This is a genomic window from Curtobacterium sp. 1544, from assembly GCF_040544915.1.
In the GTDB taxonomy this organism is placed as follows: Bacteria; Actinomycetota; Actinomycetes; order Actinomycetales; family Microbacteriaceae; genus Curtobacterium; species Curtobacterium pusillum_C.
Genome location: NZ_JBEPKX010000017.1, coordinates 1 through 57,671 on the forward strand (window position 1 = coordinate 1; position 57,671 = coordinate 57,671).

General features: G+C 72.7%; 31 protein-coding genes (1 of these 31 running past the window's edge). 12 read left to right on the top strand and 19 right to left on the bottom strand.

What is annotated here, in order from left to right; translation table 11 throughout:
• Positions 1–153: 153 nt before the first annotated feature.
• Both ABIC61_RS11255 and ABIC61_RS11260 read right to left on the bottom strand, forming a co-directional pair.
• Positions 154–321, bottom strand: a complete 168-nt coding sequence (locus ABIC61_RS11255) for a hypothetical protein (RefSeq protein ID WP_186322078.1) — start codon at positions 319–321, stop codon at positions 154–156.
• Positions 322–437: 116 nt separating this feature from the next.
• Positions 438–4,073, bottom strand: a complete 3,636-nt coding sequence (locus ABIC61_RS11260; RefSeq protein ID WP_354029967.1) for a S8 family serine peptidase — start codon at positions 4,071–4,073, stop codon at positions 438–440.
• A gap of 160 nt (positions 4,074–4,233) precedes the next feature.
• On the opposite strand from ABIC61_RS11260, the gene ABIC61_RS11265 reads away from it, so the two are divergent.
• The 3 genes from ABIC61_RS11265 to ABIC61_RS11275 are packed head-to-tail and all read left to right on the top strand — an operon-like array spanning position 4,234 to position 7,696.
• Positions 4,234–4,899, top strand: a complete 666-nt coding sequence (locus tag ABIC61_RS11265; RefSeq protein WP_354029968.1) for a TetR/AcrR family transcriptional regulator — start codon at positions 4,234–4,236, stop codon at positions 4,897–4,899.
• Complete coding sequence (locus ABIC61_RS11270) at positions 4,896–5,630, top strand: hypothetical protein (RefSeq protein WP_354029969.1); 735 nt, start codon at positions 4,896–4,898, stop codon at positions 5,628–5,630. The genes ABIC61_RS11265 and ABIC61_RS11270 overlap by 4 nt, the downstream gene beginning before the upstream one ends.
• Positions 5,627–7,696 carry a YhgE/Pip family protein gene (locus ABIC61_RS11275; protein ID WP_354029970.1) on the top strand — a complete coding sequence of 690 codons (2,070 nt, stop codon included), beginning with the start codon at positions 5,627–5,629 and terminating at the stop codon, positions 7,694–7,696. The genes ABIC61_RS11270 and ABIC61_RS11275 overlap by 4 nt, the downstream gene beginning before the upstream one ends.
• Positions 7,697–7,830: 134 nt before the next feature.
• Here ABIC61_RS11275 and ABIC61_RS11280 read toward each other — a convergent pair whose 3' ends face one another.
• Both ABIC61_RS11280 and ABIC61_RS11285 read right to left on the bottom strand, forming a co-directional pair.
• A complete protein-coding gene (locus tag ABIC61_RS11280) occupies positions 7,831–8,634 on the bottom strand; it encodes an NAD-dependent epimerase/dehydratase family protein (protein ID WP_354029971.1) in 804 nt (267 codons plus the stop codon).
• Positions 8,635–8,644: 10 nt separating this feature from the next.
• Positions 8,645–9,544 (bottom strand): endonuclease domain-containing protein, encoded by a 900-nt coding sequence (locus ABIC61_RS11285; RefSeq protein WP_354029972.1) that lies wholly within the window; start codon positions 9,542–9,544, stop codon positions 8,645–8,647.
• 265 nt (positions 9,545–9,809) lie between these two features.
• Between ABIC61_RS11285 and ABIC61_RS11290 the strand changes: the two genes are divergently transcribed.
• Entirely contained in the window at positions 9,810–10,799 is a 990-nt protein-coding gene (locus ABIC61_RS11290) for a LacI family DNA-binding transcriptional regulator (protein WP_354029973.1), read from the top strand.
• Between the two features lie 94 nt (positions 10,800–10,893).
• On the opposite strand, the gene ABIC61_RS11295 is transcribed toward ABIC61_RS11290, so the two are convergent.
• Both ABIC61_RS11295 and ABIC61_RS11300 read right to left on the bottom strand, forming a co-directional pair.
• Complete coding sequence (locus tag ABIC61_RS11295; protein ID WP_354029974.1) at positions 10,894–11,436, bottom strand: hypothetical protein; 543 nt, start codon at positions 11,434–11,436, stop codon at positions 10,894–10,896.
• Between the two features lie 9 nt (positions 11,437–11,445).
• Positions 11,446–17,604 carry an RHS repeat-associated core domain-containing protein gene (locus ABIC61_RS11300; protein ID WP_354029975.1) on the bottom strand — a complete coding sequence of 2,053 codons (6,159 nt, stop codon included), beginning with the start codon at positions 17,602–17,604 and terminating at the stop codon, positions 11,446–11,448.
• 411 nt (positions 17,605–18,015) lie between these two features.
• On the opposite strand from ABIC61_RS11300, the gene ABIC61_RS11305 reads away from it, so the two are divergent.
• Positions 18,016–21,261, top strand: a complete 3,246-nt coding sequence (locus ABIC61_RS11305) for a hypothetical protein (protein WP_354029976.1) — start codon at positions 18,016–18,018, stop codon at positions 21,259–21,261.
• Positions 21,262–21,332: 71 nt separating this feature from the next.
• On the opposite strand, the gene ABIC61_RS11310 is transcribed toward ABIC61_RS11305, so the two are convergent.
• The 5 genes from ABIC61_RS11310 to ABIC61_RS11330 all read right to left on the bottom strand — a co-directional run bounded on the left by ABIC61_RS11310 (position 21,333) and on the right by ABIC61_RS11330 (position 41,213).
• Positions 21,333–23,783, bottom strand: coding sequence for a LuxR C-terminal-related transcriptional regulator (locus tag ABIC61_RS11310; protein WP_354029977.1), 2,451 nt, complete (start codon positions 23,781–23,783; stop codon positions 21,333–21,335).
• An 18-nt stretch (positions 23,784–23,801) separates the two neighbouring features.
• Entirely contained in the window at positions 23,802–24,269 is a 468-nt protein-coding gene (locus tag ABIC61_RS11315) for a hypothetical protein (protein WP_354029978.1), read from the bottom strand.
• Positions 24,266–39,472, bottom strand: coding sequence for a CLIPPER-2 domain-containing protein (locus tag ABIC61_RS11320; protein ID WP_354029979.1), 15,207 nt, complete (start codon positions 39,470–39,472; stop codon positions 24,266–24,268). Before ABIC61_RS11320 ends, ABIC61_RS11315 begins: the two co-directional genes overlap by 4 nt.
• 202 nt (positions 39,473–39,674) lie before the next feature.
• Positions 39,675–40,340: a TrmH family RNA methyltransferase gene (locus tag ABIC61_RS11325; protein ID WP_354029980.1), complete on the bottom strand. Its 666-nt coding sequence runs from the start codon at positions 40,338–40,340 to the stop codon at positions 39,675–39,677.
• A gap of 195 nt (positions 40,341–40,535) precedes the next feature.
• On the bottom strand, positions 40,536–41,213 hold the full coding sequence (locus tag ABIC61_RS11330) for a TetR/AcrR family transcriptional regulator (protein WP_186322080.1): 678 nt from the start codon (positions 41,211–41,213) through the stop codon (positions 40,536–40,538).
• A 177-nt stretch (positions 41,214–41,390) separates the two neighbouring features.
• Between ABIC61_RS11330 and ABIC61_RS11335 the strand changes: the two genes are divergently transcribed.
• The gene (locus ABIC61_RS11335) at positions 41,391–42,188 is read left to right on the top strand and encodes an HAD-IIA family hydrolase (protein ID WP_144756338.1); all 798 of its coding nucleotides are present in this window, start codon (positions 41,391–41,393) and stop codon (positions 42,186–42,188) included.
• A 2-nt stretch (positions 42,189–42,190) separates the two neighbouring features.
• Complete coding sequence (locus ABIC61_RS11340) at positions 42,191–42,967, top strand: trans-aconitate 2-methyltransferase (protein WP_354029981.1); 777 nt, start codon at positions 42,191–42,193, stop codon at positions 42,965–42,967.
• Between the two features lie 76 nt (positions 42,968–43,043).
• Here ABIC61_RS11340 and ABIC61_RS11345 read toward each other — a convergent pair whose 3' ends face one another.
• Positions 43,044–43,985: an SGNH/GDSL hydrolase family protein gene (locus tag ABIC61_RS11345; RefSeq protein ID WP_354029982.1), complete on the bottom strand. Its 942-nt coding sequence runs from the start codon at positions 43,983–43,985 to the stop codon at positions 43,044–43,046.
• Positions 43,986–44,054: 69 nt separating this feature from the next.
• On the opposite strand from ABIC61_RS11345, the gene ABIC61_RS11350 reads away from it, so the two are divergent.
• Both ABIC61_RS11350 and ABIC61_RS11355 read left to right on the top strand, forming a co-directional pair.
• A complete protein-coding gene (locus ABIC61_RS11350; RefSeq protein ID WP_354029983.1) occupies positions 44,055–45,242 on the top strand; it encodes a prolyl oligopeptidase family serine peptidase in 1,188 nt (395 codons plus the stop codon).
• Positions 45,243–45,274: 32 nt separating this feature from the next.
• Positions 45,275–45,700 carry a hypothetical protein gene (locus tag ABIC61_RS11355; RefSeq protein ID WP_354029984.1) on the top strand — a complete coding sequence of 142 codons (426 nt, stop codon included), beginning with the start codon at positions 45,275–45,277 and terminating at the stop codon, positions 45,698–45,700.
• Positions 45,701–45,892: 192 nt separating this feature from the next.
• Here ABIC61_RS11355 and ABIC61_RS11360 read toward each other — a convergent pair whose 3' ends face one another.
• From ABIC61_RS11360 to ABIC61_RS11370, 3 genes are all read right to left on the bottom strand, one after another.
• Entirely contained in the window at positions 45,893–46,771 is an 879-nt protein-coding gene (locus ABIC61_RS11360) for a L,D-transpeptidase (protein WP_354029985.1), read from the bottom strand.
• A 116-nt stretch (positions 46,772–46,887) separates the two neighbouring features.
• Positions 46,888–48,672 (bottom strand): phosphatase PAP2 family protein, encoded by a 1,785-nt coding sequence (locus tag ABIC61_RS11365; protein WP_354029986.1) that lies wholly within the window; start codon positions 48,670–48,672, stop codon positions 46,888–46,890.
• Between the two features lie 114 nt (positions 48,673–48,786).
• The gene (locus ABIC61_RS11370) at positions 48,787–49,671 is read right to left on the bottom strand and encodes a CPBP family intramembrane glutamic endopeptidase (protein ID WP_354029987.1); all 885 of its coding nucleotides are present in this window, start codon (positions 49,669–49,671) and stop codon (positions 48,787–48,789) included.
• A 22-nt stretch (positions 49,672–49,693) separates the two neighbouring features.
• Here ABIC61_RS11370 and ABIC61_RS11375 point away from each other — a divergent pair, with 22 nt between their 5' ends.
• Positions 49,694–50,383 (top strand): metal-dependent transcriptional regulator, encoded by a 690-nt coding sequence (locus ABIC61_RS11375; RefSeq protein WP_144756354.1) that lies wholly within the window; start codon positions 49,694–49,696, stop codon positions 50,381–50,383.
• A gap of 360 nt (positions 50,384–50,743) precedes the next feature.
• Here the strand turns inward: ABIC61_RS11375 and ABIC61_RS11380 are convergent, their stop codons facing one another.
• Together ABIC61_RS11380 and ABIC61_RS11385 are read right to left on the bottom strand one after the other, a co-directional pair.
• On the bottom strand, positions 50,744–52,033 hold the full coding sequence (locus ABIC61_RS11380) for a calcium:cation antiporter family protein (protein WP_354029988.1): 1,290 nt from the start codon (positions 52,031–52,033) through the stop codon (positions 50,744–50,746).
• A gap of 440 nt (positions 52,034–52,473) precedes the next feature.
• A complete protein-coding gene (locus ABIC61_RS11385) occupies positions 52,474–53,118 on the bottom strand; it encodes a HEAT repeat domain-containing protein (protein WP_354029989.1) in 645 nt (214 codons plus the stop codon).
• A gap of 103 nt (positions 53,119–53,221) precedes the next feature.
• On the opposite strand from ABIC61_RS11385, the gene ABIC61_RS11390 reads away from it, so the two are divergent.
• Complete coding sequence (locus ABIC61_RS11390; protein ID WP_354029990.1) at positions 53,222–54,175, top strand: aldo/keto reductase; 954 nt, start codon at positions 53,222–53,224, stop codon at positions 54,173–54,175.
• A gap of 96 nt (positions 54,176–54,271) precedes the next feature.
• On the opposite strand, the gene ABIC61_RS11395 is transcribed toward ABIC61_RS11390, so the two are convergent.
• The gene (locus ABIC61_RS11395; RefSeq protein ID WP_354029991.1) at positions 54,272–56,452 is read right to left on the bottom strand and encodes a hypothetical protein; all 2,181 of its coding nucleotides are present in this window, start codon (positions 56,450–56,452) and stop codon (positions 54,272–54,274) included.
• Positions 56,449–57,000, bottom strand: coding sequence for an orotate phosphoribosyltransferase (gene pyrE, locus ABIC61_RS11400; protein WP_354029992.1), 552 nt, complete (start codon positions 56,998–57,000; stop codon positions 56,449–56,451). The genes ABIC61_RS11395 and pyrE overlap by 4 nt, the downstream gene beginning before the upstream one ends.
• 77 nt (positions 57,001–57,077) lie before the next feature.
• Between pyrE and ABIC61_RS11405 the strand changes: the two genes are divergently transcribed.
• A protein-coding gene (locus ABIC61_RS11405; protein WP_354029993.1) for a hypothetical protein crosses the window boundary here: on the top strand, positions 57,078–57,671 show its 5' portion. The gene runs 1,074 nt beyond the window's last position; 594 of the gene's 1,668 nt are visible here — the first part of the coding sequence; its start codon is at positions 57,078–57,080; its stop codon lies beyond the right edge, outside the window.

Genomic DNA, 57,671 nt, shown 5'->3' on the forward strand with positions numbered 1-57,671 from the left:
GGTCAGGGCGCCCCCCCCTTGGGGCGCGTGGTGGGTTTGCGCCCCCCCCCCCCCGCCCCCCCCCCGCCCCCCGCCCCCCCCCCCCCCCCCGGGGGGGGGGGGGGGGCCCCCCGCCCCCCCCGCCTCCAGTCCGTCTGGTGGTGACGTCCGCGATCAGGCGCGGAAGAAGTCCTGGTAGGAGGGATCGCCGACCGGCTGCGAGTGGCCGGGCTCGGCGAGGCGCTGTTCGATCATGGACTGGATGACGTCCGGCGGGGTGAGCCCACGGCGCCGCCACTCCATCGGGTTGGCTCGGAGCTGCGTGAGGGTTGCGTGCTGCATGTCGAACAGCCTGTCACTGGATAACTAGTTTGTCTAACTACATGTCCTCGGAACGCACTCCGGGCCCCGACACGCGTGGTGACGGGGCCCGGAGTGCGGTGTTCGGACTGCTCCGACTAGCGGCGGGTGACCTTCGCGGTCGGCTTCGACGTCGCCGATCCGTCCTGGTAGCCCTTCGCCGTCGCGGTGACCTGCACCTGGAAGCGGTGTCCGGCGTCGGACGAGCCCAGCGAGTAGGTCTGCTTCGTGGCACCCGGCACGGCGGCGCCGTCACGGAGCCACTGGTACGAGTACCGCACGCCCTTGGCGTCCCACGAGCCGTGGTGCGCCGTGAGCTTCTTGCCCACCGTCGGGTTGCCGGTGACCGTCACGGCGCTGCCCTTGCGGAGCGTCACGACCGGGGCGGCGACCGTCGCCGAGACCGTGTCCGCCTGGTCGCCGACCGCGTTGCCGAGGTGCAGCAGGAGCACCTTCGCGTTCGCGGCACCGGAGCCTCGGGTGACCTGCAGCGACCCGGAGTCGGCGAACAAGACGCCCGTCGCCTTCCCCTGCGAGAAGGTGAGCGCCGGCGTCGTCGGGTCGTACGTCGCCTCCGCCGTCTCGTCGACGACGTAGGAGCCGCTCGTGGCCAGGGCCGGGGCGTACGCCGACTCGGTCAGGACCGAGTAGGTGAACGCCTTGGTGGCACCGATCGTCGAGGCATCCACGGTCAGGACCTTGACCGTGCTGTCGAACGTGTTCACGTCCTGCCCGGGGGCGCCGCCGTTCAGCGGCTGCGTGTCCACCGCCTTCCCGGTGGCGAGGTCGACGGTCATGGCGAACGTGGCGTCCACCGCTGCCGACTTCGCGTCGTACACCAGGTAGTCCGGCGTGCCGTCGCGGTCGGTGTCGATGAGCACCTCGACGTTGGTCACGGCGCCTGGGTTGGCGTCGGGACCGGCGGTCTGGACGCCGAACGCGAGCGTGTCCGAGGCCTTGTCGTAGTTCGCGCCGTAGGACCGGATGTCCGCCGCCTGCAGGGACTGCTTCGCCGAGCCGGCCGGGAAGGACTCCTGGCCGTCCGTCCCGCCCAGCACGAACGGTGCGACGGATGCGTGGTAGCCGGTCGTCGCGTCACCCTGGTCGACCGAGCGGCCGGTCAGGGCGAGGTCCGCCGTGTTCTTCGTGGCGGGGAACTCGACGTCCGAGCCGTGCACCGCGCTCACCGGCTTCGGCGCGACGTACGTACCGAGCCGCAGCGGGTTGAGCTTCTTGTCGGTCGGCGTGAACGTCACGATGCCGGAGGCAGCGGCGACGAACTCCCGCTGGTAGCCCTGCTGCACCGACTCCTGGGTGGGGTCGATGACGCGGCGGAGCTTCGTCGGGTCGGCGATCGAGAACGTGAGCTTGACCGTCGCGGTGCCGTGCGGTCGGACCGTCACGCGCTTGGTGCTGAGCGCGAAGGCCACGCCCGGCTGCGACACCTGCGGCTGGTAGGCCACGTCGTAGGTGTGCGGCCGACCGTCGGTGTTCTCGATCTGCAGGGTCCGGTTCTCGCTGGTCTTCGAGGCGACCTCGACGACACCGTACGAGGCGGTGACGAGCTGGTCGTTCTCGATGCTGCGGACCGTCGTGCCCGCCGTGACCGCCTGGAGGGCGTCGACACGGCCGGTGCCCTGCCGGAGCAGGGTCGCGGTGCCGTCACCCTGCCGCACGTCGTGCGTGGCGGTGTTCATGAGTGCGGCCTTGACCTGCGGTGCCGACCACGTCGGGTGCGACTGGAAGGTCAGCGCCGCGATGCCCGCCACGTCCGGCGTCGCCATCGACGTGCCGCTCATCGACATGCGGCCGTCACCGGTGCCGTTGGCCGCGGAGATCACGTTGACCCCGGGGCCGGCGATGTCCGGCTTGACGATGTCGTCGAACGACCCGTGCACACCCCGGCTGGTGAACCCGGCGAGCGTGTTCACGGCCTCGGGGTCGGTCGCGAGCTGGAAGCCCTTGAGCTCGTCGGCGAAGCGGACGTGCAGGGTCCCGGCCTGGGCAGCGACCTGGAGGCTCGCCACGCTGTCCTTGGTCAGCTCGGCTCCCGGGATGGTCGCGTTCCCCGCGATGCCGGAGTCGAACGTGTTGATCGTCCCCGCCAGCAGGACGCCGACACCGCCTGCAGCCTCGACGTTGTTGAACCGCACGCCGGAGCCGCACTCGAGCGCGGCGTCGGTCCACTTGAGCCAGACGACCTTGCCCGCGATCTTCGCGGCCTCGTCGGCGCTGAACGCAGCGCAGCCGTCGACGTTCGTGCTCGGGACGACGACGTCACCCTCGACCGGCAGCGTGCCCTGGTAGTTCTGCGAGTACTGGGCACGGTAGGTGGTCGCGACGTCCGCCGGGGCGGTCGCCTCGACACCGTCGTAGAGCGACTGGCCGGTGGCGCTCGCGGCGACCGTGAGGGCGCCCTCGGCGTTGCCCGGCGAACCGCCGATGTCGGTGAAGTCGTCGGCGTTGCCCGAGGCGATCACCGGCAGCACGCCGCGGGCGGTGAGCGCGTCGATCTTCGCGTTGTCGGGGTCGTCCGGCGCGCCGTAGTCGGAGCCGAGCGAGAGGTTGAGAACGTTGATGTCCTTGCCCTCGGTCAGGGCCTGACCGACCCAGTCGAGCGCGGCACCGGTGAGGTCGGTCGAACCGCCGTTGTCACCGAACACCTTGAGGGCGTAGAGGCCGGCCTCGGGCGCGGTGCCCGGTCCGATCCACATGTCCTGGACCTGCTGCGTGGTGAGCTTCGTGTAGTCGCCCGTGTAGGTCTTCTTGTCGGCGTCGAGGCCGTAGCCGGCGATGGTGCCCGACACGTGGGTGCCGTGGTCGCCACCCTTGCCGTCGATCGGGTTGTCGTCCGGCTTCGGGGTCGGGTCGTACGCGGGGTCGGTGGTGTCCGCGTTGTACGTCGGGCCGGCGAAGTCGTAGCCGCCGAGGAACTTCTTGCCGTCGTAGGACCCGGCCGTCGGTGCGCCGGTGTTGGCGAGCGCCGCCTGGTACGCGGCCGCGGTGCCGGGACCGCCGAAGTCCGCCTGCGTGTAGTCGAGGCCGGTGTCGAGCACGGCGACGTTCACGCCCTTGCCGGTGCGGCCGGTCTGCTGCCAGGCGTCGAGCGAGCGGGTGTAGACGTCGCTCGCCGCGTTCTTCGGCGTGACGCCGTCCGCGCCTGGCTTCGTGAGGCTCGGGTCGACACCGGACGGTGCCGCGCCGGAGTCGGCGTTCACCGTCGGGTCGACGATCTTCTTCGGCGTGAGCGGGATGATGCTCTCGACGTCGGAGCGGGCCGCGACCTTCCGGAGCGCTGCGACGTCGGCGACGACGGCCACGCCCGGCACGGTGTACTCGGTCGAGTAGAGCTCGGTCGCGTCCGCGTCGGACTGCTGGACGGCGGCGCGCACGGCGTCGACCGTCGACCCGATCGCCTTGACGCGCTGCTTCGCCGCCGAGGACGGGGTCTTCGACTTCGTGAGGTCCCCGCCCTTCGCCTGGGCGTCGACCTCGAGCGCGCCCTGGCCGGTCGTCCGCACGAACGCGGCGATCGTCTTCGAGGGCTTCGCGTCCCGCAGCGGCTGCGAGAGTTTCAGGTCGGCCGGTACCGGTCCGGCCGGTGCTGCCGAGGCTGCTCCGCCGACGGCCAGTCCGCCGCACGCCAGGGCCGCGGCGGCGACGCCGGCGGTCAGGACGCGCGCGAAGCGGTTCGGGTTGGGGTTCGGGTCGTTGTTCGGTGTTGCACGGTTCAAAGGGCGCACTCCCGGTTCGTCCGTGTTTCGCAAGGAATTGCTGTGAAGTTATGCGTTTCCTCTCAGGTCCCGCAGTCCGCACTTTGGGGGACGTCCCTCGTTCGGGGGTGGTCAACCTGATAACTTGCACACCCGTGTGCACGTTATTACGATGGGGTGCGTGACCAGTCCAGACCAGCAGACCCGCGCGCCCCGCCGCGACGCGACGGAGAACCGCGCGGCGCTGATCCAGGCTGCGCGGACCGTCCTGCAGGGCGATCCCGATGCCTCGCTCGAGACGATCGCGTCCGCCGCCGGGCTGTCCCGGCGTGCGGTCTACGGACACTTCCCGTCGCGCGACGACCTCGTGCGCGAGGTCGTGACCGCCGGTGCCGCCCGTGTCGCCGCGGCCATGCCGACCACGTCCGACCTCGTCGCCCTGCCCCCGGCCGCACGGCTCGCCGCCATCGCGGTGACGCTCTGGGCCGAGGTCTCGCACGTCCGCTCGATGGCCCGGGTCGCGATCCGCAGCCCGTTCAGCGAGTCCGTCGCCGAGGTGTTCGCATCCCTGCGTGCCCAGGTCCGGGACGCCTGCGCCCTCGGGATCGCCGACGGTGCGATGCGCGACGACGTCGACCCCGCGACGCTCGGCCGGTTGGTCGAGGGCGCGTGCATCGCCGTCCTCGACGAGGCCACCCGCTCCGGGACGTCCGACGAGGACGGCCGGCGCATGGTGGTGCTGTCGGCACTCGGCATGGCCGGCATCGACTGGCGCACCGCGATGCTCTCCGAGCCGGTCGCACCCGCCCACTCCACGAACCCCTCCGCCAGCAAGGACCCCGCATGACCATCGAACTCGACCACGTCGGCATCGGCGAGGAGCCCGGCGCGGCCCTGCCCGTCGTGTCCGCCGTCGCCGCACCGGGACGCCCGGGCGTGATCGCCGTCGAGACGGAGCAGGCCCCCGTGCTCGCGTCCCTCGTCGCCGGCGGCCGCATGCAGCCCGAGACCGGCCGCGTGCTGCTCGACGGGCACGAGGACGCCGCGGCGATCCGGAAGGCGTTCGCGCTCGTCGACACCCCCGGCATCGCCGAGCCGTTCCCGGTGATGAGCGTCCGGCGCATCGTGCGCGAGGAGCTCGCGTTCGCCGAACAGCGGCCCTCCCGCCAGCACGTCGACACCGTGCTCGACGAGCTCGGGCTGCGCGAGTACGCCGACACGCACGTGCAGCGGGTCCCGACCGACGTGCGCGTCCGGTTGCTCGCCGAACTCGCCCTGCTGCGGGACGGTGTGACCGGGCTCGTGATCACCTCGCCCGAGCGGCACGGCGGCGCCGTGGAGGGCTGGTTCGCGGTCGTCCGCGACATCGCCCGCCGCGGCGTGACCGTCGTGCTCGTGACTTCCAAGGCCGCAGCAGCGACCGTCGAGCACCTGCTCGACACCGTCGAGCCGCTCGACACCATCCAGACGACCGGAACCACCCAGACCGAGGACCCCGAGGACGTGGCCCGACCTGACGGAGACGACGCGCGCCTCCAGTCCGACACCGACCACCTGCCCACGGAGGCGACCGCGTGACCACCACCTCGCTCGTCCGCGCCGAACTGGCGCGACTCACCGCGACCCCGCTCGCACGACTCGCGTTCATCGCGCTCATGGTCGTGCCGCTGCTCTACGGCGGCGCCTACCTCTGGGCCAACCGCGACCCGTACGCCAAGCTCGACCAGGTCCCTGCCGCGATCGTGAACCAGGACGCCGGCGCCACCCTCGACGGCGACCGCGTCGACTACGGCAAGGACGTCACGAAGGAGGCCATCGACGGCGCCGACTTCAAGTGGACGAAGACCTCGGCGGCCGACGCGCGCTCCGGCGTGCGCAACGGCACCTACGACTTCGTGGTGACCATCCCGCACGACTTCTCGGAGTCCCTCGTGTCGGCGCAGTCCGACGACCCGAAGCGGGCGAAGCTCGTCATGACGACGGCTGACACGAACTCGTACCTCGCGTCGACGATCGCCGAGCAGGCGGGCAAGACCATGCGCACCGCGGTGGCCGAGCGCGTCGGGAAGCAGGCGGCGAAGACCCTGCTCGTGGGTCTCGCCGACGTGCGCGACAGTCTCGGCGACGCGGTCGACGGAGCCGGGCAGCTCGCCTCGGGTGCGAGCTCTGCCGCTTCGGGGGCGGCGACCCTCGCCGACGGTACCGGCAAGCTCGCGGACGGCGCGGCCACGCTCGCCGACGGGACGGCCGCGTTGCCGTCGCAGACCGCCGCGCTGAACTCCGGCGCGCAGCAGGTGGCGTCCGGTGCATCGACGCTGTCGTCGGGGCTGCAGGACGCGAAGCAGCAGACGGCGTCGCTGCCGGCCCAGACGGCGAAGCTCGCGTACGGCGCGCAGCAGGTGGCCGGTGGCAACCAGCAGATCGCCGACCTGGTCGACGGCGCGAACGAGGACGCCGCGACGGTGCAACCCGTCGACGCGGACGCCCTGCTCGCCGAGCTGCAAGCAAACCTGCCGGAGGGTGTCGAACTCTCGGAGGAGCAGGAGCAGGGGATCAAGCAGGCCGTCGCCCAGGCGAACGCCCTCGGGGCGCAGACGAAGGCCACCCTGGCCGATGCCCAGACCAAGGTGGACAAGCTGAACGCCGCGTCGCAGCAGGTCTCCGCGGGTGCGGCGCAGCTGTCCGCCGCGGCGCCGAAGCTGAGTTCCGGGATCGCGTCCGCCGCCGACGGCGCCTCGCAGCTCGCCTCCGGGTCGTCGCAGGTCGCGTCGGGCACGTCGCAGCTCGCCGCGGCGGCGCCCACGCTGTCGTCCGGTGCGTCGCAGCTCGCCGCCGGGGCCGCGTCGGCCGACCAGGGTGCGAAGTCGCTGGCGTCCGGGCTGACCAAGCTCGAGAGCGGCTCGTCCGAGCTCGCGTCGAAGCTCGACGACGGCCGCACGAAGATCCCCGCCTCCACCGCCTCCCAGCGGAACGACCAGGCGTCGGTGATCTCCGACCCGGTGAAGGTCGGGACGGACGACGTCGCCTCGGCGTCGAACTACGGGGCCGGCCTCGCGCCGTTCTTCATCTCGCTCGCGGCGTGGATCGGCATGTACGCGCTGTTCCTCATCCTCAAGCCGATCTCGAAGCGGGCGATCACGGCCGTGCGGAAGCCGTTGCGGGTGGTGTTCGGCGGGTGGCTGACGCCCGCGCTGCTCGGGCTCGTGCAGATGGTGGCGCTGTTCCTCATCGTCCGGTTCGCCCTCGACCTCGACGTCGCCTGGACGGGGCCGACGATCGGGATCATGGTGCTGGCGTCGGCGACCTTCGCGGCGATCATCATGGCGCTCAACGTGCTGCTCGGGTCCGTCGGGCAGTTCCTCGGCCTGGTGCTCATGCTCGTGCAGCTCGTCACCGCCGGTGGGACGTTCCCGTGGCAGACGCTGCCGGGGCCGTTGGCGGCGCTGCACTTCGCGCTCCCGATGACGTACTCCGTCGATGCGATCCGGCAGACGATGTACGGCGGGTCCGCCGCGGCGACCTGGTCGGACGCGGGGGTGCTGGCGTGCTGGCTGCTCGGCGCGTTGCTCGTGTCGTACGTCGTCACGGCGCGGCAGACCCGCTCCCGGACGCTGCGCGACCTGCGCCCGAGCCTGATCGGTTAGCGCGCGCGGCGTGCGGCGGGTCCCGTCCCCGCCCCCCGCGCGCCCGCCCCACCCCCGCGCCGCTTCGTCGAGTGAGCAGAAATCGTCGGGTCGCCGTTCGGCACCCGACGATTTCTGCTCCGTCGACGGGGCCGTCAGTGCTCGCGGCGACCGAGCGGGACGTCCGCCAGGCCACCGCCGAGGTACCGCATGTCCTCCCGCGCGAAGGCGTCCCGGTCGTCGGGGTCGAGCACACGGGATGCGTCGTCGCGCGGAAGGAAGCCGATCGCCTCGCCGGCGCGCAGGTCAGCCGGTGACCCGGTGTTCCTCGAGAGTGCCCACACCACGTGGTGACCGGGCTGGGTGAGCTCGGTCGTGGCGATCACCAGGTGTGCGAGGTCGTCGGGCGAGGACCACAGCAGGAGCGCGCGCTGCGAGGACGGCACGTCGCCGAACGCCCCGATCCGCGCCGAGACGATCGACATCTCGAACCGGTCCGCGAACAGGCTGCCCAACAGCTCCATCCCGGCCTTCGTGACGCCGTAGTACGTGTCGGGTCGCGGGAGACGATCGCCGGGGACGCTCCCCGGTGCGTCGACGGGTTCGGGGACGCGACCGACCGCGTGGACCGAACTCGCCTGGACGACCCGGAGCACGCCGGCCGCGGCAGCCCGCTCGAGGACGTTCTTCGTGCCGGTCAGGTTCGCCGTCACCAGGGCGTCCCAGTCGTCCTCCGTCGGGACCCCAGCGAGGTGCACGACCGTGTCGACACCCGTCAACGCGTCATCGAGCGCGTCGGGATCGTTGACGGAACCGACGACGAGACGTTCGCCCGCGGACACGGCGTCCGCCGGCTCGTGTTCGTCGAACAGGACGAGGTCGTGACCGGCCGCGAGCAGTCGGGGGCGCAGTGCTGACCCGATCCGGCCCGCAGCACCGGTGATGAGGAGCGTCGCCATGCGGCGGACGTTACGCGCGCTCCCGGAGGACCTCCCGCAGCTGCGCGAGCGTCTGGACGAGGTGGTCGCCCAGGTCCGACTTCGTCCACCGCAGCACGACCCATCCCCGACGGCCGACCTCCCGGTGCCGTCGGATGTCGGTCGCCCACTGGTGCGGGTCCGTTCGGTGGTGGTCTCCCTCGTACTCGACCACGACCCGGTGCCGCGGGAAGGCCATGTCCACCCGAGCGATGAACCGACCGTGCCCGTCGCGGATCTCGACCTGCAGATCGGGTTCGGGGAGTCCGGCGCGGACGATGGCCAGCCGTGCCCTCGTCTCCTGCGGCGAACCCGCCCCACGGCGGACGAGCGCCAGCGCGGCACGGAGACGGCGCGCACCCCGACACCGTCCCCGCTGCCCGAGCGCTACCCGGAGGTCGTCGACCGTCGTCCGACACCGTCCCGTTGAGACGATCGCGTCGCCGAGCACGACCAGGTCATCGACGGAGAGCATCGACCCGCACTCGATCCACGTCGTCGCCGGCGTGCTCGCCGGCAGGCCCCACCGGTCACGGACGGCCGCTCGGAGCGCCTCGACACGGTGCCCGACCACGCCCGTGCGACGGGGTTGGGCGGCCGGGAGTCGGCTCGTGACGTGGACCGGGCCGTCCCGGTGCGCGGCCGGCACCGGGAGCTCCCAGAGCACCGCCGCGGTCGTGTGGCTGATGAACTGCCCCGGGAGCAGGAGCGGGCGGAACGCTCGGATGCGTTCGATCCCCTCCGGCGGTCGTGACCGGTGCCAGCGGAGGGAGCGCGTGGGCCTGACGAGGTCTCGGCGCCGGAGGCGCTCCGGCGACACCCCGGCGCGTTCGGCTGCCCGGATGTCGAACGCCCGGTTCCGGAGTTCTCGTGGAAGTGCCCTCGGCTGCATGCCCCACACCCTCGCCCGATCGCGACGCCGGCCGCGCGCGATCGGGCCGATCCGTGCACAACGCACCCCGCGCCTCCCGTGTGGAGGACAGAAGCCGTCGCCGACTGAGCACAAATCGTCGGGTCTACGCGCCGGACTCGACGATTCCTGCTCACTCGACGGCGCACCCGACCGCGCACCCGGACCGCGCACCCGGCCCGCGCACCCCGCGCCCGACGAGCCACCGATACGATCGACGTGAGAGCCACGGAGGTCGATGCAGATCATGGGAGCCGGCAAACCCGCGACCATCTACGACGTCGCCGCGCGCGCCGGGGTCTCGAAGTCCCTCGTCTCGCTCGTGCTGCAGCGCTCCCCGCGGGTGAGCCAGCAGCGGCGCGAAGCGGTGCTCAAGGCGATCCAGGAGCTCGACTACCGCCCGTCCACCGCGGCGGTGTCGCTCGCGGGCACCCGTTCCCGGACCATCGGCGTGGTGCTCGACGACTTCCGGAACCAGTGGTTCGTCGACCTGCTGACCGGGCTGCGCGAGGCACTGCAGGACCAGGGGCACCGGCTCGTCGTGGCCGACCGGTTCCTCAACACCGGGCTCGACGCCTCTCCCGTCGAGGGCTTCCTGTCGATGCGCGTGGAGGGACTCGTGATCGCCGGCGAACCCGACACGGACCTCGCGATCCCGGCCTCCACACCGCTCGTCATCGCCGGTGGCCGCGTCTCGATCCCCCGCGCGGACACGGTGGCGAACGACGACCGTGCCGGTGGGGCGATGGCTGCGGAGCACCTGCTCACGCTCGGCCACACGCACTCCGGGTTCATCGGCGCGTCGTCGGCCGCGTCCGACGAACGGCGCACGGGCTTCACGGCCGGTGTCGACCGCCGAGCCGAGGTCGCGACGGTCGTCCTCCCCGGAGAGCCCACCGAAGGAGCGGGGTCGCGAGCGCTGGGGCAGCTGCTCGACGAGCGCCCCGAAGTCACGGCGGTGTTCGCGGCGAACGACGTGATGGCGCTCGGCGCGTTGTCGGAGCTCGCGGAGCGCGGGCTCCGCGTCCCCGAGGACGTCTCGGTCATCGGCTACGACGACACACCGCTCGCGGCGACGCGGTACGTCGGTCTGACGAGCATCGACGACCGCAGCGTCGAGATCGGTCGGGGCGCCGGCGAGCGGCTGCTCGCCCGCATCGCCGACCCGACGCTGGCGGCGACCGAGGTGCTCGTCCAACCCCGACTGGTGGCGCGGCGGACGACCGCCGCACGCTGACGGACGGTCGGGACCAGCACGCTCGAGCTGCTGCCATCGCGCTCACGCACGTGAGCCGGCAGGCAGTGCTGCGCTCACGAACGTGGACTCGAGATCAGTGCCGACCGGACGTCCCCCGCGCCGAAGAGTTCCGAATGCGGGTCGACCCGCGGCGGCGCTCGCGCGACCACTTCGATCCGATGGCGACACCCCACAGCACCAGGACGACCACCGCCCAGACCGGAGTGAACGGCATGAAGTCGTCCCCCACGGAGCTGTAGTTGCTCCAGCCTGCCCCGGCGAGGTGCTGCAGGAGCGGACCGAGCGCCACGACCAGCGCCGCAGGTCCGGTGACGAGTACGAGCGCCCGGGTCCCGCGTGCCGTGACCACACCGGCGAACAGCCCGGCACCGGCGACGGCCGCGAGCGCGACGGCCGCGTAGATCCAGGCGGCTCCGGACGCTCGCCACCCGTCGTGACCGAGCCACGCCGAGTACTCACTCCGGTACACGCCCGCGAAGTGGTCGACGTTCGACGGTCCTCGCCCGACCACGAACACGAGCGGGAACCCGAGCACAGCGGCAGTCGCTGCCACGACCCCCACGGCCGCGAGTACGAGCGCCGCGCCGCGCCGGAACCGCACCAGTTCATCCGTCATCGTTCCTCGTCACCTCTGGCCGGGGACCCCGTCGTGGTCCGGATCGATCGTGTCGGCCGCACCGCCCAACACGCCTCCGAACGCGTTCTCGGCCGTCCAGTTCGCCGCTCGTTCGACGCGGAGCACGGTGGTCCGAGGTCTCGACGTCTGGGCTGCCATCCGGTAGACCTTCGTGGCCGCCGTGTACTTGAAGCCCTTCATCGCGACCTTCGCGACCGCGCCACCGGCAACGATACCCACCGCGGACGCGCCGGCTTCGACCCACCTGCCCTGCACCGCGTAGAGACCGGTCTGAGCGACGCTGCACCCGGTCCCGATCCCACCAGGGATGAGCGTGCAGATGTTCAACGCAGTCCCGACGATCGGGTTGTCGGTCAGGAACTTGGCGCCGGCCTGCACGTGCTTCCACGCCGCGCCGAGGTCGAACCCGTGCCGCTTCGCCGGCTTCTGCGTGACCCGTGGACTCCAGTGCCGCGGAGCCGGTGATGCGCTCCTCGGGACGTGGCTGCGCGGAGCCGGGGCAGCGGTGGGCCGACTCGTCTTCGGCGGCGTCGGGTGGTAGTACGGGTTCGTCGCCGTCGGCGGACGACTGCCGAGCACGCAGTATCCGCCCGGTCGGTCGTTCGCCATGTAGCAGTCACCGCTCGGATCAGTGAAGGTGATCGGGTTGCTGCCGCTGTACGCGTACCCGTTGTTCTGCTGCGGGTTGTCCGGTGCGAGGACCGCGTCGACCGACAGGAACCGGCCGAGCGTGGCGTCGTACGCGCGCGCACCGAGCTGCGTCAGTCCCGAGAACGCCGAGGCCGCCTTGTTGAGGAAGCCGTGCGCCGACGTCCACGCGACGGGCTCTCCCCGCGACTCGCCGAACGGCGTGAACCACCGTCTGGTCACCGCACCGGTCAGCACGTCGGACTGCAGGTCGGCGTTGCCGTCGATGTCGGTGTCGAGCGCGAACACCCTGCTCGTACCGGACGCCGTGTCGCGCTCGGCGACCGTGATGTCCGCGATCGAGTAGGTACGTGTCGCGGTGTCGGAGGAGCTGCCGTCGGCTCGGTGGAGCTCCGTGTCGCCCAGGAACAGGGAGGCACCGTCCCGCGGGTCGACCTGGATCAGCAGCTGACCGTCCGCGTCGTAGACGTCGTCCTGACGCTGGGCGCCCACCGTCGTCGCACTGAGCTTCCCGTGTTCGTCGTACGCCAGTGTCGCGCTCCGTGCCGTCGTGGTGTCACCCGCCTCGTCGTACGCGAAGGAGTCGGACGTCCTGTTCGTGCCGTCGTCCGTCACCACGGACTGGACGGCGTGCGGGTGCGCGGTGCCGGCGGCCGGGTAGGTGTACGTCGCCGTGCGGTCCGTGCCGCCCGTCGTCGAGTGGGTCGTGACACCGGTCCGGTTGCCGCTGGCGAGGTCGTACCGGTAGCTGTGCCAGTACGGCGCGGGGCCGCCGAGCGCGGCCGGGTCCGCTGTGGCGTCGCAGGCACCCGTCGCGGGGGTCCACGCCTCGGTGAGCTCCTGGAGCGCGTCGTACGAGTAGCACTGCGTCTCGCTGCCGGCCGCACCCGTGGTCTGCGCCGAGGTCACGGTGCCGACGGCGTTCCGCGCGTACGTGCGCTTCGCCTGGACGACGGTGGAGGACCCGGTGCCGGTCTGGTCCTGGATCCCGACCACGTCGCCGGTGACCGCGTCCCGCGTGTACGCGGACGTGTTGGCCACCGTGCCGTCGCGGTCCACCTGGGCGACCCGGTTCAGGGCGTCCCGGACCACACCGGCGTAGCTCTTCGTCCCGGCGACGCTCGACGGTGCGCCGAGCGCGTCGTAGGTGTAGCTGAGTCGTTCGGCGGCGAGACCTCCGGCGGCCGGCATCGTGACGGTGGCGACGGTCTCGTCCTGGTTGTAGGTGGTCTTCGTCGTGTAGGTCGTCCCCGCGAACGCCGGGGCACCGGCTCCGATCGAGACCGTCTTCCCGGTCGGCTTGTCCGCGCCGTCGTACCCGGTGATCGTCGTCGAGACCGCGGACCCGGGGGCGCCCGGCGCCGAGCCCCGGTAGGCCGTCGAGGTGCTGAGCTCGCCGCGCTTGACCGTGTCGTAGTCCCAGTGGCCGAGGAGGGCGCCGTCGGTTCCACCGGAGTACTCGTCGGTCTTGCGGTCGAGGTCGTCGTAGGCCGTCGTGAGCGTCACGCCACGCGCGTCGGTGCTCGAGGTGCGGTTGCCGGCAGGGTCGTACGAGAAGGCCGAGTGACCGGAGTCCGGGTCGTCCTGGGCGATCATGTCGCCGGTCGGGTCGAACGCCCACGACCAGGTGTTGCCGGCGGGGTCCCGCATCGTCGTCATGTCACCGCGGCCGTCGTACCCGTACGTCGTGTCCTGGTGGGCGGCCCCCGGAGCGATGCTGCCGCCGAGGTACTGGCGGAGGAGGCGCTTGTGCCCGAGTGAGTCGGTGGACGTGCTCGTCGGCGTCCCACCCTGCGGCGGTGTCACGTCGACCTGGTCGGCGCCCTGCCACCGCGACGTCGTGCGGTACTGCTCCTTGCCGTACGAACTCGTCACCTCGGCCGTGGTCCTGCCTGCAGCGTCGTACTCCTTCGCGACGGCCGACTGGATCTGCTGCTGGCTCACCGGGAGGAACAGCTTGGCGGACGGCGCGGTGCCGCTGGCCCAGTACGAGTTGTTCGTGTTGGCCACACGACCCTGCGCGTCGTACCAGGTGTCGGTGACGACGCTGCCGCCGGAGCCGGAGGGGTCCTGCGTCTGCACCTGCTGCCCGAGACCGTCGTAGAGCACGTAGGCCGTGGTGGTCCCGCCCCAGTTGAGCGTCGTCGTCGCGACGGCGAGGGGTGCCGTCTGTGTCTCGGTGTAGGCGTAGGAGGTGCTCGGCGACGATGCGAACGACGCCTTCGGGTGTCCCGGGAGCCAGACCTGGGTGCGCCTGCCGAGCGCGTCGTAGGTGGCGGTCGTGACGTCACCGGCGACGTCGGTCGCCGTGAGTTCCGAACCACGGGCGGGATCGAGCGTCGTGGTGCTCTTCCACCCCTTCGGGTTCGTCACCGTCGTCGCGGTCACGGGTCCCCCGGACGCCGGGGTGTAGGCCGTGGAGGTCGTGCGTCCCAGCGCATCCGTCACGCTGACGGCGCGGCCGAGCGCGTCGTACTTGGTCGAGGCCGTCGTGGTCCACGACGTGACGCCGCCGGCGAAGCCGGTCACCGTCTCCACCTTGGTGGCGTCGCCCTTCGTCGGTGCAGCGCCGAGTGCCGCGCCGTCGTAGCTGGTCCGGGTGTCCGACACGATGTCGTTCGACGTCGCAGGTGCCGTCCCGCACGGGAGTCCGATGGTCTTCTCCTCGACGGGGAGCCCGACGATCCACGCGCCCGTGTTCGTCGACGCGTACGTCGTCGTCGTGCACGTCGCGCCGGCATCGGAGGTCACGGTGCTCACCCGGACGGGATCCCCGTCGTCGTCGTAGGTCGTCGTGGTGTCGGTGCTCCGACCTCGCCCGTCGGCCGTGGGCTCGGTGGCGTGGACGGTCCCGTCCTCGATCCGTCTGGCCTGGTTCGTCCCGTCGTCGGCTGCGACGTCGGACGTCCACGGCGTGTTCACCGTGTCGGAGAGGACCGGCCCGCCGACGCCGTTCCGGACCGTCGTCTCGCGGACCTGTCCGGCGAACCACGGCGCGTCGACGACACCGGGAGCGTCCGTCACCGTGACTACCTTGCTGCCGCCGCTCGTCCCGGCCCGGTCTCCGTCGAGTCCGCGGTAGAACGTGTAGGCCGTGGTCTTCTGCGACGAAGGAGCGCTGCTGTCGCCGTCCCGGACCTCAACCTGGTCGTACCCGGCGAACACCGACCACGTGCGCTTCTTCTCCGGCGTGAACACGGACGTGTTGTACTTCCAGGCCGGGGCCCCCGTGTAGGCGTACTGCGTCTCGCGTGGGCGGTCGTTGGCGCCGCCGGTCTTCGGGTCGTCGACGACCTTCGTCACCACGTACTTGTGGAAGAGGTCGAGCTTCGCGTCCTGTGCGGGCGTGATCGACGGAGTCCACCACTGCGGGTAGCACCGTCGCGTGTTGGTCGCCGCGGCCGCTTCGATCGCGGCCGCCTCGCCGGGTGTGCAGTCCTGACCGGAGTACGTCACCGACGTGACGGCCCCCGTCTCGGCGGTGATCGCCGAGACGCGGTACTTGTCGAGCGGTGCGAGCCCGTCGACCGCCCAGACGCGGTTCTGCTTGGTGGTGCCGCTGAACTTCACGGCGGGCTCGCTGATGCTCGCGCTGCCCGAGTAGCCGGTGTGCTGGACCTGGGTCATCCACAGCGCGGCCGTCGTCCCGTCGCCCGGGTCGGGGAACGAGTGGGACAGTGTCCACTTGTCGACGGTCGTGTAGGTGGTCCCGGTCTTGACCGCGGTCGTGACGGTGTCGAGCATGCCGTCGGTCCAGAACGTGGGGACGGGGTTCGCCGTGCACGACGCGGTGCAGAACTGGTCCCACGGGACGTCGGGGTAGGACGTCGGCTTCGCGGGTTTCGTCGCGGCGCTCCCGATCGCCTCCTTCGTGCAGTTCGTGTGCGTCGCGTCGCTGCACCGTCCGTACGCGTCGTAGCCGAAGGTCACGCGACCGGTGGCGGCGCTCGCGGTGTACACGGTCGCCGCGGTCAGGCCGTAGTCGATGTGGTCGAGCTGTCCACCGCGCACGTAGCTCGTCGCGCCGGATCCGTTCTTGCCGTAGCTGTTCGACTCGGCGGCGTAGTAGAACGCCTCGGCGTTCCCGTGGACGTCGACCACGTAGTCGAGGTTCCACCGCCAGGCCTGCACGCACGAGGACGCCGCGAAGGTCGACGCGTGGCACGGCTCGCCGCTGTCGTTGCCGAACACGGGCACCGTCCACGCCGAGTTCGTGGTCGCCTTCCCGCTGGCCCAGCCGGGCAGCTGGTTCTTGCCGAAGTAGTACTGCGTGCCGTCCGTGGTCGTGACGCGCCAGCAGTCCGTGTCGTACGTGCCGTTCGCCGAACAGCCCTGCTCGGTGCCGACGAGGTGCTCGATGCGCGATCCGTCGTCCGACTTCATCCGCCAGGTGCCGGTGCTCCGGTCCTTCACGAGAGCCGTGGCGTGGCCGTTCAGCGAGATCGTGGCGTTGTCGGTCTTCCAGCACTGGTCGCCGGAGGTCTTCACCGCGCCGGACGGTCCGTCGTCCTGGGAGCAGGCGACGTACTGGCGCTCGATGAACCCTCCGCCACCGAGGTCCCAGCCGTCGCCGATGGCGGACGGCTGGTTGTTCGTCGATCCTGTCTCGCCGTCGACGGACTGCGAGTCGTAGGTCAGCGAGAGGTCGGGCGCGGGACCAGCAGGAGCGTCCGGGACGTCCATCGGGTACTGCCAGGAGAAGTCGCCGGTCTGTGCTGACACGTCCCAGCTGCCGGCCTCCTTGAGCGGAGAGGCCGAGAACGTGCCGGATCCGTTGCTGGACACCGGGGCACTGGTCGCCGCGAGGGTCACCGCCCGTGACGCGATCCTCGGCGTCATCACGAGGTCGCCGCCACTCGTCGTCGTCGCGACGGGCGTCATCGTCCGCGCGGACAGGGCCTTCCCCTCGTCCACCTGCACCCAGCGCGTGCGCGAGGCGTAGTCGGCACCGAACTGCCGGGCGAGCAGGGATCGTGGGATCCGGACGGCCACCGGAGCCGCGGCGCCCGCGTCCTCGCGAATGAGTGTCAGCGCGATGCCCGGCAAGTGTCGCTTCGACGCCTGCTTCGCCGTCGGCACGCTGACCCTGAGCTCCTTGACGACCTTGGTCGCCGTTCCCGGTCGGGTCGCCGCCGCGACCGCGATCGGACTCGAACCGAGTGACGACCACGATCCGTGGACCCTGGCGGCCGTCGATCCTTCCGGCCCGGAGGTCGTGACGCCGGCGGCGGCCCCGTGGAGTGCAACCGTCCAGGAGTCGTGACCGAGGTGGACCGTCGGCACGACCGTCGAGCGCGACGACCGGGCGGTCTCGGCAGCCCGCAGGTCCGTGGCGGAGTGGCCGGCGACCGCCTTCCCCAGGTCGGCCACGACCGGCACGCGGTCGGACTCGATGACGGTCAACGTCGAGACCGCCAGAGCGCCCACGGCGACCAGCGCGAGGGCACTCTGCAGGACGACGACGCCTCGCCGACGAGGCGCCCGGTGCCGGCGGCTCATGCCGCGCCACCCCCGGCGACCACGCCGACGACGGCCCTGCCGACGTCCGTCCCGACGATGGATGCGGATGCTCCGAGCACCTGTCCCCCTGCTCCCTGTGTCTGCGCGTGCGAGCACCCCGGCTCACACGGCTTCGGGATCGTACCGAGAGGGAACACATAGGAAACGACCCCCCGTTCAGGGCGCAGCGGACACGATCCCGCGGGTTTCCGGCGCTCGACCGGGCGTTCCTGAGGGGACCTTCACCAAGCGCACGACGTGCGGTGCTGCCCAGCAACGACGCCGTTCTCCGCGCCGGAGACGGCGGTGCTCGACGACGAGGTCACTCGTTCGGGGGGTCCTGGGGCGATCCTGCACGCCGCTACCGTGACGCTGCGCACACTGCGCACAGCATGCTCATAGGGGGAACACATGCCACAGGGCCGAGCCCTGCTCGCCGCGCTCGCATCGTCCGCACTCGTCGTCTCGGCGCTGGTGGTCTCCGCGGCCCCAGCAGCCGCGGCCGGAGAGGCGACCGCGGATGCGTCGTCCGCGGACGACACCGGAACCGCACAGGCGATAGCGACGACCTACGGCCACGCGGTGACCGTCGACGGTGCGACGACGCCCACCGAGCTGGTCACCGCCGAGCCAGATGGTTCGATGCGCCTCACCGAGGACAGCCTGCCGGTGCGGACCCGCCAGGACGGCCGCTGGGTCCCGGTCGACCCGACGCTCACGACGGACGGCGAGTGGCTGTCCCCCGCTGCCACCGACACGGACGTCCGGTTCTCCCGCGGAGGCGACGGCGCACTCGCCCAGGTGCGGACCGACTCCGGGAACTGGGTGACGGAGTCCTGGCCGGACGGCGGTGCGCTCCCCGCTCCGCGGGTCGACGGCGCGACCGCCACCTACGACGACGTCCTGCCCGACGTCGACCTCCGGCTGACCGCCACCGCTTCGGGGATGTCCGAGGTCCTCGTGGTGCAGTCTGCCGAGGCCGCCGCGGACCCGGACCTCCAGAAGGTCGAACTCGAGCTGCACGGTGCGACACTCAGCACGACGCAGACCGGCTCGACCGCCACGACGGCGGACGGATCCACGCTCACCTCGTCGACCCCGACCTGGTGGGACTCCTCGCACGGGGGCGACGCCTCGGGCCCCGGCGGTGCTGGCAGCCCACGACCCGTCGAGCACGTCGCACAGGCGGACACACTCACGCTCGACGTCGCCGCGGTGACGGCCGCCGCCCCGCAGTACCCGGTCTACGTGGACCCCGACTGGTCGGCGGGTCAGAACGCGTTCTGGTTCGACGACAACGCCTACCCGACGCAGTCGTACCTCAACGGCCAGTACTCCGCCGGGTACCAGAGCGTCGGCTACGCGGTGCAGGACGGTCGGACCTACATGTCGCGGGCCTTCTGGCAGTTCAGCACGAGCGGCCTCGCCGGCAAGCACATCACGAGTGCGCACTTCAACGCGGTCGCCACGTACAGCTGTGGGAGCAACAACATCCAGGCGTGGCGCTACGGCGTCGTCGGGGCCGGTCAGAACTGGAACTACGACCAGGCGAACCAGGGGCAGTGGCGAGACCACATCTCCGACACGTACATCGCGGGCGTGAGCGGCTGCGACATGGGCGGCAAGGCCTACGGGTGGGACGTCACCCGCGGCGTCCAGGCGGTGGCCGGCGGAACGCTCCAGATCGGTCTCCGCGCAGACAACGAGGGCGCCCTGAGCCGCAAGCACTTCAACCAGGGTGCGTCGCTCACGGTCGAGTACAACACCGCTCCGAACGTGCCGACGGGGCAGACGATCACCGCGCCGACACGCGCGTGTGGGACATCCGTCGCCGGGGCCGCGTGGGTGAACAACAGCGCGCAGGACCTCGTCTTCGCCGCGAACGCCAGCGACCCCGACGGCGGCACGATGCACACCACCTACCAGGTGATGCGGTCGAGCGATCCCGACACGGCGATCTGGACGAAGGCGAGCGCGGAGACCGAGGGCGGGCGCCAGACGGTGACCGTCCCGAAGAAGACCCTGGCCAACGGCTCGTACATGTGGCGCGCGAAGACGAACGACGGGGCTGACTGGGGCGGATGGACCGGTTGGTGCTACTTCACCGCCGACGACAAGGCGCCCGCACGACCGACCGTCACCGTCGGCAGCGCTCACCGCGTCGTGGGCACGCCGACCACGGTCACGGTCTCGTCGAAGGACTCCGACGTCCGCGGCTTCGAGTACTTCGTGAGCTACGACGACAGCGGCTCGAAGACCCAGCCGCTCTCCGACGCCGTGAGCACCGCGACCGGCTACCACGACTGCACCTTCGAGGACGGGATCGTCTCTTACGTCTGCGCGGACGCGAACCACTCGGCGACGATCACGTTCGCGCCGCAGGACACGACGAGCACGCTCTGGGTGTGGGCGATCGACCGAGCAGGGAACGTCTCGGCGCAAGCGGCGACCGACGACTCGGACTCGTCCGACGGACTCGACGACGACGGCGTCTCGGCCGATGCCGACCCGGATCCGCGCGTCGGCTCCGGCGCCGGTACCGCCGGACACGTCTGGACGGGACTGACCGACGGCTCCGTCACGGGCAGCGGGACGTCGGGCTCCCCGACCGTCATCGCGGACGACCGGGCTGCAGGCGGCACCGGGACGAGCGCGCGCCTGCCGCTCACCGTCGATCCGAGCGTGTCCACGTCGACTCCCGGTGACTTCCCCGGCCAGCTCGGGACCACGGTCATGCAGGAACCGGACCTGGTCCGCATCAACCGGTTCAGCGGATCCGGCGGACACCGTGCCGCCGTCTCCGGGAGCGCACCGTCCGGCACGCACTACGAGTCCACCCTCGGCGAGATCGTGAGCGCCACCGCGACGAAGCCGACCGGTGCGTTCACCCTCACGTCGTGCATCGGGAGCTGGGGCGACCAGACGACCACCGGCTCCTGCCCGAGCGGGACGACGACCAAGGCCGTCCTGGGCTACTCGTGGGCCTCCGCGGCCGACGTCCCGTCCGGTTCGACCGCGCGCCCGATCTGGTCCTGCTGGTCCGGAAGCGACTGGTTCGACTCGGCGAGCTCGACCTGCGAGAACCACACGGTGCGGGGTTCCCTCGGGTACTTCGCCTCGATCGGGCCGACCACGACCGCCGCTGCGCCGGTCTCGACGACGCAGAGCTACACCGTGTCGGCGTGGATGAAGCTGTCTGCCGGCGCCGAAGGGCACTCCAACACAGCGGTCTCCATCGACGGCGACACGACGTCGGCCTTCTACCTCCAGTACATCGGCGGGACGTTCCGCTTCTGCGTGAAGCAGCAGACCGACGCACCGGCCACGGACTGTGCCGCGCCGACCGGCGTCGACTACTCGACGGTGCCTGGCGACCGGACCTGGTACTTCGTCACGGGGATCTGGGATGCCGGCAACGGTCAGGCCAGGATCCTCGTCAGCGCCTCGCCCACTGGTTCCCACGCGGTCGCGCACGCGCTCGCTTCGGGCGAGAAGCCCGTCACCGGCGGCCTCCGGATCGGCGGCGCGCTGTCCAGCGGCGGCGCGTCCGACGCGTTCGACGGACAGATCGCCAGCCCCTCCATCACGCAGGGAGTGGCCTCGCTCGCGCAGCTGCGACTGCTCATGTCCCAGGGGACGTACGGGTACGCGGACTGATCCGTCCGGGCGGCGCCCCGCCTCGCTGCAACGCGACGAGGCGCCGCCCCGCGCCGCCCCGCCCCGCCGCCCTACGCGCCGGACAACCCGAGCGACCGCCCCTGCTCGACCGCCTCGCGCCGCGTCGACACCCCGAGCTTCCGGTACACGCTCCGCACCTGCGTCTTCACGGTGTTCACCGACACGTGCAGCTCCGACGCGATCCCCGGCACGCTCAACGGCTCCCCGAGCAGCCCGAGCACGACCGACTCCCGCTCGGACAGCACGACCCCGACGTCCGGACCCGGGAACACCGACCGCAGCCCGCTCAGCGATGCCCACAGCGCCCGCGCCCGCTCGTCCCCCGACGCGTCGACGAGCTGTCGGACGTCGTCCCGCGGCGGCGTGAGCAGCTCTCCACGGAGGCCGTGCCGGTCGAACAGGTCCATCGCCTCCCGGAACGCCGCGACCGCAGCGAGCACGTCGCCCGTCCGTCGCAGCGCCACGGCCCGCAGCAGCACGAGCAGCGCGGTGGTGCGGGCCTGGTAGACCCCGTGCACGGCGACGGCGTTGACGATCGCCAGTGCGCGCTCCGGTTCGGACCGGGCCAGCGCGAGCCCCATGTGCTCGGCCGCGTTCCAGACCTGCACGGCACCGAGCGCCTCGAGTCCCCGCTCGGCCTGCGAGAGCTGTCCGGCGGCGAGCTGGAGCCGCACCCGTGCGAGCGCGAGCATCCGCGCGCCGACCCCGCCGGCGGTGCTGCGCTGCCGGTAGCGATGCACCCCGGCGTCGTGCGCGGTGAGCTGGTCCTCGGGTGGGACACGTTCGGCGACGGTGCTGGCGCGGGCGCGCACCGCGAGGACGATCGGCCAGTGCTCGAACGCACCGAACAGCGGGTCGACCCGGCGGAGGATCTGCTGCACGTCGTCCGGGTCGCCCGCCTCCAGGGCGACGATCGCGGTCGCGAGCGCCCCCGTCGGTACGTCGAGCGGCCGGCCGCCGTCGAGCAGCCGCCGTGCGACGTCGACCTCGCCGCCGAGTGCGTGCACGAGCGCGGTCAGTCCCTCGGCTGCGGCACGCTGCAGGTCGCCGTCGGCGCCCTCGACGGGTTCGATCCGGGCGAGGGTGGCGAGTGCCCCCTCGCCGTCGCCGGCCGCCAGTTCGGTGGCCGCGATCTGCTGCAGGACGAACGGGAGGCGCGGTGCGAGTCGGTCGGCGGCCGTCGCGTCGAGCGCGTCGAGCCGGATCCGGGCCGTGGTCGCCGCCGCCACGGCGCCCACGTCGTCGCCGACGATCCGGCGCGCCTGGGCGTCGATCGCGGCGAGGAACACGGCGTCGGCGGACGGCGCGTTGGGCAGGACCGCGGCGACGGCGGGGATGACGGCGGCGTTCACGCGGGAGGCCCGGGCGTGGTGCCGGTCGGCAGCCGACTCGGAGCGGGCGATCGCGGCGAGGACGACCGGGTGCCGCGCGGCCCGCTTCGGCCGGATCGGGTCGAGGAGCCGGGCGATCGCCGGGGCTCCGGGGCCGGTGATCCGGGTCCACGCGGTGCTGAGGACGTCGGAGAGCAGGTCGAGGTCGTCGAGCTGCACGGCGGCGTCGATGGCGGTGACGGTGTCGTCGTGGGTGATCGCCCACGCGGCTGCCCGGCGGACGACCTCGCGGTGGCCGTCGGCGTCCGTCGCGGCACCCGATGCGCGGAGCGCCCGGGCGATGCCGTCGAACCAGGCGAACCCGTCGCCGTCGAGTCGTCCGAGCCCGGCGTCGGCGGCGGCTCGGTGCACGGCCGCGAGGTCGGTCCCGGTGTTCCCACCGAGCTCGGCGAGGAACTCGGCCGGGGCGGACGGCACCACGGCGGCGCGCTCCGCGAAGCTCCGCAACCACGGCTCCTGCACGGTCTGGCCGACCCAGCCCCGGGTCGCCGTCGTCGCTGCCCGGTCGAACCGGGTGGCGAGGTCCACGGGTGGACGGTCCTCGTCCGCGAGGGCGGTGGCCGCCGCGGCGAGCACGCCCGCGAGCCCGCCGACGTCGGCGGTGGTGCGGGCGACGAACGCGGGGGCGACCACCACGCCGACCGCCCGGCCGAGCAGGGCGGCCGTCTCGGCTGCGTCGAACGCGAGGTCTCCGGCGCCGAGGACGGTGGCGTGCCCCTCGTCCGCGACGGCGTCGAGCGCGGGGCCCGCCCGTCCGGCGAGGACGACCGGTCGCTCCGCGGCGGACGCGAGCAGGGCCCTGGTGCCGGCCGCCCCGAGGAGGTGGGCGTCGTCGACGAGGAGGACGTGCCTCCCGGCCGGGTCGTCGTCAGCGACCTGCCGGAGCCGACCCGGGGCGGTCACGGTGTGGTCGACCAGCAGCGCCGTCCGGTCCGCCCAGTCGGTGACGAGCGTCGTCACGCCGGACCGCGGGGGTCCGGCGACGACGACCACCCGGCCGGAGCGCGCGGCCTGCTCGATCGTCGAGACGAGTCGAGCGCGGTGGAGCAGCGGGGCGGCTCGCCGGACACCGCCCACCTGGGCGGTCGCGTGCGAGCGAGGGAGGGGCACCACCGGCGAGCGAGGCCGTCAGGCCGCGAAGCGCTCCACGCGCAGCACGCAGGAGAGCCCGCTCTCCGACGTGTCGATCGTGGTGTCCCAGTCCGCCGAGGAGCCGGCGCCGACGGAGGCGACGTCGACCTCCTTGACGGCACGGGTGTCCGACGCTCCCTTGAGCAGCGAGACGTAGATGCGGTACCCCTGACCGGTCTTCTCGGGGTTCTTGACCGTCCCCGCGACGGCCCACGACGAGCCGGAGCGCTTGCACGAGGTGACCTGCACGTCCGACTTCGCGCCGACGAAGTCCCCGGACCCACCGGCGGGCGTCTGCACGTCGGTGATCGCCGGGCGCTCGGTGGCCGCCGCGGAGGACGACGCCGAGGCCTTCCCGTCGGGGCTGTCACCACCCGAGCAGCCGGCGAGGCCGACGCCGAGCGCGGCGACCCCGGCGAGCGCCAGGATCCGGACGGACAGGGAGCGCGTGGGGCGCAGGGTCATCGGTGTTCCTTCCTGGTGCGACGGCGGCTCCCGATGGCCGCCGTTGCGATGCCGAGCGCCACGAGGAGTGCGGCCACGGCGATTGCCGGCACGGGGTCGGACCCGGTGAACGCGAGGGCAGGGAGCCCCGCGGCCGGGTGGACCGCGATCCGGACGGTGTCGGGCACTGAGGTGATCGGTCCGTCTCCGGGCAGGGTCCCGGGCTGCGGCGTCCCGATCGCCGTCGCGCTGTTCTCGACGCTACCCGAAGCGCCGTCGGCCTGACCGACCACGTAGGTGGCGGTCGCCGTGACCCGCTGCCCGGGGGCGAGGACGCCCGCGGCGCCGGGCCACTGCCCGTAGACGACGTCGGAGAGCCCGGCGAGCCGGTCGTCGACGTGCACGCCGCGCAGGGTGACGGTGCCGGTGTTGACGAGCGTGAAGCCGTACTGCAGCTGCTGTCCCACGGCCCCGTCGGTCCCGGCGGCGTACTGCACGGTCTTGTCGATCGTGAGCGAGCCGCGGCCCGCGACCGGCGCGGTGGCCGAGGACGCTCCGCTCGTGACGTCGGTGCCGCCCGGTGCGGTGCCGCCCACGGTCGCGGTGTTGACCACGCCGCCGGCGTCGACGTCCGCCTGGGTGATGCGGTAGCTCGCCGTGCCGGTCGCCTGCTCACCCGGGGCGAGCGAACCTGGGGTGCCCGGCCAGGTCCAGCTGACGTCGGTGAGTCCGGCGAGGCCGTCGTCGAGGGTCACGTCGGTGATCGGCGTGGAGCCGTCGTTCGTCACGGTGAACGTGTAGTCCACGCGGTCCCCGACTGTGCCGGTCGCCCCGGCCGCGAGCACCCCGCGCTTGTCGAGCGTCAGGTGCGGTGCGTTCGGCAGGGAGACCCCGGCCTCCGAGGTGTCGGTGACCGTGGTGCCGCCCGGTGCAGTGCCGACGACCGTCGCCGGCGAGGACAGCGATCCGGCGTCCACGTCCGCCTGGGTGACCACGACGGTCGCGTCGACCTCGACGGTCTCCCCGGGGAGGAGCACGCCCGGTTCGCCCGGCCAGGCGTAGGTCATCGGGGAGACTCCGGCCCCGGCGTCACGCACGGTGACGCCCCGGAGGGTGGTGTCGCCGCCGTTCGTGACGACGTAGTGGTACCGGACGGTGTCGCCCGCGGCGCCGGTCGCTCCCGGCGCCAGGGTCGCGGTCTTCACGATCGAGATACCGGTCGACGCGGTGTCCGTCGGCACCGTCGCCGCGCCGCCGCCGTCCACCACGACACCGTCCGGTGCCGTGCCGGTCGCCCGCGCGGTGTTCACGACCCCGCCGGCGTCGACGTCCGCCTGGCCGACGGTGCTCGTGCCCGTGACCCGCGCCGTCTCGCCCGGCGCGAGGGTACCCGAAGCGCCGGGCCACGCCGTGTCGGTGGTCCGGAAGCCGGCGAGGTCGTCGTTCACCGCGACCCCGGTGAGCGTGACGGTGCCGCTGTTCCGGACGTCGATCGTCCAGCGGAGCTCGGTGCCGCGGCCCGCTGTCGTGCCGGACGCGGGTGCGCCGGACTTCGTGACGGTGAGACCGGGGGTCCCGGTGACCGTGGTCGAGCCGTCGTCCGAGGCCCGCACGGTCGCCCCGGTCGGGCTCGTGCCGGTCGTGGTCGCCGTGCTCGAGACCGAACCACGGTCGACGTCCCGCTGGGTCAGCGTGTAGGTCGCCGTCGCCGTGGCGGTCTGCCCGGGCCGGAGGACTCCGGACCCGGCGGGCCAGTCGACCGAGATCGCGCCGAGGCCGGGCTGCCCGTCGGCGACGGTGACCCCGCGGAGCGTCGTCGCACCGGTGTTGGTGATCGTGAACGTGAAGGCGACCTGGTCGCCCGCCCGTCCCGTGGCGCCGTCGGCGAGGCGCTGGGTCTTCACGATGTCGATGCCCGCGTCGGCCGCGGCGAGCGTCACGGTGGCGCTGCCCTCGGCGGAGACCGGGCCACCGGTCGGCGGGTTGGCGGTCGCCGTCGCGGTGTTCACGACGCTGCCGGCGTCGACGTCGTCCTGCGTGACCGTGTACGCCGCGGTGGCGACGACGTCGGCCCCGGGGGCGAGCGTGCCGTCGAACGCGTCGGGGAACGTCAGCGCGCCGAGCCCCGGCAGCGGGTCGCTCGCGGCGACGTCGCGCAGGGTGGTGGTGCCGGTGTTCCGGATCGTCACGCGGTAGTCGACGGTGTCCCCGACGGAACCGGCCGCACCGTCGGCGAGCACGCCGTCCTTGGTGACGGTGAGCGCCGGGGCGCCGGGCAGCACGAGCGTCGCGTCCGCGTCGGCGGTGACGTCGGGGCCGTTCGGCGGGGTGCCCGTCGTGGTCGCGGTGCTGCCGAGGCTCCCGCGGTCGACGTCCGCCTGGGTGAGCGTGTACGTATCGGTCGCGGTGACGACCTGGCCCGGTACGAGCACGCCCGCGGTCCCGGGCCAGTCGTACGACACGGTGCCCACGCCGTCCTGCGCGTCGGTGACCGTGACGCCGGAGAGCGTCGACGTGCCGCTGTTCGTCACCCGGTAGGTGAACGTCACGACGTCGCCGGCCCGCGGCGCGGTGTCGCCGTCCGGCAGCGCAGCGGTCTTCGTGATCCCGATCCGGGCGTCGGCGGGGCCGGTCTCGACCGTCGCGGTGGCGTCGGCGGTGACGACGGCGCCGTCCGGAGCGGTACCGGACGCGGTGGCCGAGTTGGTGACGCGGCCAGCGTCGAACTGCGCCTGGGTGATCGTCGAGGTCGCCGTCGCGGTGACCGTCTGCCCGGGGGCGAGCACGCCGGGGGCGCCCGGCCAGGTGCCGAACACCACGTCGCCGGAGCCTGCCAGCTGCTGGGCGATCGCGGCCTGGTCGAGGGACACGGTGCCGGAGTTCGTCACGGTGTACGTCCACTGCACGGTGTCGCCGACGGCGCCGGTCGCGCCGGGTGCGAGCGCACCCTGCTCGGTGAGCTGCAGGGCCGGTCGCGCCGTGATGGTGACGGTCGCGGTGTCGGCGGCGTCGACGGTCGCGCCACCGGGTGCGGTGCCGGTCGCGGTGACCCGGGAGGCCTGGGTTCCCTCGTCGACGTCGGCCTGCGTGAGCACGTAGGTCGCGGAGGCGCGCGCGGACTCCCCGGGCGCGAGCACCCCGGTGGTCCCCGGCCACGCGATCGTGATCGCGGACGTGCCGGTCTGCGCGTCGGCGAGTGTCACACCGCGGACGGTCGACGTGCCGGTGTTCGTCACGACGTACCCGAAGTCGACCGTGTCACCGGCCTTCCCGGTCGCGCCGTCGGCCAGGCTCGCGGTCTTCGTGACGGCGATCTGCTGGGTCGAGGCACGCAGCGCGACCGTCGCACTGTCCCGCTGCGGACCGGGGTCGGTCACACCGGTCGGCACGGTGGCGTCGGCGGTCGCGGTGTTCACGACACTCCCGGCATCGACGTCCGACTGCGCGACGGTCGAGCGTGCCGTGGCGGTCACCGACTGCCCGGGCAGGAGCTTCCCGGCGGTGCCGTTCGGCCACGTCCCGACGACGGGTGCGGAGACCCCGGGCAGGGCGTCCGCGACCGCGACGTCGGTGAGCGTGACGGTGCCGGTGTTCGTCACCCGGTACGTCCAGACGATGCGGTCGCCCAGGTCGCCCTGTGCGCCGTCGGCCAGCACGCCGGTCTTGTCGAACGTCCACGAGCCGGTGCGGACGGTGTCCACTCCGCCGTCGGCCGTGGCGGTGACGACCTCGCCCGAGGGGACGGTCGCCGTCGTCGTGGCAGTGCTGGCGATCGATCCGCGGTCGACGTCCGCCTGGGTGAGCGTGTACGTGGCGGTCGCGGTGACGGACTGCCCGGGCGCGAGCGTGCCGACCGTACCGGGCCAGGTGCCGTAGGTGACGGTGCCGAGGCGCGCCTGGTCGTCGTCGAGCGTGACGCCGGTGAGCGTGCGGTTCCCGGGGTTCGAGACGGTGAACGTCAGCGTGACGGTGTCGCCCGCGACGCCCGTGCCCGAGGTCACGCGCTCGTCCTTGACGAGCGCGATCGCGTCGGACGGGTCCGCCGTGCGGATCGTCGCGCCGTCGGTCGCGGTCACCGGTGCCCCGGTCGGCGGGTTGCCGACGACCGTGGCCTGGTTGACGATGCTGCCGGCGTCGACGTCGGCCTGGGTGACCGTGTACGTCGCCGTCGCGGTGACGACGGCACCCGGGGCGAGCGTGCCCGCCGTGCCCGGCCAGTCGGCGTCGATCGCGGAGAGCCCGGCGAGCCGGTCGGACGCCGTGATCCCGGTGAGGGTGACGGTGCCGGTGTTCTGCGCGCGGAACGAGTAGCGCACGGTGTCGCCGACGCGTCCGGTGCCGCCGTCGGTGTACGCGGCGGTCTTCGACAGCGTGATCGCGGGCGACGGGGCGATGGTCACCGAGCGGGTGTCGGCGTCGCTGACCCCCGTGCCGCCGGGGGCGTTCCCCGTGGCCGTGACGGTGCTCGTCAGGGTGCCGCGGTCGACCTCGGCCTGGGTGAGCACGTGGGACGCCGTCGCGGTGACGGTCTCCCCCGGTGCGAGCCGCCCGACGGCGCCCGGCCAGGTGCCGTACACGACGGTGGACACGTCGGTCTGGTCGTCGCGGGCGGTGACGCCGGTCAGCGTGACGTTGCCGGTGTTCGTGATCGCGTAGGTGTACTCGACGCGGTCGCCGGCCACGCCGGTGGAGCCGCTCGCGAGCGCCGCGGTCTTCACCACGCCGATGCGCGGGCCGGACGCGGCGGTCTCGACGGTGGTGCCGTCGGTCCCGGTCACGTCCGAGCCGTCTGGCGCACGCCCCACGACGGTCGCGGTGTTCGTGACGGCGCCGGCGTCGACGTCCGACTGCGTGATCGTGTACGTCGCCGAGGCGGTGACGGTCTGCCCCGGGGCGAGCACGCCGACCGCTCCCGGCCACTCGTCGACGGTCGGGTCGCTGAGGCCGGGCATGCGGTCGATCAGGTCGAGCAGCGTGACGGTCACGTTGCCGGTGTTCGTGGCGGTGAAGGTGTAGCGGATGCCCTCGCCCGCCGACCCGGTCGCACCGGGCGCGAGCAGACCCTGCTTGAGCAGGGTGAGCTCCGGAGCCTGGGCGAGGTCGACGCCGGCGGTGTCGGTGGCGCGCACCGTGCCTCCCGTCGGTGCCGTGCCGGTGGCGGTGGCGGCGCTCGCGACGCGACCCGCGTCGAGGTCCGCCTGGGTGAGCGCGTACGTCGCGGTGGCCGTGACGGACTGTCCGGGAGCGAGCGTGCCCACGGCACCCGGCCACGTGCCGTACGTGACGGCGCTCGACCCGGTCTGGGCGTCCGCGACCACGACACCCCGGAGCGTCTGGTTCCCGGTGTTCGTGATCGTGTAGCCGAGCCGGACCGTGTCACCGACGGCCGGCGTGCCGGTCGCGGCGAGCTGCTCGGTCTTCGTCAGGGCGATGGCCGGCGCACCGTCGTCCGTCCTGATCGTGGCGCTGTCGGACGCCGTGACGTCCGCACCGCGGGCCGGTGTCGCCGTGGCGGTCGCCTGGTTGACGATCGCGCCGGCGTCGACGTCGGCCTGCGTGACCGTGTACCCGGCCGTCGCGGTGAGGGACTGTCCCGGTGCGAGCGAGCCGTCGCCGTTCGGGCCGGCCGCCACCGTGATGGTGCCGAGTCCGGTGAGGCGGTCCGTGACGCGCGCCGAGCCGAGCGTGACCTGGCCGGTGTTCGTGACGGTGAAGGTGTAGCGGACGGTGTCGCCGACGCGACCCGTGCCGCCGTCGACGTACGCGGCGCGCTTGGTGACGCCGACGCCGGCCGCTGCGGTCAGCGCGACCGAGCCCTGCGCGGTGTCGCCGACGCGGGTGCCGGTCGGACCGGTGCCCGTCGTGGTCGCGGTGCTCGCGACGCTGCCGCGGTCCACGTCCGCCTGGGTCAGCGTGTACGACGCGGTCGCCGTGACGGACTGACCGGGCGCGAGGGTACCGACGGCGGTCGGCCAGGTGCCGAACGCGATGTCCGACAGTCCCTCCTGTGCGTCCGCGAGCTCGACGGCGGACAGCGTCGCCGTGCCGGTGTTCGTGATCGTGTACCCGAACCGCACGGTGTCGCCCGCGACGCCGGTCGCGCCGGCGCCGAGCTGCTCGGTCTTGTCGAGCCGGATGCCGGGGACGGCCGTGGCGAGCGCGACGGTCGCGGCGTCGGACGCCGTGACGGAGTCGCCCGTGGGCGTGCTGCCGGTGACGGTGGCGTCGTTCAGGACGCTGCCGGCGTCGACGTCGGCCTGGGTGACGCGGTACGTCGCAGTGCCGGTGACGACCTGCCCGGGGGCCAGGCGTCCGGCCGCGGCGGGCCAGTCGGCGACCTCGACGGCCGACACCCCGGCGAGGACGTCGGAGACGGCGACCCCGGTCACGGTGACGTTGCCGGTGTTCGCGATGCGGAACGTGTAGCGGACGGTGTCGCCGACGGCCCCGGTCGAGCCGCCGAGGCTGCCCGTCTTGTCGATCGACAGGGCACCGCGCGGTGCGACGGTCACGCCGCCGTCGTCGGACGCGGCCACGTCGGCGCCGCGGGGCGGGGTGCCCGTGGTCGTCGCCGTGCTCGCGATGCTGCCGCGGTCGACGTCCTGCTGTGTGAGCGTGTACGTGGCGTGGGCGACGACGGACTGCCCCGGAGCGAGGCGTCCGGCGGTGCCACCAGGCCAGGCGTCGAAGCGGATCGCGGAGACACCCTGCTGCGAGTCGGTGACCCCGACGCCGGTGAGCGTGACGTCGCCGGTGTTCGTGACCGTGAACGTCAGGTCGACGGTGTCGCCCGCGGCACCGTCGCCCCGGTTCGTCTCGGTCTTCTGGATCCCGATGCCCGGTGCACCGGTCGTCGTGACGACGGTGCGCGTCCCCGAACCGGACACGGTCGTGCCGGCGGGGGTGGTGCCCGTCGTGGTCGCGGTGTTCGCGATCGACCCGGCGTCCACGTCGTCCTGCGTGACCGTGCGGTCCGCCGTGACGACGACCGCCTGGCCGGGCGACAGGGTGCCCGCGGTGGCGTTCGGCCACGTCGTGGTGGGGGTGCCGAGCCCGGCGAGCGGGTCGTCGACCGTCACGCTGGTGAGGGTGGTCTGCCCGGTGTTCGTCGCGGTGACGGTGTACCGGACGACGTCGCCGACCCGCACCGCACCGATGTCACCGGCGCCGACGACCGCGGCCGTCTTGCGCGTCGACACGGCCGAGGCCGGGTCGAGCACGACGCTGCCGTCGTCGGTCGCCGAGACCGCCGCACCGCTCCGCCGGTCGGTCGCGGTGGTGGTGGCGCCGCTGGACAGCGCGACGTGGTCGTCGGTGTCCGCCGCGGCACGGTCGACGTCCGCCTGGGTGAGCCGGTAGCTCGCGGTCGCGGTGACCGACTGACCAGGGGCGAGCGTGCCGGTGGTGCCCGAGGGCCACGCGCCGAACGTGATGCCGGACAGCCCCTGCTGCTCGTCGGTCAGTCCGACGCCCGTCAGTGTCGTCGTCCCGGTGTTCGTGATCGTGTACCCGAAGCGCACGGTGTCGCCGGCGACGCCCGCGGACCCGTCGGCGACGGCCTCGGTCTTGTCGAGGCTGATCGTCGGAGCGCTCGCGTCGACCGCGGTGGTGCTCGTGGCGGTCTTGGTGATCGCGGCTCCGGCCGGCGGGCTCGCGACGGCGTTCGCGGTGTTCACGACGCTGCCGGAGTCCACGTCCGCCTGGCTGATCGTGTACGCAGCCGTGGCGGTGGCGACCTCGCCGGGTGCGACGACGCCGGGGCGGGACGGGTCCGGCCAGGTGTAGGACAGCACGCCGACGCCCTGCAGCTGGTCGGTCATCTGCAGCAGGTCGAGCGTGGTGTTGCCGGTGTTCCGCGCGGTGAGGGTGAACCGGAGGTCGTCGCCGACGCCCGCGCTGCTGCCCGTGGGCACGCCGGACTTCGTGAAGTCGAAGGTGTTCACCTGCGTGACGGGGACCGTTCGGTAGCTCGTCGCCGTGACGGCCGCACCGCCGTTGGACGGGGTGCCGCGGGTCGTCGCCGGGCTGGTGACGTACCCGGCGTCGATGTCCGCCTGGGTCAGGGCGTGCACGGCGGTGGCGGTGACGGTCTGGCCCGGGGTGAGCGTGCCGGTGGTCCCGGACGGCCAGGTGCCGTACGTGACGGCGCCTGCGCCGGCATCGGTGACGGCCACGCCGGTCAGGGTGAAGTCACCCGTGTTCGTGACCGTGTACCGGAGGTCGACCGGGTCCCCGGGCCGGGGAGCGCTGCCGGTGTCGCGGACGGACGCGTCCTTGACGATGCCGATCGCCGCGGTGTTGTCGGCGTCGGTGGCGATCGTCACGCTCGCGTCGCGGCTCGTGGTGGCACCGGCGGGCGTGGTACCGGTGACGGTCGCCGTGTTCGTGATCGCGCCGGCGTCGACGTCGGCCTGCGTCACGGTGTACCGCGCGGTGGCGCGGAGTCGTTCACCGGGGGCGAGGGAGCCGGCCGTGCCGCCGGACCACTCGAGGTCGCGGAGCTGTCCGGCGGCCGCTGCGTCGGCGACCGGGGTCGAGGTGCCGAGCCCGATGAGCTGGTCGCGCAGGGCGAGGCCGCTCAGGGTGACGGAGCCGGTGTTGGTCGCGAGGAACGAGAACACGACGGTGTCGCCGACCCGGCCGCTCTGCACGGCGCCGTCGGCGGACTGGCCGTAGCGGGCCGTCTTCGTCAGTGTCACGGCCGGGGTCGGCGTGATCGTGACGCCGTCGGTGGCGGTCGCGGTGACGCGGGTGCCGGCCGGGGTGGTGCCGAACGCGGTCGCCGCGGAGCGGATGCCGCCGGCGTCGACGTCGGACTGGCTGAGCGTGTACGTCGCGGTGGCGGTCGCGGAACGGCCGGGCGCGAGGGTGATGGTGGTGTCACCGTCGGCGAAGACGACGCTCGAGATGCCGCGCTGGGCGTCCTGCACGCCGACGACGGTGAGGGTCACGTTGCCGGTGTTCGTGACGACGTAGCGCATGTCGACCTGGTCGCCCGCGGTCGCTGCACGGGCCTTCGAGCCGTCGGCGTCGAAGGTCTCGGCCTTCGTGACGGCGAGCCCCGGTGCCGCGCTCGAGGTGGGGACGGTCGCGGCCGCGGTGGCGGACACGGTGGCCGGGTCGGTACCGGTCGGTGCGGTGCCGGTGACCGAGGAGGTGTCGACCAGGGCGCCGGCGTCGACGTCGGCCTGGGCGACGGTGGAGGTGGTGGTCGCGGTGACGGTCTGGCCTGGTGCGAGGGTGTTCGGCGCGTTCGGCCACGCGTACGTCACCGTGCCGCCGAGGGCGTGCACGACCTCGGGGATCGTCAGCGTGACGGTGCCGGTGTTCTTCGCCTGGTACGTCCAGGTGACGACGGAGCCGACGCCACCGGAGCCGCTCGTCACGGACCCGGTCTCGGTGAGGGACACCGCCGGGGTGCGCTTCGTGCTCACCGAGCCGGTGTCGGTCGCACGGACGGTGGTGCCACCAGGCGAGACGCCGGTGGTGGCGGCGTCGCTCGACACGGTGCCGCGGTCGACGTCGGCCTGGGTGAGCGTGTAGGTCGCGGTGACGGTGACGGACTGCCCGACGCCGAGGTTCCCCGCGGTACCGGACGGCCACGTGCCGTAGGTGAACGCGGAGTGCCCGGACTGCTCGTCGGTGAGCGTCACGTTCGTCAGGGTCTGGTTGCCGCTGTTCGTGATCGTGTACCCGAGCCGGACGGTGTCGCCCGCGACGCCGGTGGCGCTCGTGGCGAGACGCTCGGTCTTCGCGAGCGAGATCGCCGGTGCGCCGGAGGCCGGGGTGACCGTGGCCGCGCCGGTCGCCCGGACGGTGCCGCCGCTCGGGGTGGAGGCCGTCGACGTCGCGGTGTTCACGATGCTGCCCGCGTCGATGTCCGACTGGGTGACGGCGTAGGTCGCCGTCCCGCGGACGGTCTGGCCCGGCGCGAGGGTGCCGGTGGTGCCGGACGGCCACGTGCCGAACGTGATCCCGGACAGGCCGGCGAGCTGGTCGCTCACGCCGACGCCCGTGAGCGTGGTGGTGCCGGTGTTCGCGACGTCGAAGCGGTACGTGACGGTGTCACCCGCGGCGCCGGTCCCACCGACGACGGCGCTCTTCGACACCGCGATGCCCGGCGCCGGCGCGATCGTCTGCGTGGCGGTCGCGGGGGTGGACACAGCGGTCCCCTGCGGCGTGGTGCCGGACACGGTCGCACGGTTCGCCACGGTGCCGGCGTCGACGTCGGCCTGGGTCACCGTGTACGACGCGGTCGCCGTGACGGACTGCCCCGGTGCGAGTCGTCCGGCGGCACCGGGCCACGTGTACGTCAGCGTCCCGAGCCCCGCGTGCGGGTCGGTGATCGTGACGCCGGTCAGGGTCTGGTTGCCGGAGTTCGTGGCGCGGAACGTGTAGCCCAGCGTGTCGCCCGCGCGGCCGGTGTACCCGGTGCCCGTCGCGACCGACTTGGTGAACCCGAGCGCCGGCGACCCGGTGAGCGGGATCGTGCCGGAGCCCTGCGCCGTGGCGGTCGAGGTACCAGACGGCCCGGAACCGGTCGCCGTCGCGGTGTTCGTCACCGATCCGGCGTCGAGGTCGGTCTGGGACACGGTGCCGGTCGCCGTCGCGGTGGCGGTCTGCCCCGGCGCGAGCGTGCCGGCGGTCCCCGGCCACGAGTACGTCAGGCCGGACAGTCCGGCGAGCGAGTCCGTGGCCCCGACCGCGGTCAGGGTGGTCGTCCCGGTGTTCGTGATGCGCAGGGTCCAGGTGGTGCGGTCCCCCGCGGTGCCCGTCGACCCGGCGTCGAGTGCACCGGACTTCGCGACGCTGATCGCGACGGTCCGGTCGACGGACACCGACGCCGCGGTCGCCTGCGACACCAGGGTGTTGCCCGGCGTGGTGCCCGCGATGGTCGCGGTGTTCCGGACGGTCCCGGCGTCCACCTGCGCCTGGGTCAGCGTCGAGGTCGCGGTGGCCGTGACGGTCTGCCCCGGTGCCAGGCGGCCCGTCGTCCCCGGCCACGAGTACGTGATCGCCGACAGGCCCGCGAGCTGGTCGGTGATCGCGACGCCCGTGAGCGTGACGTTGCCGGTGTTCCGGGCGCTGAACGTCCAGTTCACGGTGCCGCCGGCCGCCGGCGAACCCGACCCGGCCACCGCACCCGTCTTCGTGAACGTCAGGGCTCCGGACGACGGCACGGGCAGGGTGTTCGGACTGGTCGCCGAGACGGACCCCTGCGCGGGCGTGGTCGCGGTCGCGCGCGCCGTGTTCACCACGCTGCCGGCGTCGACGTCGGCCTGGGTCAGCGTGTAGGTCGCGGTGGCCGTGACGGTCTGGCCCGGGGCGAGGGTGCCCGCGGTGCCGGACGGCCACGTGCCGTACGCCGGCGTGGAGACGCCGGCGAGCGCGTCGCCGATGCTCACGGCGGTGAGGGTCTGGTTGCCGGTGTTGCGCGCCGTGAACGTGTAGTTCACGGTGTCACCGGCACGACCGGTCGCTCCCGACGCGAGTGCGCCGGTCTTCGACACGGCGATCCCCGGCGTCGCGGGCACGGTCGTCCGCGCGGTGGCGGCGTTCGTCGCGGTGCTGCCGTTCGGCGCGGTGCCGGTCGCCGTCGCGGTGTTCTGGACGAACCCGGCGTCGACGTCCTTCTGGGTCAGCTTGTAGGTCGCCGTCCCCGAGGCGCTCTGGCCGGGAGCGAGCCGCCCGGCGGTGCCCGGCCACGCGTACGTGATCGTCGACAGCCCGGTGAGCGGGTCGGCGACGGTCACGCCGGTCAGGGTGGTGTTGCCGGAGTTCCGGACCGTGAACGTGTAGTTCACGGTGTCCCCCACGGCACCGGTCGCGCCGGACGCCAGCGCGCCGGTCTTGGCGATCGCGACGCCGGGTGCGCGGGACACCGCGACCGTGGCGGAGGCCGTCGACGACGCGGGCTGGCCGGAGCCGTCGGCACGGGTGTTGCCCGCACCGGTCGCCGTGTTCACCACGCTGCCGGCGTCGACGTCGGCCTGGGTGAGGGTGTACGTGGCCGTCGCGGTGACGGTCTGGTTCGGATCGAGCTGCCCGGCAGTGCCCGGCCAGCCGTACGTCAGCGCGGAGATCCCGCTCAGCCCGTCGGCGATCGCGACGCCGTACAGCGTGGTGTTGCCGGTGTTCGTGGCGCTGAACTGCCAGTTCACGGTGTCCCCGACCTTGCCGGTGGCACCGGTCGCGAGCGCGCCGGTCTTCGTCAGCGCGATCTTCTGCGCGGCCGCGATGTTGACGGTCTTCGAGGTCTGCCCGCTCGTCACGGCGGTACCGGACGGGTTCGTGCCGTTCGCGGTCGCCGTGTTCGTGATCGACCCGGCGTTCACCTGCGCCTGCGTGAGCGTCGAGGTGGCGGTCGCGGTGACGGACTGGCCCGGCGCGAGCTTGCCGGTCGTGCCGGAGGCCCAGCTGCCGTACGTGATCGCTGAGATCCCGGCGAGCGGGTCGGCGATGGTCACGCCGGTGAGGGTGCGGTTGCCCGCGTTCGTCACGGTGAAGGTCCAGTTGACCGTGTCCCCGGCCCGTCCGGTCGCGCCCGATGCCAGGGTCCCGTCCTTGACGATGGTCAGACTGGAGGCATCGGTCACTGCCACGGTCGCCGTCGCGTCCGGCGCGGTGACGGTGCCGCCGGTGGCGCCCCGTGCTGCGGCTCCGGCGGTGTTCACGACGCTGCCCGCGTCGACGTCGGTCTGGGTGAGCGCGTACGTCGCGGTGGCGGTCACGCTCTGCCCCGGCGCGAGCGTGCCGCTCGTGCCGGACGGCCAGGTGCCGTAGGTGAGCGCGGAGACGCCGGTGAGCCGGTCGGTGATCGACGCGGTGGTCACGGTCTGGTTGCCGGTGTTGCGCAGGGTGAACGACCAGTTCACGGTGTCGCCGGCCTTGCCCGTGGACCCGGCGGCGACGACGCCGCTCTTCGTCAGGACGAGCGCGTTGGCGGCGGGGACCGCGACGGTCGCCGTGGCGGTGGGCGCCGTGACGGTGCTGCCGGTGGCGCTCCGTCCGGCGGCGGTGGCGGTGTTCGTCAGCGTGCCGGCGTCGACCTGCGCCTGGGTGAGCGTCGAGGTGGCGGTCGCGGTGACGGTCTGGCCGGGGGTGAGCCGACCGGTGGTGCCCGACGGCCAGGTGCCGTAGGTGATGGCCGAGACGCCGGCGAGCTGGTCGGTGATCGCGGCCCCGGTGATGGTCTGCGCGCCGGAGTTCGTCAGGCGGAAGGTCCAGTTCACGGTGTCGCCGACCCGGCCGGTGCTGCCGGAGGCCAGGGCGCCGGCCTTCGTCAGGGTGAGGGCGTTCGCGGCCGTCAGCGGCTGGGTGCGGGACGCGGTCGCGCTGGGCTTCGGGCCGCCGTCCGGGTCGGTGCCGGTGACGGTGGCGGTGTTCGCGACGGACCCGGCGTCGACGTCGGTCTGCGTCAGCGTGTAGGTCGCGGTGGCCGTGACGGCCTGGCCGGGCTGGAGCGTGCCGCTCGTGCCGGACGGCCAGGTGCCGTAGGTGAGTGCGGAGAGCCCGGACAGCGGGTCGGTGATCGCGACGCCGGTCAGCGGGGAGGTGCCGTTGTTCGTGGCGGTGAACGTGTAGTTCACGGTGTCGCCCGCCTTGCCGGTCGCACCGGAGGCGAGGGCGGAGGTCTTCGTCAGTGCGAGCGACGACAGGTACGTGTTCGTCGCGTTGGTGTCGGTGACGGTGATCGTCGGGTCGCTGGTGACCTGACCGGTCGCGGTCACCGAGCTCGTGGTGGACGCCGCGGTGGGCGGCGGACCCGTGCACCGGACGGTGGCGGTCGCTCCGGAGGCCAGTGGCCCGGCGATCGTCGTCGACGGCGTGCAGGTCTCGGTGTCCGGGAACGTCAGCTGGATGTTCGACAGCGACACCGAACCGTTGTTCGTCACGGTGATCGTGAACGCCGTGTTCTCGGTCGCTGTCCGGTACTGGTCGTTCGCGGAGCCGTCCAGGGTCTTCACCACGCTGAGCGCCGCCGTCGGCACGGACAGCACGGCGTTCTGCAGCAGGTAGGAGTCACCGCTCGTGCCGACCGTGAGCGTCATCGAGGTGTCGCCCTTGTCGACACCGCTCAGGGTCTGGGTGTGCACGTCCACGCTCTGGTTCGTGAACGTCGACGTGTCGCTCGTCTGCGTGTACCGCACCGAGCCGTCCGCCTGCCCGACGCCGATGTTGCCCGACGCGTTCTTCGTGTTGAGCACCTCGGTGGGACTGCCGCCCTGCGGGGTGTACCGCATGTAGTCGCCAGTGATGCCCCGGTCGCCCTCGTACAGCGTGTAGCCGAACTTCACACCGGCCTGCAGTGCCGAGAACCCGGTGAAGTTGACGGTGAGCGGGCTGTCCGACGCGGCCTCGCGCACGTGGCCCTGGTAGTAGATGACCCGGTGCGGTGCGCTCGCGGCGTTGCCCGGGATGTACTTGCCGTAGTCGTAGACGACCGTGAGCGACCAGCCCGCGTAGCAGCCGGCGCCGACCGCGGCCCAGATGTTGCCGGCGCTGATGTTCATCGCCGACCCGGTGGTGGCGTTCGCGAACGCACTCGTGACGTCGGCGGAGGCCGAGTAGTACAGGGCACTCGCCTGCGACGACGGGTCCTCGAGCAGGGCCTGCGGGGCGACGGTCTGGATCGCGCCGGAGCCGACCTTGAACTGGACGCCCTGGGTCCGGTAGCCGGCGGCGGCGTCCGGCCGGGTGGCGTACCACTGCGAGCCGTTCGCCGAGTTGCCCGAGCAGGTCACGTTGCCCGCGCCGGTGAACACGCCCGTGTTGGCGCTCCAGTCGAGGTAGGCCTTCGCGACCGTGGCGCCGGCCGGGATCGTCAGCGCCCCGGTCGACGAGTTCGTGGTGAAGCCGGAGACGGTGTTCGAGTTCACCATCTTGAAGTAGTCGTTGTACGACGTGGTGACGCCCGTGCCGGGGTTGTTCGCGTGCAGGTCCGTGCAGCTGCCGCTGGTGTTCGTCGCAGTGAGCGCCGAGCCGGTGCAGGCGAGCACGCCGTTGCCCGTCATCGTGAAGTCGCCGTTGACGGTCGCCTGGTAGTTCGGCGACTGGTCCGAGCCGGTGCCCCACTGCACGACGGCGGCCTGGGCGGCCCCCTCGGTGCCGAGCGCGACGCCGGCGGTGGGGATGAGCACGGCGAGCGCCATCGCGATCCCACGGAACCAACGGGGACGAGCGATGGTCTCCGCGCGGTGGCGGGGACGGGGTGCGAGCAGCAAGCAGTGACCTTCCGGGCACGACGAACAGACCCTTGGGAGTGGTCGGGTCCACGCTGCCGGGTGGGATCAGGGATGTGACGACCGCCTCACAGGTCGTCCTGTCGATCATCTGTCGTGTTGTGGACAGGCGTTGTCCAAACGAGTGTTTTTCACCCTGCGGTTCACCCCGTTCGGGGGACAGCCCGGGCGCGCCGCCGACGGGTCAGGGCAGCTCGGCGTGCTGGACGACCCAGCTGTGCATCACGATCGCCGCGGCAGCCGAGGCGTTGATGCTCCGCGTCGACCCGAACTGCGTGATCTCGAGGTGCCCGTCCGCTCCGGCGACGGCCTCGTCCGTGAGCCCGGGCCCCTCCTGCCCGAACAGGAACACGCACCGCTCCGGGATCGGCGCCGTCTCGATGCGTGACGCCCCGGGGGTGTTGTCGATCGCGATCACCGGGCGACCCTCCGCACGCATCGCCTCGAGGAACGACGACACGTCGGGGTGGTACCGCACGTGCTGGTACCGGTCGGTGACCATCGCACCGCGCTTGTTCCACCGTCGGCGCCCGATGATGTGCACCGTCCCCGCGAGGAACGCGTTGGCACTCCGGACGATCGACCCGATGTTGAGGTCGTGCTGCCAGTTCTCGATCGCCACGTCGAACGCGTGCCGGTGCGTGTCGAGCTCGGCGACGATCGCGTCCATCGACCAGTACCGGAACCGGTCGACGACGTTGCGGGTGTCCCCGTTCGCCAGCAGCTCCGGGTCGAGCCTCGGGTCGTCCGGCCACGGCTCGGGGTGCGGCCCCACCCCGTGGGTGGTCGCCTCGTGCGTGGGCTGCGGCTCCGGCGCGTCACCGGGATCGGACGGGAGGCGCTGGGTCACGTCCCCAGCGTACGGCGCGCCCGCCACGCGCTCCGTCGCACCGTCGCGCCGTCGCGCCGTGCGGGCCCCGGGGCCGCAGCGTGCGAGGTTCCGCGCAGTGTGCGGGGCTCCGACCCTCGCACACTGCGGGAGACCTCGCACCGAACCGTGCAGCATCGGCGAGACCTCGCACCGTGCGAGGGTCGGCACGACCCGTCAGCGGACGCGGGACTCGATCCCGGCGATGAGGACGTCGAGCCCGAGCGCGAACCGGGCGTCGTACGAGTGCTCGCCGAGGAGCTCCCCCACGAGCGCGTGCCGCTCCGGACGCCCTGCCTCGGCCGAGCCCCGGCCCACCTGCACACCTGTGTGCCCGACCACGAAGTCGTACACGACGAAGAACGCGTACATCGCCTCGGCGTCGGACAGGCCGGCGGACCGGAGCGCACCGACGACCTTCGCCACGACGGCGTCGGACTCGGTCGACACCAGGGCACCCCGGCGGCTGTGCGACTCGAGCACGAGGGGGTGCGTCAGCATGAGGTCGCGGAAGGTCGTCGCGAAGACCCGCACCACGGCGTGCCACTCGTCCGGCCACACGAACGTCGCGGTGAACTCGTCGACGGTGCGCCGCACGAGTTCGGCGTGCAGGTCGTCGAGGCCGCCGATGGTCCGGTGCACGGTCATCGGCGCGACGCCGAGCCGGACACCGAGCGCACGGAACGACAGCCGGTCGAGGCCGTCCTCGTTCGCGATGGCGGTGGCGGCGTCGATCACCTGCTCGCGGCTGAGCACGTTTGGCCGGCCACGGCGTCGTCGCGGTGTCACCTCGGCCTGCTCCGGCGCCGCAGCGGGCCGGGGTGTGACGGTCGGGGTTCCGGGTTCGACGAGCACGGTGGATCTCCTTGTTTCAGTACGTGTCCCGAAAAGCCTAGGGCAAAGCCGACCGGCGTTCGGTGTCTCGACCATGTCGGGTCCGTGACCGGCGTGCAAGAGCCGATCCGTGCCTCCCGGCCTTCTCGGAGCCGGCGCCGAGCCGGGCGGTCACCGCCGCCCAGTAGGGTGAGGACCATGGCAACCCGCGACGAGGTCGAGTGCTGGCTGACCGACATGGACGGCGTGCTCGTGCACGAGAACCAGGCGCTCCCCGGGGCGCCCGAGCTGATCCAGCAGTGGCTCGACGAGGGCACGGAGTTCCTCGTCCTGACGAACAACTCGATCTTCACCCCGCGCGACCTCAGCGCCCGCCTCCGGTGGTCCGGCATCGACGTGCCCGAGGACCGCATCTGGACGAGCGCACTCGCCACGGCGGACTTCTGCAAGTCCCAGATGCCGGGCGGCTCCGCGTTCGTGATCGGCGAAGCGGGCATGACCACGGCGCTGCACGAGGCCGGCTTCATCATGACCGAGACCGCACCCGACTACGTCGTCGTCGGCGAGACCCGGAACTACTCGTTCGAGGCGATCACCAAGGCCGTGCGCCTCATCCGCGACGGTGCTCGCTTCATCGTCACCAACCCGGACGCGACCGGGCCGAGCGCCGAGGGCGTCCTCCCGGCGACCGGTGCGATCGCCGCGATGATCGAGAAGGCCACCGGCAAGCAGCCGTACGTGGTCGGTAAGCCGAACCCGATGATGTTCCGCTCCGCGATGAACCGGATCGGCGCGCACTCCGAGAACACCGGCATGATCGGCGACCGGATGGACACCGACGTGCAGGCCGGCATCGAGGCGGGGCTCCACACCGTCCTCGTGATGACCGGCATCAGCGACCAGGCCGAGATCGACCGCTACCCGTTCCGCCCGAGCGAGGTCATCTCCGGCGTGCACGAACTCGTCCGCACGGAGCCCATCGAAGTCGAGATGTAGCCGTGCGGTGGGACCCGGCCCGCTACGCGGCCTTCAGCGACGAGCGGTCGCGTCCGTTCCACGACCTGGTCGCCCAGGTCGGCCTGGAGGCGCCACGTCGCGTCGTCGACCTCGGCTGCGGTCCCGGGACCCTCACCGCCACGTTGGCAGCGCGGTGGCCCTCCGCGTCGGTGGTCGGCATCGACAGCTCGGCGGAGATGCTCGCGTCGGCACCGGGCGGCCCGGGCTTGTCGTTCGAGCTGGGCTCGATCGAGGACTGGACGCCTGGCCTCACGGACGACGTCGTCGTGACGAACGCGGCGCTGCAGTGGGTGCCGTCGCACGTGTCCCTGCTGCCCCGGTGGCTCGACGCGATGCCGTCCGGTTCGTGGTTCGCGATGCAGGTGCCGGGCAACTTCGGGTCGCCGTCGCACGCGCTCATGCGGTCCGTCGCCGCCGACGGCCCGTGGGCCTCCGCGCTCGACGGGGTGCTCCGCGCGGACCCGGTGCTCGACCCGGCGGGCTACCTCGGCATCATGCTCGACGCCGGCTTCGAGGCGCGCGTGTGGGAGACGACCTACGCGCAGCTCCTGCCCGGCGAGGACCCGGTGTTGGCGTGGGTGCGCGGGACCGGACTCCGTCCGGCACTGCAGGCGCTCGATGCCGCTGACCCGTCCGGTGAACTGACGGCGGCGTACGAGGCTCGCTACGCCGCCGCCCTGCGCGAGGCGTACCCGGCGAGCACCCACGGCACGGTGTACCCGTTCCGCCGGGTCTTCGCCGTCGGCCGCAAGCCCTGAGGCGCGGCGGCACGATCGCCTTCCGGCGCACGTGGCACCCGCGGGAGCGGGGGCACCGCACCCGCGGGTGCACGGCTCAGTCGCGCACCGCGGCCGCCACGAGCTCGGCTGTCGCTGCGTGACCACGCTCGTTCGGGTGCACCAGCGTGTTCGATCCGTCAGCCCCCTGGAGGCCCTCGATCCACCGTGTCGCCGGGTCGGCACAGACATCCTCACCCTCGTTGGCGGACGCGAGGTCGACGTACTCGGCGCCGTGCACCACGGCGAGCGCTGACTGCAAGGTGTTGAGCCGTTCCTCGACGAGCCGGAAGAACGGCAGGTCTGCGCGGGTGGTGAACGAGAACTGCGTCGGGGACTTCCACGTGCAGGTCTGCGGGTCCGCCGGGGCGAGCTGCGGGTACCCGACGACGACGACCTGAGCGTTCGGAGCAGCCCGCCGGACGTCGGCGAGCATGCGTCCGTACTCCTCGCCCACCGCGGCGAGCCGGGCCTCCAGGTCAGACCCGATGGACCCGGAGCCGACGTCCGCCCCGTAGGCGCTGGTGCACGGCGCACCGGGCTTCTCGACGGCTCCGATCCCGAGGACGAGGCACCGTTCGAGCAGTTCGCCGAATCCCATCGAGTTGCCGCCGAGGCCGATCGTGACCACCTCCGTCCGGTCGGAGAGCGCCTCGATCTGCGGCGCGACGGCCTCTCCACCGCCGGCTGGCGTCTGCGGGTCCCAGACGTTCCTGGTCTCGGCGGCGACGCACGACACGTTGACCAGCTCCAAGTCGGGCCGTGCCGCTCGGTGCGCCAGGACCGGGTAGGACCCACTCGTCCGCATGCAGCCGTCCTCCGGCTCGAGTTGCTCCCCGGCGAAGAATCCCGCCGTGTAGGAATCGCCGAGGACCGCCCACTGGCCGCCCTCCCCCGTTGCGGCGCTCGCCGGCGCGATCCCGACCGTTGCGGTGATCACCAGTGCCGTTGCGAGGCTCGCCATGGTCATCCCGAAGGTCCTGTTCGTCGTCTGTCGCATCGTTCCCTCCTCCGCACCACTCCAATGTGATGCTTGACATGTTGAGTTTTTTACCGGTTCACTGCAACCATGTCAACGAAGACCTTCATCTCCTTCGCGCTCCCCACCGCCCTCGTGCTCGCGACCGCCGCCCCGGCAAGCGCGCACGGCCTGGGTGCCACCGCCCCGACCGCCGACGACGGCATCCCGCGCGGAACCGTCGTGTCCGCCGTACCGCTCGCAGCGGACTGGGTGCCGGCGAACGCCGCGACGTCGACGCGCATCGAGTACCTGACCTCCGACGTCCACGGTCGCGCGGCACTCAGCAGCGGCCTCGTGTACACACCGGAGGGCTCGCCGCCCCCGGGCGGATGGCCGGTGGTCTCCTGGGCACACGGTACGCAGGGCATCGCGGACGCCTGCGCTCCGTCGGTCAGCGGCCCCTACGACCGGGACCGCGACGTGGCGTACCTCGAGCACTGGCTCGGTCGAGGCTACGCGATCGCCGCGAGCGACTACGCCGGCCTGGGTACCGCCGGAGAGCACGCGTACCTCGACGCAGCGTCGGTGGCCCACAACGTCGTCGACATGGTGACGGCCGCACACAACACCACCGATCGGACGCCGTCAGCGGACGACGACCTGGCCTCCGCGTGGGTCTCGGTCGGTCACTCCCAGGGAGCGGGAGCGGCGGTCGCGGCCGGTCGGTGGGCCACGTCGTTCGGGGGCCCTGACCTGGCGTTCCGCGGCACGGTCGGCACCGGCACACCCGCGCGGATCGCCGAGAGCATCCTGCCGCTCGGCCCGGGCAACCCCGCCGAGCCGGTCGACCCGCACGTCACGGCCTACGTCACGTACATGCTGAACGGCATCCGCCTCGTCGCGCCACAGCTCGACGCCGTCCTCAGTGAGACCGGCCGCGAGGCGCTCCGACTCGGCCGCGAACAGTGCCTCGCCGAACTCAGCGCGTCGCTCGAGGACGTCCCCCTCGGTTCGTTCTTCGAGCAGCCGCTCGCCTCGGACCCCTCGCTCGTGACTGCCGTCAGGTCGTACCTCGCCATGCCGGAATCCGGCTTCGACCGACCCGTGCTGCTCGCGCACGGAACGGCCGACGTCGACGTCCCCTACGCGGTGACCGCTGCATGGGCAGCAGACCTCGTCGAGGCGGGCGAACCCGTCCGCTTCCGGTCGCTGCCCGGTGTCTCGCACGCCGACACGATCGCGGCCGCGCTCGAGGACACGACAGCGTTCGTCGACGCCGCGCTCGGGCACCAGTGACCATCCCACCCACCAACAGATCGGAGACAACGATGACCATCCGGGCCACCATCGGCATCCTGGCGGCAGCCGCGCTCGTCGGCCTCACGAGCACTCCTGCGTCCGCGGGCACCGCGGCGGCGGCCGACTCGAACTCGCACCGTGATCCCGGGGCTCCTGGCTGCACGGCGGAAGCACTCGCCGCCGACCACGCCGCGGGGACGGTCGTCTGGCGGATCGCGTGCACCGAGCGGCGTTGGGTCACCGTCGACGCGACGGCCTTCGCCGGCACCCCGGACGACCACGTCATCGTCGACGAGCAGCAGGACGGTCGGTGGGTCGACGCCGGACAGGACTGGGTCGGCCTGCTGACCTTCGAGACGGCCGGGGTCGACCAGATCCGGGCGCAGGCCGTGACGAAGATCAACCCCTCGGACTCGACCGAGCCCCCGGCGCTCATCGGTGGGACGACCGGCTGACGGTGCCGGTCCGTCCGCGCGGTCGGGGCCGCTGCGGCGTCGCCTGCACCGTCGGGGCCGCTGCGGCGTCGCGCCCCGTTCCGGACATCGCGCCCGCGTACACCGGGGTGCGATGTCCGCAGCGGGGCTCGGAGCCCGCCGGTGGGACCGGGTCGCGGCCACGTGCCCGCCGGCGGCATCGGCCGGGGCCCGCTACTCGACCGTCACGAGGGTCCCGAGCGGCAGGGCGTCCACCGCCGCCACCGCCTCGGCGTCGAGCCGCACGCACCCGTGCGACACCGCGCCCGAGGTCGTCGCGTTCCAGTGCAGGCCGATGAGCCCGCCGTCGTGTCCGCCGTACGGTTCGTCGGCGGCGCTCGAGTGCAGGGAGGTCAGCTGGATCGGGTGGTCGCCGGTGCCCTGCGCCGGGTCCACGTACCGCTGCTCCAGGTAGCCGGTGACCCCGGTCGGCGTCGGGGTGTCCGCCGTGCCGACCCCGGCGTGGAACCGCTGCACGGCCGCACCGTCCGCGGAGACGATCGACACGGTCTGGTCCTTCGTCGAGATGACGACACGGGAGGTCGGCGTCGACACCTTCCGGAGCGACGCCACCGGCACCCACGCCGAGGTCTGCGCCGCGGCTGATCCCCCGGCGGCAGAGGGCAACTGCTGCCGCGCCGGGGTGAGGACGCGCTCCCAGTCCCCCTCGCGCTCGAGACCGACGACCGTCGTGGGCTGCCGGAGGAAGTCCGAGGCGGCAAACCGGGCGATGGGTGTGGCCCGGTCGGCGCCGAACAGGGGCGCGTCCGCCCGGAGCTGGAACACGGTGGCCGAGGTGACGGTCCGGTCGAAGGGCATCAGCCCGCCGATGACGGCCGAGTACTGCGCCTCCGGCAGCGCGGCGAGCGCCGCGGCGTCGACGTGCGGCACGGCGGGCGCCGGCGACGCGGAGGCTGTCGCGTGCGGCGCGGTCGAGCCGGGTGCCGCCGAGACGGCCGATGGTGGACCGACGACCAGCGGGACCACGACGGCTCCGGCGAGGACGACCGCGCCGGCGACGGCCACGCCGGCCCAGAGGGTGCGCTTGCGCATGGGGACTCCTGGAAGGGCGACCGGTCGGCGCGCGGGCGCCGACCGGTCGGGGTGGGGTGGGGTGGGGTGGGGTGGATCAGCCCGGACCAACCCGGACCAGCCCGGATCGGCCCGGATCAGCCGGAGACGACCGGCAGGTGGACACCAGTGCCCGGATCGACGACCGCGGTCCCGGTGCCGCCACCGGTGCCCGTTCCGGCAGCGGCCGGGGTCACCGTGATCGCGAGCGGTGCGACGAGCGCCGAGGCCCCGGTGGCGTCGACCACGTCGATCGTGTGCGCTCCCGTGGCGGTGCCCGCCGGGATCGTCACGCTGCCGGACACCGTGCCGTCCGCGGCGACGGTGAGCGTGCCCACCGTGACCGGGTCGGAGTGCAGCACGACCCGCAGCGACGCACCCGCGGTGAAGCCGGTGCCGGCGAGGGCGAGCGAACCGCCGGCAGCCACCGAGGTCCCCTTCGGCGCCGTCAGCACACCGGTCACGACGCGTGCGGTGCCGCCGGTGGCGAGGACCTTCGCGGTGCCGTCGGCGGAGACCGCGACCGTGGCGCTCGTCGCGGCCGCGAGGTCGAGGCGCTCCCACGAGCCCGCGGCCGTCCCGGACTGGTCGAGCGGGAAGCCGGACGCGATCTCGGTCTGGGCGAGCACCGAGGTGCGCTGCGCGTCGGTGAGGGTCGGGAACGCCGTGAGGAGCAGGTTCGAGGCACCGGTCGGCACCGAGGGGGCGAGCCCGGTGGTGCCGGTCGCCGCGAAGCCGTAGGTCATCCGCTCGCGGTACACCTCTGCCGCGGACGCACGGTCGGTGACGACCTGGGCGGTGCCGCCGGGGATCGCGGCGCCGCCGTACGGGTCGTCCGAGTACGCCTTCGAGTGGGCGATGCAGTTCGCGAGGGTGTCACCGCACTGTGCCTCCAGGTACGAGACGAGTTCCTTCCGCGCAGGCTCGAGGACGTCGGTGCGGTACTGGGTGTCCGACCAGCGGGCGGCGAGCGCTGCCTCACCGTCGATGCGCCCGCCCATGATGTCGAGCGGGTAGTGCACGCCGAGGACGATGCGGTCGTTGCCGGCCTCCGAGGCGCGGGCGAGGAGCTCCGGCGCCAGCTCGGGGACGAGCGTCGCGAGGGTGATGCCCGCCTGGTACGCCGTGGTGGTGTGGCCGCTCGGGTACGAGCCGCCCGTGCAGATGCCGACGGTGCCGTACCCGGGGTCGAGGACGACGTCGTTCGGGGAGAACTCGTGCGTGGTGTCGGTGGCGACCGGCACACGGGTGATGTCGAGCGTCCCGTCGGCCGACGCGTACGCCTTGCCGGTGCGGTTCGCGGTGAGCGACGACGCGTTCACCTTCGTCGGCGCGCAACCGGTCTGGTCGTCGGTCGCGGGCAGCGTGGCGGTCGTCGTGGCCGGCAGGTACGGCCGCGGGTAGCTGTAGTGCGCCTTCGCGTCACCCGTGCTGACGTAGGCGCCGCTCGTGCCGTTCGACGAGTTCACGAGCGCCGAGGTGAGCGGCAACTTCCCGGAGTTGCGCCCCTCGACGTAGATCTTCTCGAGCGCCGGACCGAGGCCCTGCGACACGGTCATCGACTGGTCGTAGGCGGTGTTCGTGGCGTTCTGGTACTCGGAGTCCTGCAGCGCCTTCAGCTGCTGCGCCTTCGTGGCGTGCTGGTTGATCCACGAGGTCAGCTCGTCGTTCTTCGCGAGTGTCCCGGCGTCGAGGACGGTGCCGTGCAGGTCGTTGGTCCCGCTCGACCTCCAGTACTGGTCGTACCCGCTCAGCAGGGAGACGAGGTCGGGCTTGGCGGTGTCGCTCGGGTACCCCGCCGCGGTGGCGACGAGGGGCGAGCCGACGACGAGGGCGGTCGCGACAGCGGCGACGGTCACCCCGCGGAGTGCTGATCTGTGCATGCGCCGAACGCTAGGGACGGGTGGTTGCCGAGTGGGGAACGGCTCACCAAGCCGAGGTGAACCGGACCGCAGCCTGTGCGCACTCGCAGCCCCGTGCCTCCAGTCCGCCCGTGGTCACCATGTGACGGACTGGAGGCGCGGCTCGTCCCCCAGCACCGCGTACGCCGCCATGGGCGGTACCGTCCGCCACCGGCGCCGCAGGCGGCGCGGCCGGTCGTCCCGCCACGCGATCACCCCGCCGGCGACGATGCCGAACGCGAGCACCGCGAACGAGAACAGACCGACCACACCGACGAGCGCGAGCTTCGACGGGTCGTGCACGTCGGTCGTCGCCGACAGTCCGATGGACCCGAAGTCCCAGAACGCGTGCAGCAGCACCGGCAGGAGCAGGTTCCCGGTCAGCCGCCGGGCGACGTACAGGGTCGAGCCGAAGGACGCCGCGAAGACGACCTGGACGAGCGTCGCACCGAGGCCGGCACCGGCGAGGGCGTTGAGCAGGTGCAGCAGGCCGAACAGCACGCACGACAGCATCCACACGCCGAACTCGGGCAGCCGACGGCGGAGCCCCACGAGCAGCACGCCGCGGGTCATCAGCTCCTCGAACACCCCGACGAACAGCACGCCCACGGCCAGCAACAGGAAGTAGTGCCCGGGCAGCGCGGACCACTCGACCAGGGGCAACCGCACCAGGCACACCACGGCGATGAGGGCGGGAGCGAGCCAGGTCCACCCGAGCCTCGTGCGAGTCGGGTCGACCGTCGCGATCCGCCACCAGCCGAGTGCCGTCACGACGAGGCAGAGGGCGACGGCGGCGATGCCCTCCGGGACCACGAGCGAGCGGACGACGCTGTCGACCGTCTGTCCGAGCGTCGGGTAGTCGTCACTCGGGCGGGCGCGCCAGGCGCTGATCGCGGCGAACACCACCATCGGCGCGAGGCCGACCAGCAACGACGGCGGGACCGGCCAACGGCGGCGACGGGCGGGGGCTGCTGTGGTCACCCGCTGTTTGTACCATTGGGGCATGCGCCTGCCCTCCCTGTCCACGATGGCGGAGGACTACGTCAAGCTCGTCTGGAAGGCGAGCGAGCGCGGCGGCCCCGGTCTCGCGACGCGGGACATCGCTGCGACGCTCAAGGTCTCGGCGTCGACGGTGTCGGGCAACCTCCGGAAGCTCGACCGTGACGGCCTCATCGAGCACACTCCCTACTACGGCGTCGTGCTCACCCCGCTCGGGCAGCAGGTCGCCGTGGCGATGGTCCGGCGGCACCGGCTGATCGAGACGTTCCTCGTGCAGCGGCTCGGGTACTCGTGGGACGAGGTCCACACCGAGGCCGAGTCACTCGAGCACGCGGTGTCGGAGACGTTCCTCGACCGGGTGGACGCCGACCTCGGGCACCCGACGCACGACCCGCACGGCGACCCGATCCCCCGCGCGGACGGCTCCGTGCCGGACTCCCCCGGCACGTTGCTCGGCGCGATCGAGCCCGGGGCGTGCGGCACCGTCGACCGGGTGTCCGACGACGACCCCTCGTTGCTGCGGTACTTCGACGAGCTCGGGGTCGGGCTCGGCACGCACCTGCGCGTGGAGCAGGTGCGGGACTACGCGGGCGTGATCGCGGTGTCGCGCCGGGGTCCGTCGGGCGAGGAGTCCCTCGTCGACCTGCCGGCAGCGGCGGCGTCCGCGATCTGGCTCGCCCCCGACGCCGACTGACGCGCGCGGCGCCCGCGCCACGCCCCCCGCCCTGGTCGCACGACACGCCGCTCACGTCCACCGAGCGGGCACGAAGTGCCGCCCGACGGCGCCGAGCGCGACGTATTTCGACCTCTCGACGCGCGGCCGACGGCGTGTCGCGACCGCTCGACGGAACGCAACGAACGACCGGACGGGAGGCACGGTGTCAGCCCGCACCGCGCCTCCAGTCCGATCGGGGGAACCCACCGCCGCCCACCGGGCACGACGCGCCGCTCACGTCCGCCGAGCGGGCACGAAGTGCCGCCCGACGGTGCCGAGCGTGACGTATCTCGCCCTCTCGGCGGACCGACGCCCCGCCCACGACGCCCGCGCCCCGCGTCAGTCGCGGAACGCCGGGGACGACGGCCGGCGGAACGGCGCCGTGATCGTCGGCAGGACGTCCCGGCGGTTGATCCAGAACACCACGAGCGCCGCCACGAGGTGCACCATGCTGAGCACCCACCGCCCGTTCGTGTCCGTCACGAAGAACTGCACCGCGAACAACGCCGCGAGCGCGATGGCCGACCACCGGTGGAACCGCAGCGCGATGATGATCGCCACGCCGAGCACGGTCTGCGACGCGGTCAGCATGAACTCCTCGACCTGTCGGGAGTCCAGCGGCAGCCCGCCCGTGGTCCCACCGCCGAGGACGTGCGCGATCGGCAGCGACCCGACGAGCAGCGACCACTGGTTGACCTTCGAGGCGATGAGCGTCCCGATCGCCGCACCGCCCATGCCTCGGAGCGCGAAGAGTGCGGCGACGATGAACTCGGGCGCCTCGGTGGCGAGCGGCGCGAGCCACTGCACGAGGAAGTAGCTGTCGATGCCGAGGGCGCTGCCGGAGTCCACGAGGGCGTCGGCGAACGGCTCCGCCGAGGACAGGATCACCGCGGCGGCCACGACGAACAGCGCGACGATCGTCCAGCGCCGGGCCCGCTGCGGCATCGAGGCGATGTTGCCCGCCATGCCGACGAGCTCTTCCTCGTCGTCGTCGTCGGTCACCTTCGAGGCACGCCAGAGGTACCAGACGAACGCCGCGAGCAGCACGAACCCGAACCACATCGGGATGGAACCCATCAGCGGGATGAGGAACGCGACGAGGGCCAGGAGCGCCAGGAACCCGATGTCGAGCCTCGACGAGCGTTCGAGCTCGAGCACGCGGGTCGCCGAGGCCGGGAGCGAACCCGTCTTCACGAACCGCCGCGCCACGAGCAGCGAGATGATCACGACGAGCGGCCACCCGAACCCGAGCAGCAGCCGGTTCGAGCCGGTCATGTTGGCGGCGGCGAACTGCTCGTACGCGGGGTCGTACCCGGAGCGGAACGCGTAGTACAGGTCGACGGCGTACTCGGGCAGCACGGCGATGAGCGCGAGGATCGCGATCGCGAGGGCACCGGCGATGTCCTTCTGCGCGGCCTCGGCGGCCCAGGCGAGCAGGAACGACGCGGCGACGACGGCCCCGCCGAAGACGAGCAGGTCGACGAGGGCGTTCGGGGCGAACCCGCCGATCCGGAAGACGACGGCGGGCAGGGCGATGGCGATGCAGATCGCGATGCGACCCCAGGCGCTGGCGCCCATCCGGGGCGGCGCGACGGTGGGCGCGGCCGCAGGGGACAGGGTGTTGGTCATGGTGGTCCTCGAGTCCGAGTGGTCGGGCCACGACGCAGCACACACTCGAGCGGCTTCGGCCATGGCGGAACGGCCGAAGGTCTCGCTCGCCTCGAGGGCCACGTGCACCGGGCCGATCGTCGTGATGGCCAGTGTGTCGATGCACGCGTTGGGAGCTACTCCCCTTCGACACCCACCTTGGCGCGCTCCGATCCGCATGTGCAAGCCGATCCGGCCTGTTCGGCATCCCGAATCCCGGTGTTCCCCGACCCGCCCAGTACCTGCCTGGAGGCGCGTGGCGGGCCCGCCACGCGCCTCCAGGCAGTCGTCGGGTCGCGCCCACCGCATCCAGTGAGGAGAAATCGTCGGGTCACGTCCGGCAACTCGACGATTCCTGCTCCCTCGACGAGGCGCGGGCGGCGCGGGGCGACGCCGTGCGGGCGGCGTCGAGGGTGCGGTGCCTACCCCTTCGCGGAGCGCGTGCGGCCGAGCGCGACCTCGCGGCGGGCACGCTCGACGGCGAGCGCGCTCGCGGCGTCCGGGTCGTGGAGCAGGCGGTCGATCTCGGCGACGTGCGCACGGACCTCGGCGTCCGAGCTGCTGCCCGCGTCGTCGAGGACGGGGCGTGCCGTGTCCTCGCCCAGCGCGACGATCGCGCGACTGAGGCTCAGGCGGGCCTCGCGGTCCCCCTGGCCGAGATGTGACGCGAGCGTCCGCGCGAACGCACCGGACTCGGCGTCCGGCACGATCGCAGCGGCGGTGCGCCAGGCAGCCCGCAGGACCTCGACGTCCGGGTCACGGAGCAGCGGACGGACCGAGGGCCAGACGCTCGGGTCGCCGATCTTCGACAGGGTGTGCAGCGCCTGGCTCCGGGCCTGCGACACCGGTCGCTCGAGCTCGGGGAGCACCCGGCGGACCACCTCGTCGGCGGGCTGCCGGATGAGCGCCCACGTGAGCATGTCGCGGACGAAGAAGTCCGGCTCCACCGCGCACTGCTCGACGAGCACGTCGAGGTCCGCGGGGTCCGGGCGGGTCCCGGCGTCCATGACGGCACGGAGCCGGACGGAGGAGCGCGGGTCGGCGAGGGCGTCGGTGAGCACGGACATGGGTCCATGGAAGCGCACCGTGCTGCGTGACGTCCGGAGACAGCGCACCAAGGGTCGAGGCATAGCGTGGACGGACCGCTCGAACCCACACGAAAGGACCCCCATGCCCCGCATCGGAACCAGCGACCTCACCGTGTTCCCCCTCGCCCTCGGCGGCAACGTCTTCGGCTGGACCGCCGACGAGCAGACCTCCCACCAGGTGCTCGACGCGTACACGGCTGCCGGCGGGGACTTCGTCGACACCGCGGACGTCTACTCCGCCTGGGCCCCCGGCAACGAGGGCGGTGAGTCCGAGCGGGTCATCGGCTCGTGGTTCGCGAAGTCCGGCAAGCGCGACGACGTCGTCATCGCCACGAAGGTCTCGCAGCACCCGCAGTTCGCCGGCCTCGGCGCCGCGAACGTCGCCGCCGCCGCCCGCGCGAGCCTCGAGCGCCTCGGCACCGACCGGATCGACCTCTACTACGCGCACTTCGACGACGAGTCGACTCCGCTCGAGGAGACCGTCCGCGCCTTCGACCAGCTCGTGCAGGAGGGCCTCGTCCGGTACACGGCGATCTCGAACTACTCCCGCGCCCGCGCCGAGGAGTGGATCCGCATCGCGAAGGACAACGGCCTCGCGCTGCCGGTCGCGATCCAGCCGCACTACAACCTCGTCACCCGTGAGCCCTACGAGTCCGACATCGCTCCGCTCGCCGCTGCCGAGGGCCTCGGCGTGGTGCCGTACTTCTCGCTCGCCGCCGGCTTCCTCACCGGGAAGTACCGCACGAAGGACGACTTCGCCGGCAAGGAACGCGAGGGGCAGGTCTCCGGGTACTTCACCGACCAGGGTCTCGCCGTGGTGGACGCCCTCGCGACGATCGCGGACGCGCACGACACCGAGCTGGCGAGTGTCGCCCTGGCGTGGCTGCAGGCGCAGCCGGACGTCGTCGCGCCGATCGCGAGCGCACGGAACACCGAGCAGCTCCCGGCCCTGCTCGCCTCGGCTGACCTGGAGCTCAGCGCCGACGAGCTGCGGACCCTGTCCGACGTGTCGTCGAAGGTCCCGGCGACGGCCTGACGCGGGTGGTCCGGGTGACGACCCGACTCGGAACGACGGATCCGATGTCGTACGACATCGGATCCGTCGTTCGGGATCGGCGCCCGAGGTTCGGGACTACGCCCCCGGCGCGACCGACCCGGTCAGCGCCGCACCCGACGACCGGGTCACGAAGCACGAGATGAACGTGTCCCCCTGGTCCCACGTCGCCTGGTCCGGCGCGTAGGAGCCCTGCACCTGGACGTCCCCGTAGGCAGCAGCGGCCGAGGTGTCCAGCGCCGCCGACGTCTGGCACTGCTCCGCAGCCTGCGCCGCGAGCGCCTCCGGCCCGGGCCACTGGTTCGCCGACACGGGCAGGCGCGCGGTCAGCTGGGCGATGTGCGCCGACGAGCAGTCCACGACCGTGAAGGTCTGCGCCCACGCGTTCGTGAACGGCGACAGGCACTCCCCGCCGGCCAGTTCGGTCCAGCTGTGCTCACCGGGAGCCGCAGGGGTCGTCGCGAACTGCAGCGTCTGCAGCGTGTCCGACGAGGGCGCAGGCGTCGGTGCAGCGGCCGCCGACGACGCAGGTGCCGAAGCCGCCGCGGACGCGGTCGACGTCGGTACCGGGGTGTGGTCCTCGATGGTGTTGCCGAGGATCCAGCGCGTCAGGGCGAACACCGCGACGAGCAGCACGACGATGAGCGCGATCGAGCCCCAGATGAGCAGTCGCTTGCCGCGCTGTCCCTCGTTCCGGAGCTTCGCGAAGCCCTCGTTGATGAAGTTGTCGCGGTCAGCGCCACCGCCGGCTGCAGCAGCCGGAGCGACGGGCGCGACGGGCGTCCGACCCGGAGCAGGGGCGTGCGCCGGAGCACCCCCGACCGCCGGCATCATCCGCGTGCTGTTGTCGGTGGGGTCGTAGCCGGTGCCACCGAGCTGGCCGACGGCCTCGGTGCCGAACAGGTCCTTGATGGCGCTCGTGTCGCTGGTCTCGCGGCCGTCCCACTCGGACTGGTCGAGGTCGTCCGGTGCCGCGGCGGGCAGGGGCGCGGGTTCGTCGTCGTCCGCCGGAGCGTCGGCGCGGATGCCCATCACGGCGTCGAGGTCCTGCCCGACGGCGGGCGGCAGGTGCGCCGGGTACGCCTGCGCGTCCGGCTCGGCCGCGGCCGGCTCGACGAGCGGCGGGGCGGCGGTCGGGGGCACGGTCGCCTCCGGCTCGGCCCACCAGGGCGTCCCGGCGACGGGCAGCGCGGTGGTCGCGGCGTCGGCGGGCTCGGCAGCCTCGGTCTGGAGGCGCGGCTCACCCTCCGCCCCGTCGGTCTCGTCGTCCGCCGGCGCGGGTTCGAAGGCCGCGGTCGGTTCGCCGACGGGCGTCGCGTCGAACGCGGTGGTCGCGGCCGCTGCCGCGACCTGCACCGCGGGTGTCCCGGTGACCGGCGTCTCGAGTTCCCCGGACACGACGTCGTCGTCGGCTTCGTCCGCGAGGGTCCACGAGCGCCCCGCGAGCGCCGTCGTGTCGAACGCGTTGGTCGTCAGCGTCGTCGGGACCTCGCCGGTCTCGTCGTCGCGGATCGCCCAGTCGAACGGACGCTCGATCCCACCGGTGCCGGGCGCCTGGGCGTCTGTGCCGGCGATGCGGAGGAGCTCCGTGAAGCTCGGCGGCTCGTCGGTGGCGGGCAGCACGTTCTCGACGCCGAGCGGCTGCTGCGCGACCGGGCCGGTCGGGGTCGGCTGCGAACCGGTCGCCCGGCCGAGCCAGTCGACGTCGCTGCGGCCCTCACCGAACGGGTCGACGCGGCGGCGCTCGGACTCGATGGCCCGGTTCTCGGCGGCACGCTGGTCACGGTGGGACTGGGCGGTCGGGAGCGAGATCGACGAGGGGTGCGGCGCGGTCGAGGTCGGCGGGACCGGTGCGGCGGGAGGGATCCGCTCGCCGAGGGTCTCGCGCTCGTGCTCGGCACTCGCCTGCGGATTCACCGACGGAGCGGTGAGCTGCTCCGGCATCGAGATCGCCTGGGTCGCACCGTCGTCGTCCGCGGACGGCGCCTCCGGGGCGGACGGCACCGCCGGCAGCGGCTCGAAGGGTTCGGGGAGCGGCGCACCGGTCTCCCGCGCGGTCTTCTCGGCCTCGCGACGCTCGCGGCGGGACGGCCACTCGTCCTCGCTGCGGGGAGCGCCGAAGATGTCCGCGGCACTGCGGAGACCGTGGAACGGAGCGTCCGGGGCGGACCCGCGCCGTGCCTCCAGGCCGTCGTCCCCGTCTGTGGGTCCGGCGGTCTGGTCAGGCTCGTGCGCGTCCTCCGGACGCTCCCCGGTCACGCGCTCAGCCCCAGATCAGCCAGCCCGATCGCACTGAAGTACGGGTACCCGGCAGCCTCGATCTTCTCCTTCGCGCCGGTGTCGCGGTCGACGACGACGGCCACGGCGGCGATGATCGCGCCCTCGCGCTCGAGCGCCTCGGCGGCCTTGAGCGGCGAGCCGCCGGTCGTGGAGGTGTCCTCGAGCACGACGACGCGCTTGCCCTTCAGGTCCGGCCCCTCGACCTGCTTGCCGCGGCCGTGGTCCTTCGGCTCCTTGCGGACGACGAACGCGTCGTAGGCGAGCCCACGAGCGGCGGCCTGGTGCAGCACGGCGCTGGCGATCGGGTCGGCGCCCATGGTCAGGCCGCCGACGGCGGCGACGTCCGGCACCTGGCCGACGAGGTCCGTCATGACCTGTCCGATGAGCGGAGCGACACGGTGGTCGAGGCTCACCTTGCGGAGGTCGATGTAGTACGTCGCCTTCTTCCCGCTGGTGAGGGTGAAGTCTCCGTGGAACACCGCTTCGTCCGTGATGAACTGGATGAGCTGGTCGCGCGCGTCGGTCACAGCCCACAAGGGTAGCCGGTCGGGCCCAGGACGCGCTCCCCCAGCCCGCGGGGGCCTCGGCTCGGTACGCTCCGGGCATGGCTTCCGACACGCGCCCGACCACGGTCGTGGCGCGTCCGACGGGCGGCGCACGCTGGCGAGGGCTGGTCGCCGCGACCGGCCGGGAGGCACTGGGCGGCCTGGTCGCGCTGGCCCTGTCCGTCATCGCCCTGCGCCACGTCATCGCCACCGCCCGGGTCGAGCTGCTCTGGTACGACGGCGACTCGGTGCTGCTGCCGCTCGTCCGGCGCTCGATGGAGCTCGGGCAGCCGTTCGAGTGGGCGATGTCCCCCGCGCTCTTCTTCTTCCCGGAACTGCCGGTCTACCTGCTCTGCTCGGCGGTCACCGCGACGCCGCAGCAGGCCCTGGCGCTGAACGGTCTGCTCGTGCTGCTCGCCGTGTACGCGCTGGTGCGTGCGGCCGCGAACGAGCTCATGCCCGCTGCCCGGCGGTCGGCCCGGATCGCGGTGTCGGCGGTGGCCCTCGGGTTCGTGACCATCCTGGTGCTGACGGAGTCCTCGGCGACCGCGACGTCCCTCGAGCTCGCGTCGCTGCTGCTCACGACGACCTACTACTACGGTGCGGTGCTGGCGATGCTCGGCACCGCGGTCCTCGTGCTCCGGGCGGTCCGG

Excerpts from the sequence above, each read along its gene's own strand:
- ABIC61_RS11285 (WP_354029972.1), bottom strand. The coding sequence starts at position 9,544 with ATGCAGCCGAGGGCACTTCCACGAGAACTCCGGAACCGGGCGTTCGAC.
- ABIC61_RS11360 (WP_354029985.1), bottom strand. The coding sequence starts at position 46,771 with ATGCGCAAGCGCACCCTCTGGGCCGGCGTGGCCGTCGCCGGCGCGGTC.
- ABIC61_RS11350 (WP_354029983.1), top strand. The coding sequence starts at position 44,055 with ATGTCAACGAAGACCTTCATCTCCTTCGCGCTCCCCACCGCCCTCGTG.
- ABIC61_RS11355 (WP_354029984.1), top strand. The coding sequence starts at position 45,275 with ATGACCATCCGGGCCACCATCGGCATCCTGGCGGCAGCCGCGCTCGTC.
- ABIC61_RS11280 (WP_354029971.1), bottom strand. The coding sequence starts at position 8,634 with ATGGCGACGCTCCTCATCACCGGTGCTGCGGGCCGGATCGGGTCAGCA.
- ABIC61_RS11315 (WP_354029978.1), bottom strand. The coding sequence starts at position 24,269 with ATGACCCTGCGCCCCACGCGCTCCCTGTCCGTCCGGATCCTGGCGCTC.
- ABIC61_RS11345 (WP_354029982.1), bottom strand. The coding sequence starts at position 43,985 with ATGCGACAGACGACGAACAGGACCTTCGGGATGACCATGGCGAGCCTC.
- ABIC61_RS11375 (WP_144756354.1), top strand. The coding sequence starts at position 49,694 with ATGCGCCTGCCCTCCCTGTCCACGATGGCGGAGGACTACGTCAAGCTC.
- ABIC61_RS11300 (WP_354029975.1), bottom strand. The coding sequence starts at position 17,604 with ATGAGCCGCCGGCACCGGGCGCCTCGTCGGCGAGGCGTCGTCGTCCTG.
- ABIC61_RS11380 (WP_354029988.1), bottom strand. The coding sequence starts at position 52,033 with ATGACCAACACCCTGTCCCCTGCGGCCGCGCCCACCGTCGCGCCGCCC.
- ABIC61_RS11255 (WP_186322078.1), bottom strand. The coding sequence starts at position 321 with ATGCAGCACGCAACCCTCACGCAGCTCCGAGCCAACCCGATGGAGTGG.
- ABIC61_RS11305 (WP_354029976.1), top strand. The coding sequence starts at position 18,016 with ATGCCACAGGGCCGAGCCCTGCTCGCCGCGCTCGCATCGTCCGCACTC.
- ABIC61_RS11385 (WP_354029989.1), bottom strand. The coding sequence starts at position 53,118 with ATGTCCGTGCTCACCGACGCCCTCGCCGACCCGCGCTCCTCCGTCCGG.
- ABIC61_RS11335 (WP_144756338.1), top strand. The coding sequence starts at position 41,391 with ATGGCAACCCGCGACGAGGTCGAGTGCTGGCTGACCGACATGGACGGC.
- ABIC61_RS11365 (WP_354029986.1), bottom strand. The coding sequence starts at position 48,672 with ATGCACAGATCAGCACTCCGCGGGGTGACCGTCGCCGCTGTCGCGACC.
- ABIC61_RS11270 (WP_354029969.1), top strand. The coding sequence starts at position 4,896 with ATGACCATCGAACTCGACCACGTCGGCATCGGCGAGGAGCCCGGCGCG.
- ABIC61_RS11295 (WP_354029974.1), bottom strand. The coding sequence starts at position 11,436 with ATGACGGATGAACTGGTGCGGTTCCGGCGCGGCGCGGCGCTCGTACTC.
- ABIC61_RS11390 (WP_354029990.1), top strand. The coding sequence starts at position 53,222 with ATGCCCCGCATCGGAACCAGCGACCTCACCGTGTTCCCCCTCGCCCTC.
- ABIC61_RS11290 (WP_354029973.1), top strand. The coding sequence starts at position 9,810 with ATGGGAGCCGGCAAACCCGCGACCATCTACGACGTCGCCGCGCGCGCC.